The organism is Lentzea xinjiangensis (genome assembly GCF_900110955.1).
In the GTDB taxonomy this organism is placed as follows: Bacteria; Actinomycetota; Actinomycetes; order Mycobacteriales; family Pseudonocardiaceae; genus Lentzea; species Lentzea xinjiangensis.
Genome location: NZ_FOFR01000022.1, coordinates 54678 through 109438 on the forward strand (window position 1 = coordinate 54678; position 54761 = coordinate 109438).

Below are 54761 nucleotides of genomic sequence, written 5' to 3' on the forward strand. Positions count from 1 at the left end.
ACAACGACTCGGAGATCAACTTCATCCGCGACTACAGGATTCTGCACGACAACGGCTACAACGTGCTGGCTTTCGACTTCCGCAACTCAGGCCTCAGCGGGGCGGCCAACGGAAACCTCCAGTCGAACACCCGCTTCGAAGCGCGTGACGTCATCGGCACCCTCGCCTACGTCAAGTCCCGGCCGGACCTGGCGGCGATGACTCTCGGCCTGTTCGCCCGCTGCATGGGTGCCAACGCGAGCTTCCGGGCGATCGATTCCGACCCGGAGGCCTTCGCCGACGTGCGGTGCCTCGTGGCACCGCTGCTGCTCTCGCCTCTCGTATTCCTGGAGACGCAACTCGAGCGCGCAGGCCTCGGCGAACACCTCGACGAGGTGAACCGCCGGTTCCGGCTGCTGACCAGCACCTCGTTGGGCGAGGGCACCACGAGCCGCTGGGCTCCCTCGGTCACGATGCCGACTCTCACCTACGGGGTGCGTGACGACGTGCTCACGCGTCCGTCGGACCTCGAAGAGGCTTTCGCCGCGATCGGCGCCAAGGAGAAGTCGATGTTCTGGATCGAGGGCACGCCGCGCCGCTGGGACGGCTACCAGTGGTTCCAGCGGCACCCGGAACGGATTCTTGAGTGGTTCGAAAGTCACATGAGTTGACTCGGGAGTGGAATGACGACGCTTCACGCGGAGATGTGCGCGCGAATCGCGGCGGCAGCCGGAAGACCTGGCGGGCAGGAGACGATCGCCGGGCTTCAGGTGTACATGGCCAGTGCTCCCGCTCCGCCGACCCCCTTGCTCTTCTGCCCGTCTCTTTACATGGTGTTCCAGGGCGCGAAACGATTGCTGTTGAGCGACAGGGAAATCGCCTACCGCGCCGGTGAACTCGTGATGGCAGGCGTCGACGTTCCAGCCCTCGCTCAGGTCACCGAGGCGTCCGAGGGGGAGCCGTACCTGGCGGTCGAGATCGCCTTGGACTTCCGGGTGCTCAGCGCCCTCGCCGCCGAGATGTCGGCTCTGCCGCGGCCGCAGGGCGAGGCCCTGGTCGTCCGGCCGCTGCCCGACGGGGTCGTCGAGCCGACTCTCCGGCTGCTGCGGCTGCTCGACGACCCGATCGATGCGCGCATCCTCGCGGACGGGGTGAAACGGGAGATCCTCTACCGGGTGCTGGCGAGTCCGGACGGCAACATCCTGCTCCAGCTGGCGCAAGCCGACTCGGTGCTCGCCAGGATCGGGCAGGCCACCGAGTGGATGCACGACCATCTCGGAACACCCGTCACCATCGATCACCTCGCCGGCCGGGCGCGGATGGGCGTCACCTCGTTCCACCGCAGCTTCAAGTCGGCGACCGGCATGACTCCCGGCGCTTATCACAAGCGACTGCGTCTTCTCGAAGCACGCCGGTTGGTGGCCATGAGAGCTGACACCCTCTCCCAGATCGCCACGTCGGTCGGGTATCACAGCGCTTCCCATTTCAGCCGCGACTACAAGCGTGCGTTCGGCGCGGCACCGGTAGTGGACGCCAAGCGCTTCGGTCAACGCTGACAGATACCGTCGATCTGCGTTCAGGAATGTGAACGGGTTCGCCCATCTGAACATCGTCCCGGAAATTCCGGAAAGCATTGATCCCTCCGCCTTCGTGCCCCCAAAGTGGTACAGACCACTTGTCGAAGGTCGGAGGGATTCATCGTGGAAACCCCTGCACTCCACACACGACGATCCGTGCTCGCCCTCGCGTTGACCGCACCCCTGCTCGTGGCACCGGCGGCTCATGCCCTCGCTCAGCCGCCGTCCGCGCAGTGGACGTCCGCGCCGTACACCTACACCGTCCAGAAGCCCCACAACCTCGCCCTGAGCAGCCGCTACAAGTTCGAAGGCGGTGTGCACACCATGTGGGTATACGACTACGACGAACCCCACACGGCCGGCAGCCCCACGGACCCGCGCACCGAGATGCGCTTCAACCAGGAGTACTCCAGCGGCCAGCGCGCCTGGGAGGGCGAGATCTACGTCCCGTCCGGCGTGAGCGGCCCGACGGTCGTGCAGATCCTGCGCGGCAGCCGCCCGGACGGCACCCGCGCCACCGACGTCATGCTCAACGTCGCCAACGTCGACGGCGGCTCGTTGCGCAAGGACAGCAACCAGGTCATCGCCACCGGCATCTACAACAAATGGTTCAAGATCCGCGTCGAACACACCGCGGTCGCGGGCGGCAAGGGCACCGTCAAGGTCTATTACAACGGCGCCCTGAAACTCACCCATCCCGACGAGGGCCCGGCGACGCGCTACTTCAAGAACGGCGTCTACCACCACGGCAGCGGTCGCGCGGAGGCCCGTTTCCGCAACATCACCTATTGGCGCCAGTGATCCGTCGTTGCCGCACGGCCGCCACGACCTCGGCGACCCGAGCGTCGAAAGCGGCCAGTTGCTCCGCTTCTTCGGCGCTCGGGGTGAACGCCCGCCGTTCGCACACCGCGCCCGCGCGCCAGATCCGTTCGATCGCGCGGGTCGCGGTGATGTCCGCCGACGGGTCGCCGGAGACGAGCACCAGGTCCGCGCGCAGTCCCGGCGCCACGCGGCCCCGGTCGGCCAGCCCGAACACGCGTGCGGGTGCGGACGTGGCGGCGGCCAGGGCCCGCGCCGGACTGACGCCGCACCGCACCAGGAGTTCCAGCTCCCGGTGCAGGCTCTCCCCGAACGCGGTTCCCGGGTTCGGGGCGTCGGTCCCGGCCAGCAGCGTGACGCCCGCGCCGGCCAGCCGTCGCACGTTGTCCTCCGCCCGCGCGTAGGTCGCGTTCCCCCGCGCACCGCTCCCGGCGGTGTTCTCGACGGTGACCAGCGTCGGCCCGACCACCGTGCCGGCCTCCGCCATGCGCCCGATGAGGGCGTCGTCCAGCACGGCGTCCGCGGGCACGTGGGCCACCACGTCGACACCGGCGGACACCACCTGCTCGACACCGGCCACCGAGCTCACGTGACCGACGACGACCAGTCCGCGGGCGTGCGCGGCGGTGACCAACGCCGTGATCGTCCCGGAGTCCAGCGACGGCCACAGGCCACCGACGCCAGAGAAGATCTTCAGGTAGTCAGAGCCCTCCGCGACCCGGTCTTGGACGAACCGTCCGGCCTGGTCAGCGGCGGTCAACGTCGGGAACGGCGCGTACATCAGCGACGGGTGCCCGCCGGGCGCGGTGGCGCCGACCCCCGAGGAACGCACGTCCGCCACGTCCGGACGGGAACCCGCCTGCTCCCTCGCCGCGGCCACCACGTCGGGCTTGCTGAACATGTCGAGAACGGTGGTCACGCCGAAGACCAACGACCGCGCGAGCGCGCCGGGAACGAGGTGCACGTGCGAGTCGACCAGACCGGGGAGCACGGTCCCGCCACCCGCGTCGACCACCTCGTCACCGTCCCGGACGAGCGAGACCGCCGAGCACCCGGTGATCACCCCGTCCGCGAACCTGACCGACGTCCAGTCCCGCGGCTCCGTGCCGTCGAACACCTTCGCGTTCACGATCGTCGTCGCCATGCCCACGACCCTAAGGTGGGCTCATGGGCGCACAGGTGGCGGTGGCATCGCTCGGCGGCACGATCACGATGACGGGCTCCGGTGCCGTGACACCGACACTCGGCGCGGAAGACCTGGTCGCGAACCTCGACGTCGGCGAGATCGCCACCCTGGCCACGATCCCCGGCGCCTCGCTCACGTTCGCGACGGTGCTGGAGGCCTTCGACTGGGCCGACGAGCAGGTCACCCGTGGCGCCGCGGGCGTGGTGGTCGTCCAGGGCACCGACACCCTCGAAGAGACCGCGTACCTCTTCGACTGCCTGTGGCCGCACGAGGAACCGGTCGTCGTCACCGGCGCGATGCGGCACCCCGGCCTGCCCGGCGCGGACGGTCCGGCCAACCTCGCCGCCGCCGTCGCCGTCGCGGGCGCGGCGAACTCACGCGGGCGCGGCGCACTGCTGGTGCTGAACGACGAGGTCCACGCCGCCCGCTGGGTGCGCAAGACGCACAGCAGCCTGCTGAACGCCTTCACCTCGTTCCCCGGTCCGCTCGGCATGGTCGTCGAGGGAACGCCGCGGTACTTCCACCCCGCCCACCGGCTGCCGGCGTTGCCACGACCCGCCGACGTGCCGCCGGTCCCGTTGATCGAGGCCACCGTGGACGACGACGGCTCGGTCCTCGACTGGCTCAACGTCGGGGGAGTGGTCGTCGCCGCGGCAGGCGTCGGGCACGTCTCGCAGGGCATGGCCGAGGCGATCTCGCGCGCCCGGTTCCCGGTGGTGGTGGCGACTCGGACCGGCGCCGGAACGACGTTCCGCGACACCTACGGCTTCACCGGGTCCGAGTCGGACCTGATCGCGCGCGGTGTGGTGATGGCCGGGTGGCTGTGTCCCCGCAAGGCGCGCGTGCTGCTGCGTCTCGCCCTCGGCGCTATGCAACCTATCGAGGACGTTTTCGCAGCTCGCGGCGGTGTTTTCTAGCTCATTTTCACCCGAACGAGCCAGTGGCATGGACCAGATCCAAGCCATACCGTCGTTGGGCATGACCGCGATTACTTCCACCCCGTACAGCCGGGATCTTGGTGACGAACTTCGCCGCCTGAGGGAGACGAGCACCTCGTTCCACGGCCGTGCGATGGCCGTCCAACTCGGCTGGGATCCGAGCAAGGTGTCCGACATCGAGTTGGGGAAGGTGCGCGCGACCGAGGTCGACCTCGTGCAGTACATCGCGACGTGCGGCAAGGACATCAACTTCGCCAACGAGTTCCGCGGCCGGTACTACAACGCCTTCGACCTCTTCTTCGCTCAAGTGCCGGACAACGTGCGCACGATCGCGATGACCGAGGCGATGGCGACGAAGATCTCCTCCTTCGACATTCTGACCATTCACGGGCTCATGCAGGCGGAGGGGTACGCGCGGCAACTGTTCGTCGACTCCCACATCGAGGCACCTGACGACATCGAGGCGCTGGTCCAGGCACGCATGGACCGGCAGACGATCTTGAGGCGGCCGAACAGGCCGGAGTGCGTGTTCTACCTGCACGAGCTAGCTTTGCGGATGCCGTTCGGTGACGCACGGCTTCGTGAGGACCAGTACCTGCGTCTGCTCTTCAACACCCACATCCTCCGGATTGTGCCCGCGAACATCTGCGCCTTCCGCTCTCCGGCCACGCTGTACGAGTTCGGCAAGGCGGCCCCGGTCGTCTACAGCGACTCCGACACGGCCCAGGTGTGGGCGCAGGACAACGTGGCCGTCGCACGGACAAGGAGGCTCTTTCAGCGGCTGGATGCCGTCGCCCTGGATGCGGAACAATCGAAGCGCAAGCTGGCGGAGTACGTCAGCGGCCTTCGAGAGGACCCTCATGGTGGCGGAACGGACTTGGCGTAAGAGCACCTACAGCAACGGTGGCGCTCCCGAAAGCTGCGTGGAGGTGTCGCTGGCCCACAACGCCCTGGTCCGGGACACGAAGAACGCGAGCGGCGACGTGCTCGCGTTCTCCACCCCCGCCTGGCGCGCCCTGATCAACTGGCTCTGATCAACTGGTTCTGACCACCGAGGTGTTCGCGGTCTCCACCGTCACCCGCACCGACTGAGGCGCGAGCGACTGGAGGTACTGGGCGTGGTCCGAGCCGATCGACTCGTTGAACGCGATGAACGCGAGCCGCGGCAGCTCGAACGCCGTGGTGGCGCAGAACTCCTCCAGCCGGTCGAACCCGCGCCGGATGCCGGTGGCGTCGAGGCCGAACACGGCGTGCCGGTCGAGCTTGGCGGCGCCGATGTCGAGCAGGTGCAACGCGTGCATGGCGTGGGTGAACGCCATCGCGCAAACTTCGATGCGCGCGCACGAGAGCAGCAGCGTCCGCACCATCGACGGGTGCAGCGACTTGCCGGACGTGCGCAGGACGACGTCGATGCCGGCGGCGCGGAACAGTTCGACGATCTCGAACAGGCACGGCACGCTGAGGGGCTCCCCTCCGCCCAGCGTGACGGTCTCCGGTCGCATCGAGATGAGCGCTCGGGCGATGTGCAGCATGCGGTCGTGGCTGAGCCGTGCGTGTGCGACGTCCCAGGTGATGTCCATCGGGCCCCCTTCGGCGGATGCCGCCGATCCAACTCCGGGGTCTGTCCCGCCGTCAGGTGACCGGTGTCCCGACTCAGGTGGGACTTCCGAGTCCCGCCTCGCGGGCGCGGACGATGGCCTGCGCGCGGTCGGCGACCTGGAGCTTGGTGAAGATCGCGGACACCCGGTTGCGCACGGTCTTGCCGGACAGGCTCAGCCTGTGCGCGATCGACGGGTTGTCCATGCCGGACGCCATCAGCTCCAGCACGTCCCGCTCTCGGTCGGTGAGCTGGGGGAACAGCACGGCCTTGGACGACGAGATCGCGGTGAAGTAGCCCATCATGCGTTGCGCGATGGTGGCGCTGAAGATCGCCTCGCCGGCTCCTATGGCCTGCACCGCGCGCACGATCTCCTCGTCGTCGGTCGTCTTGACCAGGTAGCCGCGCGCCCCGGCCTTCATCGCCGCGAACACCAGCTCGTCGTCCTCGTGCATGGTCAGCACGAGCACGCCGACGCCGGGCATGGCCTCCTGGATCTGCTTGGCGGCCTCGACGCCACCCAGGACGGGCATGTGCAGGTCCATCACGACGACGTCCGGCCGCAGGTCGAGGACGACCCGCACGGCCTCCCGCCCGTCCGCGGCGTCGCCGACCACGGAGATGCCGTCCTCGCCGTCGAGCAGCGCCTTGAGCCCGCGCCGGAACACCGGGTGGTCGTCCGCGATCACGACCCGCGTCACTGCGCCTCCCCCTACTCGGCCTCCAACGGGATGCGCGCCACCACCCGCGTCCCGTGCGGTCGCGCGGGTTCCACTGTGCACGATCCACCCAGCTCCGCGCAGCGTTCCCGCATCGAGTCGAGCCCGACACCGGGCTTCGCGTCCGCCGCGACCCCGCGGCCGTCGTCGACGACCTCCACGACGAGGTCGCCGTACTGCCGCACGGTGATCACGCACGTCGACGCGCCGGAGTGGCGCGCGGTGTTGGTGAGCGCCTCGGCGACGATCCGGTAGGCCGCGACCTCCACGGCGGCGGACAGCCCGTCGACCTCCCCGACCTCCACCCGGACGTCCAGGGCGCCGCTGAAGCGCGCGGCCTCGTCGCGCACCGCTAGGGCCAGCCCCTGGTCGAGGATCGGCGGCCGCAGCCCGTCCACCAGCCTGCGCACCTCGACGGCGGTCGTGTCGACGTCACCGAGCACCGGGTCCAGGACGTCGCCCAGGGACCGCCGCAACGCCCTGAGCTGCAACCGGATCCCGACCAACGCCGGTCCGACGCCGTCGTGCAGGTCGCGCCGCAGCCGCAGCCGTTCCTCCTCGCGCGCCCGCACCAGCCGTTCGCGGGCGATCTGGAGGTCGGCGGTCAGCTTGATCGACTGCGCGGCCGGCGCGGTGGAGCGGGCGAGGTCCACGAGCAGGCTCAGCTCGCGGTCGCTCAGCCGCTCGTCCGGCGCGCGCGGCTCGACCACGAGATCGCCGACCTGCGTACCTCGATACGTCATGGGGAACCGGAGCTGCGGCCACCCGCGGCTGCGCCCGTGCTCGGCCAGCACCGACCCGCCCCGGATCGCCACGTACGGCAGCTTCAACGACTCGGCGACGGTCTGCGCCACCGTCGGCAGCACGTCCTGCGACCGTTCCAGCTTCTCGCTCAACGTCGACAGGGCCGCGTACGGGTCGGCCCGCTCCCCGAACAGCCACCGGTCGAGCTTGCGCTGCACCCAGCTTCGGATCGGCGCGAACACCAGCCCCGCCGCCACGACCCCGATGACCTCGGCGTCCCGTTCGAACAACTGGCCGACCCCGATCATCACGCCGAGGTAGACCAGCAGCAACACGACGGTCAACGAGCCGTAGAGCAACGACCGGTGGATCAGCAGGCTGATGTCGTACAACCCGTACCGCACGATGGCGATGACCGCGGCGGCCGGGAACGCCAGCACACCGATGAGCCACGCGACGTGCCCGTCCGTCGTCTCCACCGCGGTCGCGACGACGGCCAGCGCCAGCAGCGCGAGCGCCCACACGAGCAGCCGGCGCTCGTCGCCCTCGGCCCGTCGCCAGCGCAGGAACAACGACACCACGGCCGCGACCACGGAGGCCCCTGCCGCCAGCACGGCGACCAGCGTGAGCGTCTTGGCGAGCCCGCCGCCGCTGCTCTGCCAGAACCCGGCCGGATCACCCCACGACGCCCACGCGATCCCGATCGTGCCGGCCACCGCGCTGAACAACGCCGCGCCGATGGCGGTCCACCACCGCTTGCTCAGCGGCCTGCCGTTGGGGAAGACCAGGGCCACCGCGGGCAGCAACGCGTACGTGGGCCACCAGACCCACGCCTCGACCCAGCGGGCGGGGTGGTCCTCCTGCTGGCCGGCCGCCGCGACGGCGACACCGCCGAACACGCCCATGACCAGCAGCAACCAGCCGACGGCCGACCTGCGGACGTGGCCGATCACCCGCACCCCGAGCAGGGTGCAGGCGACGGCGACCAGCCAGTTCCGCGGATGCGAGACGACGCCGGTGGCCGCTGTGTGCACGACGGCGAAGAGCACACACGCGGCCACCAGCGCGCCGACGACCCGGGCGAGGACGACCTCGCTCCGGGTCAGTCGTTGAGCCAGTGCCACAGGTTGTGGAAGGGCGAGCCGGCGTCGAGGGTCTGGAGGCCTCCCGGCCAGCCCTGGAAGGTCATGAGCCGATGGCGTAGCTGCTCGACGGTCATCGGCTTGGCGGCCTTGTGGGCGTGGTCGAAATCGACGTCCCCAGGAGGCGCGTTCATGGCGCGCACCTGAAGCTCCGCGTACCAGGCGAGGAGCTCTTCGTCGGACATGTGCGAAAAGTACGGCGGTACCACTTTCTGCCCGGACTTCGACATGTCTGGAAGGAGTCACGGGCACTCGTCTGGATACACGAGTGCCCGCGAACGTTCGCCGTCAGCTCACGGCAGGACCTGGATCTTGCGGCCCTTACCCGCCTTGAACTGGTCCAACGCTCCCGCGTAGTCGTCGAGCGGCACCCTGTCGCTGATGAAGATCTCGGGGTCGAGCACACCGGTCGCGAAGAGGTCCGCCGCCCGTTCGAACGAGTGCAGCACCGCCATCGAGCCGGTGATGGTGATCTCCTGGTTGTAGATCTTGTACGGCTCGATGGTGACCCGCGCGGAGTAGTCCGAGACGCCGAACTGGAGGAACGTGCCGCCCTTGGCGACCCGGCCGAGGCCGTCCTGGATGGCCTTCTCGTTGCCGGTGGCGTCGATGACGACGTCCCAGCCCTGCGGCCGGTCCAGCTCGTCCGGCGTCGCCGCGACGGCCGTGACGCCGAGCCGGCGCGCGGTCTCCAGGCGTTCCGGGTTGAGGTCCACGACCTCGATCGACGACGCGCCGGTCAGCTTGCCGAGCTGGAGCATCATCAGGCCCATCGTGCCCGAGCCGTAGATCAGCACCCGCGAGGCCATCTGCGAGCGCAGCACGTCGTAGCCGCGCACCGCGCACGACAGCGGCTCGATGAGCGCCGCGTCCTCGATCCGCACGTGGTCGGGCAGCTTCACGCAGTTGGCCACGGGCGCCACCGCGAACTCCGCCGCGCCACCGGAGGTCGTGACGCCGATGGCCGCCCAGCGCTCGCAGAGGTTGCTCTTCCCGGCACGGCACATCCGGCACTCGTGGCAGTACAGCGACGGGTCGACGGCCACCCGGTCGCCGACCTTCAGCTCGTCGACCTGGGAACCGATCTCCACGATCGTGCCGGCGAACTCGTGACCCGGCACGACCGGCAGCGTCGGAGCGAACTCGCCCTGCAGGATGTGCAGGTCCGTTCCGCAGATCCCGCAGGCCGCCACGTCGACGACCACCTGGCGCGGACCGCACTTGGGATCGTCCACAGTGGTCACTTCGACGGAACCGACGCCGGTGATCACTGCTGCTTTCACTTGACTGCTCCCAACGAGAGGCCCTGGACGAGCTTGTCCTGGGCGGCGAACCCGGCGATCAGCACCGGCAGTGAGACCACGACCGCCGCGGCGCAGACCTTGGCCAGGAAGAGGCCCTGCGACGTGACGAACCCGGTCAGGTACACGGGCGCGGTGCCGGCGACGACACCGGTGAGCACCCGTGCGAAGAGCAACTCGTTCCAGCTGAAGATGAAGCAGATCAACGCCGTCGCCGCGATGCCGGGCATCGCGATGGGTGCCACGACCCTGCGCAGGATCGTGAGCAGCCCCGCTCCGTCGATGGACGCCGCCTCGAGGATCTCCTTGGGGACCTCGGAGAGGAACGACCGCATCAGCCACACCGCGATCGGCAGGTTCATCGAGCAGTACAGCAGCGTGAGGAACGAGATGTTGTCGAGCATCCCGGAGAACTGCGCGATCAGGTAGATCGGCAGCAGCGCCGCGACGACCGGCATCATCTTGGTGGACAGGAAGAAGAACAGGACGTCCGTCCACTTCTCCACCGGCTTGATCGACAACGCGTACGCGGCCGGGATCGCCAGCAGCAGCACGATGATCGTCGACCCGATCGAGGCGCTGAACGAGTTGATCAGCGGCGGCCACGCGCCCGCGTCGAAGAACTCCTCGTAGCCGTCGAGCGTGAGCGGCGCCAGCAGGGACGGCGGGTTCGTGGCCGCGTCCGACTCGCTGTGCAGCGAGGTCAGGAACATCCAGGCCACCGGCGCGAAGAACACGATGCCCGCGAACCAGGCGAGCACACCCCAAATCCTGGTCATCGCTTCTCCTCCTTGAACAGCGAGGACACGGTGCGCAACGCGAACGTGGCGATGACCATCGAGCCCGCCACCACGATCACGCCGGCCGCGGACGCCTCGCCGTACTCGTGGGCCTGGTAGAAGGTCTGGTAGATCATGTACGGCAGGTTCGCCGTGCCCAGGCCACCGGACGTGATCGTGAAGACCGCGTCGAAGTTCTGCACGACGTAGATCGAGCCGAGCAGCCCGCCGAGCTCCAGGTACTGCCGCAGGTGGGGGAACGTCAGGTAGCGGAAGACCTGGAACGACGAGGCGCCGTCGATCGTGGCCGCCTCGACCGGCTCGACCGGCTTGCTCTGCAACCCGGCCAGCAGGATCAGCATCATGAACGGCGTCCACTGCCACACCAGCGACGCCACCACGGCGGTCATCGGCATGGAGCTGATCCAGTCCGGCTGCGCCTCGAAGCCCAGCCAGTTCAGGATGCCGTTGAACAGGCCGTACTCCGGGTTGTAGAGCACGTGCTTCCAGATCAGCGCCGCGGCCACGGGCACCACCAGGAACGGCGCGATCAGCAACGTCCTGACGAGCCCGCGACCCGCGAACTTCTTGTCGAGCAGCAACGCGAGGCCCAGCCCGAGGACGAGGCTGATGATCACGACCGACGCGGTGAGCACGATCGTGTTCACGACCGAGGAGCGCAGGTCGGGGTCGGTGAACACGTTGACGTAGTTGTCGAACCCGGCGAACCCGCGGTTGGTGGGGTCGAGCGAGTTCCACTTCATGAACGAGATGACCAGCGTCGCCACGAAGGGAAGCTGCGTCACGACGATCAGGAAGATGAGCGCGGGCAGCAGCGGTGCCCGCCTGGCCCACTTCGGGTACTTCGTGCGGGGGACGGGCGGCGGCCGGTCCACGACCGACCGCTCCCGCGTCAGGACCGCCATGTCACTGCCCCTTGTACTTCGCGGCGACCTTCTCCGCGAGCTGCTGCGAGCTGTTCAGCGCGTCGTCCACGGAGGTGGCTCCGGCGATCGCCGAGCTGATCTGCTGCGACACCTGCGTGCCCAGGTCGGTGAACTCCGGGATGCCGACGAACTGGATGCCGGGCGCCGGGCGCTCCTGCACACCGGGGTTCAACGGCTTCGCGCTCTTGATCGCGGCCTCGGCCTGGGCGGAGAACGTGCCGGAGGACTGCTTGTACTCGGCGCGCTGGTAGGTCGACGCGCGCTTGCCGTCGGGCAGCTTCGACCAGCCGAGGTTCTTGCCGACGAGCTCCTCGTAGCCCTTGCCGGACGCCCAGGAGATGAACTTCCAGGCCGCTTCCTGCTTCTTCGACGCCTTCTGGATGCCGAACGCCCAGGTGTAGAGCCAGCCGGAGCTGTCGGTCTTCACGACCGGAGCCTGGGTGAAGCCGAGCTTGCCCTTGACCGGGGAGTCGGCGGCCTCCAGCAGACCGGCGGCGACCGTGGCGTCGTACCACATCGCGACCTTGCCCTGCGTCATGTTGTTCAGGCACTCGGCGAACCCGGCCTGCGGGGCGCCCGCCTCACCGTGGTTGCGGACGAGGTCGACGTAGAACTTGGTGGCCTCCTTGAACTCCGGCGCGTTGACCTGCGCCTGCCAGTCCTTGGTGAACCAGGTGCCGCCGAAGGTGTTCACGACCGTGGTGAGCGGGGCCATGACCTGACCCCAGCCCGGCTGGCCGCGCAGGCAGATGCCGCGCACCTCCGGGGTGGAGACCTTCTGCGCCGCCTCGGCGACCTGCTGCCAGGTCGGCTTCTCCGGCAGCGTGACGCCCTTGGCCTCGAAGATGTCCTTGCGGTACATGAGGAACGACGACTCGCCGTAGAACGGCTGCGCGTAGACCTTGCCGTCGGCGGCGGTCAGCGACTGCTTGATCGGCTCCAGGATGTCGGCCTGGTCGAACCCGCTGTCCTTGGCGACGAAGTCGTCCATCGGCGCGAGCCAGCCGTTCTTGGCGTACATCGGCGTCTCGTAGTTGGAGATCGTCGCCACGTCGTACTGCCCGGCCTGGCTGGAGAAGTCCTGGCTGATCTTGTCGCGGACGTCGTTCTCCGGCAGCACGGTGAAGTTCACCTTGACGCCCGTGTCCTTGGTGAAGTTGTCCGCGGTGAGCTTCTGCAGGTCCTGCATCTGCGGGTTGTTCACCATCAGCACGTTGATCGAGTCGGAGCCGCTGCCCCCGCCTCCTCCCGCGCCCGCGCAGGCGGACGCGAGCAGCAGCACAGCGGTGGCGGCCCCGAATGTGCGAAGGGGTGTGCGGATAGACAACATCGTCTTTCCTCTCGGGGGATGGTGACCGGGCACGCTGAACACAGCCCGGATTCTCGGGGGTCGGGCTCCAGGTGTCCGGCCGGACGGTGCTCAGGCGCGGATGACCTTGGGGCCGAGCAGGGAGTAGCGGTGGGCCTCGTGAGCGGACAGACCGGAGTCGGTCACGACCGCCTCCAGGTCGGCCACCTCGGCGAACCGGTGGAAGCTGGACACTCCGAACTTCGTGTGCGTCCCGACGAAGATCTTGCGCCGGGACGCGCTGAGCGCCTTGGCCTTCACCGCGCCGACCGCGGGATCGGGGGTGGTGAGGCCGTGCTCGCGGGAGATGCCGTTGGCGCCGATGTAGGCCAGGTCGATGACCATCTCGGCCAGCATCCTGGTGGTCCAGTGGTCCACAGTGGCCAGCGTGTGCCCGCGCACCCGGCCGCCCAGCAGCAGGACGGTGCACGACGGGTGCTCGGACATCGCCGCCGCGGTCGGCAGCGACGCGGTGATGATCGTGAGCGGGTTGGTGGTCGGCAACGACTCCGCGATGAGCTGCGGCGTGTAGCCCTCGTCGATGAACACGGTCTCGGCGTCGTCGAGCCGCTCGGCGGCCGCCTTCGCGATGCGCCGCTTCTCCGGCACGTGCGATCCCGCGCGGAACCGCAGCCCCGTCTCGAAGCCGGCGCTCTCGACCGGGATCGCGCCGCCGTGCGTGCGGCGTACCAGGCCGTGCTCGTCGAGCACGCGGAGGTCGCGCCTGACCGTTTCGGGCGCGACGCGCAGCTCCTGCGCCATCTCCACCACGTCGACGCGGCCGTCGGCGCGGGCCCTGGCCAGGATGCGGCGCTTGCGCTCTTCGGCTCGCATGTCACCTGCCCACTCGGCTCTCGGGTTGCCCGTTCGGGCTGTGCATAGATGAAACACCCTCGAAACACTGTGGTGGGCACCACAACTGAGTGAACTATCGCCCGGTTTTCGCCCGCTTCACCCTGCGTGATTGTTCATTTACGCAGGTCGGCCACAACGGGCACGCCCGAATCACCCCCAGAACCTGCCCGGATTGCCTCCAGAGCGCTGCGGAATTCGGGGGAACCGGGCGGACCGGGACGAAGCCGAACATGCGCAGCCGTCCCCGTCCGGCACGGTGCCCGCGAGCTGACGCAGGCACCTGGCGCACCGCGCGGGCGCGGATCGCGGAGAGGGTGGGGCTCGGGGGGTGGCTGCCGCCGCGGCCACCCCCCCCGGCCCGTCAGAAGAGCCAGGCCGCGGCGTCGGGCGGTAGCTGGCCGCCGGTCAGCGGGATGCTCGTCAGCGCCGGCGCGGCGGGCAGGTCGATGGGCCGGTCCGACAGGTTGACGACGCACGTGTGGCTGTTCCTGCGGAACGCCAGCACGTCCTCACCGAGGTCGAGCCACTCCAGGGCGCCGTCGATCTCCCGGCGCCGTGCGAACACCTGCCGGTAGAGGCTCAGCATGGAGTCCGGGTCGTCCGCCTGGGCCTCGACGGAGAACCGGTGCCAGTTCTCCGGCTGCGGCAACCAGCTCGGTCCGTCCTGCGAGGACCAGGGGAGCGGCACGCGGCAGCCGTCCCGGCCGCGGTCGGTGAAGCCCGAGCGGTGCCACACCGGGTCCTCGCGCAGCTCGTCCGGCAGGTCCTCGACCTCCCACAGGCCCAGCTCCTCGCCCTGGTAGACGTACACACCGCCGGGCAGCGCGGCGGTGAGCATGATCGCCGCGCGGGCCCTGCGCGTGCCCAGCTCGAAGTCGGTCGGGGCGCCGTGCTGCCGGTCCGCGAACGAGAAGCCGGTCTTCTCCCGGCCGTACCGGGTCACGTGCCGGGTGACGTCGTGGTTGGACAGCACCCAGGTGGGCGGTGCGCCGACGGGTTCGTGCGCCGCCAGGGTGCTGTCGACGACGCCGCGCAGCTCACCGGCGTTCCAGGGGCAGCAGAGGAAGTCGAAGTTGAACGCGCTGTGCATCTCGTCCGGCCGCAGGTAGCGGGCGAACCGGACCGGGTCCGGCAGCCACATCTCGCCGACGAGGATCCGTTCGCCGTCGTAGGAGTCGACGATCTTGCGCCACTTCCGGTAGATCTCGTGGACGCCGTCCTGGTCGGAGTAGGGCAGGTCGGCGTCGGGCTTGCCGAAGTCCTTGACCAGGCCGTCGGCCACGTCGATGCGGAACCCGTCGACACCGCGGTCCAGCCAGAACCGCAGGATGTCCTCGAACTCCTGCTCGACGACCGGGTTCTCCCAGTTGAAGTCCGGCTGCTCGGCGGCGTAGAGGTGCAGGTACCAGCGGCCGTCGGGGAGCCTGCTCCACGCGGGGCCGCCGAAGCGGGACTTCCAGTCGTTGGGGAGGTCCTCGGTGTCGCGGACGTGGAAGCGGTCCCACAGGCCGTTCCTGAACCACGGGTGCTGGTCGCTGCAGTGGTTCGGGACGAGGTCGATGATGATCCGGATGCCCAGGCCGTGCGCGTCGGCGATGAGCTCCTCGGCGTCGGCGAGCGTGCCGAACACCGGCTCGATGTCGCGGTAGTCCGCCACGTCGTAGCCGCCGTCGGCGAGCGGGCTCGGGTACCACGGGTTCAGCCAGATCGCGTCGAAGCCGAGGCTCGCGATGTGCGGGAGCTTGGTGCGGAGGCCGGCCAGGTCACCGACGCCGTCGCCGTTGCCGTCCGCGAAGCTGCGCAGGTAGACCTGGTAGATGGATGCGTTGCGCCACCAACTCATCTGGTGTCCTTTCAGCCTTTTACGCCGCCCGCGGTGAGCCCCGCGAGGATGTGCCGCTGGAACGCGAGGAACAGCGCGACCATCGGCAGGCTCGCCAGCACGAGACCGGCGAGCAGGAGGTTGATCGGGGTGTCCGGGGCGAAGCGCTGCAGCGCCACGCTGAGCGTCTGCTTCACCGGGTCGGGGAACACGAGCAGCGGCCAGATGAAGTCCTTCCAGGCCGCGACGACCGCGAAGATCGAGACGACGGCGAGGATGGGCCGGGAGATCGGCAGGACGATGCGGACGAGCGTCGTCCACGTGTTCGCGCCGTCGATCCTGGCCGCCTCCAGCAGCTCCTCGGGGATCTGGTCGAAGAACCGCTTGAGCAGGTAGACGTTCAGGGCGTTCGCCGCCGCCGGGAGCCAGATGCCCGCCGGGTTGTTGAGCAGGTCCAGGTCGGTGAGCGTGAGGTACACCGGCACCAGGATCGCCGTCGAGGGCAGCATCAGCGTGGCGAGCATCAGGCCGAGGACCAGGTTGCCGCCCCACGGCCTGAGCTTGCTGAGCGCGTACGCGGCGGGCACGATCACGGCCATCTGCACGGCCCACGCGCCGATCGCGACGACGAACGTGTTGACGAAGAACCGGCCGAGGTCCATGTAGTTCCAGGCGTCGACGTACGCGCCCGGCTCCCACGTCCGCGGCAGGATCGTCGGCGGCTGCTGCGCGAGCTCCGCCGGTGGCTTGAAGGCGCCGAGCAGCACCCAGACCAGCGGGAGCAGGAACACCGCGGTGAACAGGACCAGCGTGGCCGTGAGGACGGCCCAGTAGGCGGGACCGGTTCCCCTGGTGAGGGTCCTCACGAGTCCGCCCTCCTGGTGATCACGAGGTAGAGGGAGGAGAAGACGCTCAGCACCGCGAAGAGGATCAGGCTCAGCGCGCTGGCGGTGCCGAAGTCGTTGTAGTAGAAGGCGTAGCGGTAGAGCAGGAGCAGCACGGTGACCGTGGACTCCTCCGGCCCCCCGCCGGTCATGACGAACGGCTCGGTGAAGATCTGCATGGTCGCGACGACCTGCAGGAGCAGCAGCATCATGATCACGAACTTGGTCTGCGGGATGGTGACGTGCCGGACCTTCCGGACGAGTCCCGCGCCGTCCAGGTCGGCGGCCTCGTACAGCTCACCGGGGATGGTCTGCAGCGCCGCCAGGTAGATCAGCGTGGCCGCGCCCATGTTGGCCCACGTGATGACCAGGACGAGGCTGATCATGCTGGTGCCGCTGGAGTCGAGCCACTGCGACGTCGGCAGCCCGAGCCCGCGCAGGACCGAGTTGAACAGGCCGGGCCCCGGGTCGTAGAACCACCTCCACAGCAGGGCCGTGACGACCGGCGGCAGCATCACCGGCAGGTAGACCAGCAGCCGGAAGTAGCCCTTGGCGTGCCGCAGCTCGTTGAGCACCACGGCGGTGAGGAAGGGGACGCCGAAACCGATGACCAGCGCGAGGACCGTGAAGTAGAAGGTGTTGCGCCACGCCACCGCGAACAACGGGTCCGCGAAGAGCCGCTCGAAGTTCTCCCAGCCCACCCAGTCGGGGCTCGTGACGAAGTTGACCTGCTGGAAGCTCAGGACCACCCCGCGCACGACGGGGTACCAGGAGAACACCGCGAAGACGACCAGCGCGGCGCTCAGGAAGCCGTACGCGGTGACGTGGCGCCGCACTCACTTCACCTGCGCCAGGACGGCGTTGACCTTCGTCTCCGCATCTTTCAGCAGAGCGGCGTGGTCCGCGGCGGCGTTGGTCAGCGTCGCCTGCACGACGCTGTCGAGGATGGCGTAGACCTGCTGCGCCTGCGGAGGTTCGAGCGACCCCTTGGTCCGGTCGGAACCGTCCACGTAGGCCTGGAAGTTCTTCACCGGCATGGTGGCGTACTCGCCCTTGAGCTCTTCCTGCTTCTTGCGCGGCTCACCGGTCCACACGTCGGCGATCGGCGGGATCGGCAGGCCGACGGGCTGGCCGCGGTCCTTGTAGACCCGCAGGTTGTGCTCGAGGCGGTCCGGGTTCAGGTACTTCCACTGGATCCACTTCAGACCGGCCTTGATCTTCTCCGGCGAGGCCTTCGGGTTGACCATGTAGCCCTCGCCGCCGAGCAGGGTGCCCTTCTGCCCGGGGATCGCGGCCAGGCCGTAGTCGTCGTACTTGCCCTTGAACTGGTTGACGATCGCGGCGACGTTGTCCGGCGCGGCGAGGTACATGCCGAGCTGGCCCGCGCCCATCATGTTCTGCACGTCGCCGATCTCCAGGAGCTGCTTCTCGCCCATGGAGCCGTCGTCCCAGCGCATCTCCTTGAGCCTGCGCAGGACTTCCTCGCCCTTGTCGTTGTTGAAGTCGGCCTTGTAGGTGTCGCCGTCCTTGCGCGCGACGTCACCGCCGACGGACTTCATCCACGTGGTGAAGTGCCAGCCGCCCTGGTTGCTCTTGCTGTACTCGGCGAACCCGGTGACACCGGCGTTCTTGAGCTTCTTGGCCGCCGCTCTGACCTCGTCCCACGTCTTCGGCGGTGCGTCGGGGTCCAGGCCGGCCTTGGTGAAGTTGGTGCGGCTGTAGAGCAGGCCCATCGTGTAGTTGGCGGTGGGCAGGCCGTAGACCTTGCCGTCGGCCGTGAAGACGTCCTTGAGCTCCTGCTTGATGTCGCCGTAGTGCGGGACGTCCTTGACGTAGGAGGTGAGGTCGGCCGCCTGCCTGCGCGCGATGAGCGCCGCGGGATCGGTGAAGTAGACGTAGAAGACGTCCTCGAGCTGCCCGCCGGCGAGCTTGGCGGAGAACGTCTTCGGGTCCATGAACCCCTCGTGCGGCACGAGGTCGATGTCCTGGTTCAGCTTCTCGAACTCCGCGACGTCCTCGTCGAAGACCTTGCGGTCGAACGCCTGGGTCTGCGGTGGCTGGCCGTTGATGTTGACGACGACCTTGCCACCCGCCTCTCCGTCCGTGGCACCGCTCCCACAGCCGGCGACCAGGACACAGCCCAAAAGCACGGCAGCGGACTTCTTCATGGTGGGGCCGCCCTTCTCGCGAGCGCGTCGATGTGACGGCGACCATAAGTCTCCGTTACATCCGAACGCAATATCCAGACTGAAACTCGCAAGAAGTCGACTGTGCGGTTACCTCGCAGGTGCGCTCGACGCCCGCACCACCAACTCGGGCTCGAACAGCAGCTCGTCGGGTGCGACCGTGTTGCCGGAGATCTGGTTGGCCAACAGCTCCACGGCCGCCCGCCCCATCGCCTCGATCGGCTGGCGCACGGTGGTGAGCGGCGGATCGGTGCAGGTCATGAACGCCGAGTCGTCGTACCCGATGATCGACACGTCTCTGGGCACGTCCAGCCCGGCCCGCCGGACGGCCCTGATGGCGCCGAGGGCGAGCGGGTCGCTGGCGCAGATGATCGCCGTGACCCCGCGCTGCACGAGCTTGGTGGCCGCCGCCTGCCCGCCTTCGAGGCTGAACATGGCGTGTTCGACGTCCGCGCCCCCGCACTTGGCGATGGCTTCGAGCTTGCGCTGGCTCGGCACGTGGTCCGGCGGCCCGAGCACGGCCCCGATCCGCTTGTGCCCCAACGACGTCAGGTGCCCGTACGCCTGCTCGACAGCCACCGCGTCATCACACGAGACCCGCGGGAACGCCAGGTCGTCTATGGCGGCGTTGACCAGCACCGCGGGCAGCTTGCGCGACATCATCTGCTGGTAGTGCCCATGACTCGCGTCCTTCTGCGCGTACAGCCCACCGGCGAACACGATGCCGCTGACGTGCTGCTCGAGGAGGAGCTCCAGGTACTCCGCCTCCGTCACCCCGCCGGCCGTCCTCGTGCAGAGGACGGGCGTGAAGCCCCGTTGCGCCAGCGCGTTGCCCACCACGTCCGCGAACGCGGGGAAGATCGGGTTCTGCAGCTCGGGCAGCACCAGCCCCACGAGCCGCGCCCGCTCGCCCCGCAACTGCGTCGGCCGTTCGTAACCCAGCACGTCGAGCGCGGTGAGCACGGCACTGCGCGTGGCGTCCGAGACGCCCGGCTTGCCGTTCAGCACCCGGCTGACGGTCGCCTCGCTGACCCCGACCTTGGCCGCGACCTCGGCCAGCCTTCGTTGCGTCATGGCGCAAGTGTACGCAAATTCTTGCGTTCGCTTGCGGCGGCGGTCCACCCGGCTGGCGGTCGCCTGGATGGCCGCTCGCTGGATAGCCTCCAAGAGGCTGGCACGGGAGGAGACCGCCATGAGCTCCCACCACGAACCGGCGCCGCCCGAGCCGGTGCCGTTTCCGGTACCCGATGTGCCGGGTCAGCCGGTGACCGAGGTCGACTGGTTCCGCCGGGTGCCAACCGGCGGCGGAACCGTCTATGCGCGCCCAACGGACTGAGTGGCGATGCGGTCGCGTGTACCGGTCTACTTCGGCAGCCTGATCGCGACCATCGTGCTGGTCAACACCCCGGCGCCCAGAATTCTGGTGTCCGCGGTGCTCAACCCTGAGGCCGGTGACGCCGTCGCACGGAGCCTCGGTTCTGTCACCAAGGACCTGGTGCTGGTGTTGTTGATCTCGTTGTACTTCGAGTGGGCGCGCACCAGGGGGCAAGCTGAACTGTTGCGTGGTATTGCCCACAAGCTCGACGCGATCCGCGAGGACGCCCGGACCGCGTCCGCTCCCTCGACGAGAAAGCTCGTCCTGGACACGGCAACCCCTGAGGAACTCGTCGAAGCTGCCCTCGACCGGCACATGCCGCACTCGAACGACAAATCTTCCTTCGTGCCGTTGGTGCTTTCGCCGAAGCCCGCCCACCACGACGTGTCGTTGACGATGCGAGTCGAGCGGGGAGTTGAGAACACCCTGCTCGTCGGCGTTCGTTTCGACTTCACGGCGCAGCGAGGACCGATCATGATCGCGGCGACGACCTCCCCCACCCACGCCGCAGCGTTGTCCGCGGCCTGCCCGCAGTTGTTCGACGCTGCTGCCTTGCCTCGCTCCACGCCGTTCGCTGAAGCCGCAGACGCCTACGGGCAACAGATCGAGTGCTATCTGGAGCGGCGTCGGGAGGGCATCAGGAAGATCGAATTTCGCAGGGTCCCGACGAACGCGGTAACCAGGTACATCTCTCCGCCCGTGGGCATTGCGCCGACCGATGTTGCGCTCTAGTTGGCGGATCTCAGCCAGGAGAACAGCGAACACGTTCGGCTGCGCGTACTGACCCGTTGGTCACAGGCTCTCTCCGAGCACTTCATCTACTGGTGTGCGGACAGGTCCATGTTCATCCGCACGCTTACGGTGGACGTTCGCGCGGTGCGTGATCCCAATCGGGAGATCCACGTGCAGGCTTTCCTCGGTGGTGTCGCTTCGTTGATGCTCGACACTGCTGAAGGGCATCTCTCGCTGAGTTTGGACCGGTGGGTCGTACAGGGACAGGGAGTCGTGGCGGTGTGGTGACTCAGCGACGTTGCTCCCGCCACAGCAAGGCAACACCGTGCCCAGGCAACATCCAGGCTTGGACGTCCAGGTCACCCAACTGGTCGGCGCACAACCACTGCGCCGCCTCGGTACCGGACCGGAAGGTGAACGGCATGATCCGGAACTCGTGGCCGGGGGAGTGGTCGACGGCGAGCTCGGTCGCGTCGAAGCTGATCTTGTCCACAAAGGATGGATAGGGTGACTGCCAGTAGGCGAAGCCGTCGTTGGTGCGCTGCAACGAACGTGACGACACGGTAAGGCCGAGGACCGCGCGCACGACGTGGTCGTCCGCGATGCCGCTGAGGTCGCATTCCAGGATGCGCAGGTCGCTCATGTGGTTGAGCGGGCTGAGCTTCGGCAGCGGGGGCATCGCCTCGCGGAACAACGTCAGGTAGTTGGCCCACTGGTCGAATCTGACTTCGATCGGTGGGATCTGGCTCGGCTCGGCCGACCGGCGCCGGCCGTCGTGGTCGAGGTAGTCGATGCTGATCTTGGTCGAGCGGCGGATGTCGTCTACCGAGTCGAGAAACAGCGACGCGTCCGGCATGAAGTACAGCTCGAACAACGGGAAGCGGCACGCGGCGCTGATCGTGTCGCGCAGAGTGGCGTTGCTGGTGGCGAAGATGACGAATCGGTCGACTGGGACGCTGTGCCGGAACTGATGGCTCTGCGTCGTGGTCAGGTGGTAGGTCTTCGTGTCGACGCCCTGCAGTTCGAGCCGGACTGTTGTGCGTGTGCTGATCGTCAGGTCGTCGCCCTTGGGATGCAAGCCGTTGCCGCCGAGCACGCCGGACACCACGTCGTCATTCTGCTGCCCGGTTCCGTAGATCTTGGAAAGGAACGTCCGCAGTACGTCGCTGGGCAGCAAATGCTCAACAATGCCGGGGCCGGAGATCCGGCTGATCTCGTGCACCAAGCGTTGGTGCAGGAAGAGCTCGTAGGCGCCCAGCAGGAAACCGGCCAAGGCGGGCAACGGCCACAGCACGACCAGCAAGTCGTGCAGCAGGCTTCGCGAAGTGGGCTGCCACAGCAACGCGACGGCCAGGTCCGCCGCGGCGAGGGTGAGCAGTGCGAACGCGACGGCCAGCGCTCGCCCGTGCTTGCGCGCAGCCATCACCCGACGCCCACCCCCCGATTCCACCGCTCGTCCCTACATGGTGGGAGTGATGGCGGATGAGCACCAGACCCTTTGGACCCGTGTCGGGTCAGCGGGTGTTGTTCCAAATGGGGTTGTCCGACACCGCCACGAAGGAGTCCAGCGTGGCCCGCGGCTTGGCGTCGTCGGCCGCTAGGTCGTTGTAGAGGCCGAGCAGGTGAGTGGTCATCGCGCTCTTCGCACCCACCTCGTCGTGCCTGCGCAGGAACCAGACCACCTGGTCGTGCTCGTTCACCGAGCGGTTGTGCACCTCGCGGGACGTGTGCGCGTGCCGCTTGCAGTCCTGCAAGCCGGGCACGAGCGCCTGGTACATGCTCTCCAGCAGCTCGTTGTGGGACGCGCGGACCAGTGCCGAGTGGAACTCCTCGTCCGCCTCGATCACCTCCTGCGGGTCGTCGACGGGCGCGCGCTGGTAGCGGCGGTTCAGCTTGGCCAGCTCGTCGAGCTCGCCGTCGCCCGCGCGGACGGCGGCGAGGCTCGCCGCCGTGGCCTCGAGCGCGATCCGCACCTCGAGCAGGTCGGTGTGGGAGAACCGGCGGGCGGCGAGCCTGTCCTCCAGGTTCTCCTCGACCGCTGCGAGGTCGGTGCGGCGCACGTACCAGCCCAGGCCCCTGCGCACCTCGACGATGCCCTGGAGCTGCAGGCGCTGGAGAGCTGTACGCAACGAGCTGCGCGCGACATCCAGTTTCCGGGCCAGCTCCGGCTCGGTGGGGAGGCGGTCGCCGGCCTTGAGGGTGCCGCCGATGATCTGCTCCCGGAGCTTCTGCTCGATCAGCTCCGGAAGGGGCCGTCGCGAGTCCGGCGAGAGCGACCAGCTCTCGCCCGGATGGGAGTCGTCGACGGGCATTGGCTCAGCTTAGAGCCGTTGCCGTCTGCTTGCAACCTGTCTGGCAACCTGGCGACCGTTGACAGACAACCTACAACGAGAGATGCTTTCAGCAGGCGAGAGGCCCGGGACCGCCCACTCCTGGGAGCACTGCTCGCCCAGTCGGGAGGAACGAGATGTCCGCAGGGAGTGCACTCGGAATCGCCGCCGCCGTCGCTGTCGCCGTCACCGCGATCGGCTGGCGCACCGTGCTCACGATGATCACCGTCTCGATCGTCGCGCTGGCTGTCGTCGGCTTCGTGAACGTCACCAGCATCGTGTTCGGATGATGAGCACGACCAGCTAGACCCCGGTGCCCCGGCCGCGTCCGCCCGACGCGACCGGGGCACCGGTCTTTTCCGAGGGGATCTGGCTGTTGTCCACGTCACGACGTGCCGTAGGCTTCCGCGCCATCAGGGGCGCGCCGCCGACCGTGGGGTGTCCGTGGCTCCCTTTGCGTCGGGGGACGTTCAGTACGGAGTCTTCGGTGGTCAGTTCACCTGTCGTGAGCACGCACGCGCTCCACGCGGCGATCGCTCCCGCGGCCGCTCTGGTCGAGGAGCGCCGCACGCTCTACCGGCTCGCGGCGGACCTCTTCACGCCCGGCACCGAGTTGTCGGACAACCTCGCCGACCACCCGATCGTGCGCTACGAGATCGGCCGAGCCCTGGCCGGGCACGACGGCCCGGACTGGGCGCGGCTGGCCCGCGCTTCCGCGATGCGCGTGCGGGACGCGGGGATCGCCGTGGTGGCGGACCCCGCCGCGGCCGAGCTGCTCGAGGCGCCGCTGCGCATCGTCGCCCCGCCCGGCACGCGCCCACAGCCCCTCACCGAGGCCGACGGGGAGCGGTTCGACCTCGTCTGCTCGATCGTCGCCGAAGGGGTCCGGCTCTTCCGCGCACTGGCGCCGCGGATGGCCGAAGACCTGCTGGCGCACGTGTCGATGCTCGCCGTGCTCAAGAAGGAGACGTCCGGCGGCGTCGTCTCGGCGTCGTCGCGCTACGTGCCCGGCATCGTGCTCATCGACGAACCCTCGCTGCCGATGGAGGTGGCGGAAGCACTTGTCCACGAGGGCGCGCACGAGAAGTTCTTCGACCTGGCCATCACGCGAGAATTTCTCGATGCGGCCGCTGAGGAAGAAGATTGTTTCGTGAACTCGTGGTCACGTGCCCGCTGGCCACTGGAACAGACGTTCGCGGCGTGGCACGCCTACAGCTGCCTCGCGCAGTTCCACACCACGATCGGTGCGCACCAGCCCGGCCCCGACTCGCTGCTGCCCAAGGCACGGGAGCGGGCGGACGAGATCGGCCGCTGGCTGATCGAACACGAAACGGCACTGCGCGCCGACTCCCGGTGGCTCCTCCGTTCACTCTTCGGTGAAGCTGCCGGTGAACTTGCTGGTGAGCGCACTGCCCAGGTGGATGTGCGATCCGATGTGGACTATGTCACCCTATGCGCGGAGATCCGGGAAGACGGCAATTTTCGCGTGGTGCCAGACGTGCGCATCCGGCGTGCTGGCACTGGTCGCGCGGTGGTGGGCCGGGCAACCCGACCGCCCGATCTCTTCTGGCTCGACACCGACGCGAGCTGGGTTGCAGGGCAACTCGACGATGTGCACCCAACATCGTTCGGATCGTTGCTTTCGCGGGCGAGCGAAGAATGGCACGAACCCCCGGATCTCGCGGTCCGACGTCTGAGAGCATCAATCCGATCTCTGGAGTCGTCCGCAATCATCGAGTCGACTCCCTGAGAAGGAATGATGACCACCCCGAACCAGCCACTCCACCGGCAGCAGTTTTCGCGGAGGGCCGGCGTGTCCGTACCCCGCCCCGTGGCCGGAGTGGAATCGGTGATCGACCAGCCGGTCACCCCCGTTTCGTGGTTCAGGCGGATGCCGACAGGAGGCACGGTCTACGTGAAGCCTGCTGAGAGCACGCAGAGCTGATCCCCGTGACAGAGTGACTTGGTTCACCAGGTTCCCTAAATGATTAGATCCGGTTCCAGGGAAGCGATCACGATTTCCCTGGTCGGAAGTGATTTTCTTCAAGTCGGTCTTCCTTGGATGATTCCCGAGAGGATCCGCGTGGCTCCCAACGAATTACCTCGCCAGCCGAAGCCGCTCGCAGACGACTGCATGCCCGAGCAGCGCAAGCCCGGTGAAGCGCGCCAGCCGGTCCCAGGGCAGCCGGTCAGCTCCGTCGACTGGTTCCGGCGCATGCCGACCGGTGGTGGCACGGTGTTCCTGCGGCCCGCCGAGGCCGGGCAGGACTGAGCTCTCGCACGCGCACACCCGGAGGGGCCGGTTCGCCGGCCCCTCCGGCGTTCGGTCGTTCGGGTACGCGACTTCACGGGCGTATAACAACTGGGCCACAGGGTGTATCGAGGGCACGGCTTAGGCCGATAGGGGGACGTTCATGGTCTTAGATCGCGGCATCCGCCAACCCTCACGGAGTAACCCGATGCGTCTGACGCCCCTGAGAAGATCCGGCCTGCTCGGCGCCATGGCCGCCGCCGTGGCCACGCTCGCGCTGGCGACCACCGCGTCCGCCGACGAGCCGACCACCGACGACCCGCGTGCGGTCGCGTTCGCCAAGAACGTCGACATCAACCACCCCGACGCCTGCACCGTCGGTGGGTTGACCGGGACCACGATCCACCCGAACAAGTTCACCTACACCGGTGGTGACAACCAGCAGCACCTCGACATCACGGGTCTGCCGGCGAACGTCCAGGTCACCGGCATCGTGGTGAAGGGCGGGGACGCGTTCAACGTCTACCTCGCCGGCAAGCTCGGTGCGACGCTGCCGTGGGAGGACCTGCGGGCGCCGCTCAACAACGGCGGCAAGCTCCCGGAGATCAGCCACTGGTACGGCTGCGGCATCCCCCAGACGCCCAGCAGCAGCGTGACCACCACCACGACGACCACGTCGACCACGACCGCGACGATCACGTCGTCCTCGACTGCGGCCACCACTCCGACGTCGTCCTCGTCTTCCTCCTCGTCCTCCGACGTCGCACCGACCACGACGACGACCACCGTCGCGCCCGTGCCGGTGGCGAACGAGGACGACCTGGCCTCGACCGGCTTCGGGTCGGCCTGGCTGCTCGGCCTCGGTGCCGCGCTCGTGGCCGCCGGTGCCGCCGTGCTGCTCGTGATGCGCAGGCGACGCGCCTAAGACCGTTCCATCAGCACGCCCCACAGCGTGCCGAAAAGGAATCTGACCTCGACGTGGAACTCCACGTCCGAAGAAGCCGCCCCGCCGCCGTAGATCTCCACGGCGCGTTGGGCGGCTTCTTCGCCTTGTGCGCCGGCCAGGCAGGCCAGGTCCCACGCGACGGGGCCGCGCCAGGTGTCCTCGAAGTCGTTCCACACCGGACCGGACGCGGTCATCAGCAGGTTGCCGGGGTGCGAGTCGCCGTGCAGCGGCTGGACGTCGTGGTGGTGCGCGTCCCAGGCCGCCAGCAGCTCGGCCCGCCGCTCGCGGAACGGCTCCAGCTCCCCGACACCGATGCTCTCCAGGTACGAGAGCGTGTTGTCCACATCGTCCATAGGGCCCCGCACGGGCAGTTCGCCCTCGTAGAGACGTAGCTCGGCGTGCAGGTCGGGCAGCAGCTTGAGGACGTCAGGCCGGGAAAGCTCGACGTCCGAATCGTGCGGGACGTACGTGCTGAACGAGAGCACGAAGCCGTCTCGCGTGTGAGGTCCCGCGGGCAGCTCGGGAGAAGGCGGTACGACCGGGACGCCCCGCGAGGCGAGGAAGGCCGAGATCGACGCGTCGCGGGCGAAGTGCCCGGCGACGGAGGGCCGCACCAGCGCTGTCCGCGCGGCGATCCGGGCGACCACCGGGGCCGGGCGCAGGTGCACGAGGACGTTGCTGCCGTCCTTCAGGACGACCGGGTCCGCCGACATCACGCCGTGGTCCGCCGCGGTCGAGACAGCGGCACGCACGGCTCTTGAGGTGCTCACCGCACGAGGCTGGCATCAGCCCTGGGGCAGCAGCGACTCCATTTCCGCGATCTCCTTCTCCTGGCTGCTCACGACCTCCTGGGCCAGCTCGCGGGTCTCCGGGTCCGTGCCGGCGGAGAGGTGCTCGCGCGCCATCTCCACGGCGCCGCGGTGGTGCTGGATCATCAGCGAGAGCCACTGGCGGTCGAACTCGGTGCCGTCGAGGTGCGCGAGGTTGCCCAGCTCGACCAGGCCGTGCGCCCCGGAGTGGCCGTGCGAGGTGTGCGACGACGCCTTCACCGGCGCCTTCCAGGACTTCAGGAAGCCGTTCATGCGGTCGATCTCGGGCTGCTGCGCGCGGGAGATGCGCTCGGCCAGGTCGACCACGCGCGGGTTCTCCGTGCGGGAGGCGACGAGCCTGCTCATCTCCAGCGCCTGCTCGTGGTGGGGGACCATGCCCTGGGCGAACGCGACGTCCGCGGAGTTGTGCGTGGCGGGGCTGCCACAGGCGGTCAGCGACAGGACGGCGGCGACGGCGAACGATCGGAGCACGGCGGCAGGATACGTGTGACGTGCGCTACGCCGCTGGCCACCGGGCATGGCCCACCCGAATGGGACTGATCGGCTCCGTCTAATATCCGGTGAGTTTCCCGAACGACTGGTCCCACCAAGGCCTGGAGGCACCGTGACGGCCGTAGCCCCGCAGCCGATCGCAACGCGTCCTTATCCGACGCGCACTGCGGTCAAGGGGTCCTTCCTGCTGCGGATGTTCCGCACCACGGACCACAAGCAAATCGGCATCATGTACCTGGTCACCTCGTTCGCCTTCTTCATGGTGGGCGGCGCGATGGCCATGCTGATCCGGACCGAGCTTGCCCGGCCTGGCATGCAGTTCCTCAGCCAGGAGCAGTACAACCAGCTCTTCACGATGCACGGCACCGTGATGCTCCTGCTGTACGCGACGCCGATCGTCTTCGGCTTCGCGAACTTCATCCTGCCGCTGCAGATCGGCTCGCCCGACGTGGCGTTCCCGCGGCTCAACGCGTTCTCGTACTGGCTGTACCTCTTCGGCGGCCTGATCGTGATGGCGGGGTTCATCACCCCCGGCGGCGCGGCTGACTTCGGCTGGTTCGCGTACACGCCCCTGAGCAACGCCATCCACTCGCCCGGCGCCGGCGCCGACCTGTGGATCTCCGGCCTGGTGGTCGGTGGTCTCGGCACCATCCTCGGCGCGGTGAACATGATCACCACCGTGGTCTGCCTGCGCGCGCCCGGCATGACGATGTTCCGGATGCCGATCTTCACCTGGAACATCCTGGTGACGTCGGTGCTGGTGCTGCTCGCGTTCCCGATCCTCACCGCGGCGCTGCTCGGCCTGCTCGCCGACCGCCACCTCGGTGCCCACGTGTTCGACCCCGCCAACGGCGGCGTGATCCTGTGGCAGCACCTCTTCTGGTTCTTCGGGCACCCCGAGGTCTACATCGTGGCGCTGCCGTTCTTCGGCATCGTGTCCGAGATCTTCCCGGTGTTCAGCCGCAAGCCGATCTTCGGCTACAACGGTCTGGTCTACGCGACGCTCGGCATCGCGGCCCTGTCCGTCGCCGTGTGGGCGCACCACATGTACGCGACCGGCGCGGTGCTGCTGCCGTTCTTCGCCTTCATGACGTTCCTCATCGCGGTCCCGACCGGTGTGAAGTTCTTCAACTGGATCGGCACGATGTGGAAGGGCCAGCTCACGTTCGAGACGCCGATGCTGTTCTCGATCGGCTTCATCGTCACGTTCCTCTTCGGTGGCCTCTCCGGCATCCTGCTGGCCGCGCCCGCGATCGACTTCCACGTGTCCGACACGTACTTCGTCGTCGCGCACTTCCACTACGTGCTCTACGGCACGATCGTGTTCGCGACCTTCGCCGGCATCTACTTCTGGTTCCCGAAGATCACCGGCCGGTTCCTCGACGAGCCGCTGGGCAAGCTGCACTTCTGGACGACGTTCCTCGGGTTCCACGCGACGTTCCTCGTCCAGCACTGGCTGGGCAACGAGGGCATGCCGCGCCGGTACGCCGACTACCTCGCGTCGGACGGCTTCACGACGCTGAACATGATCTCGACGATCGGTGCCTACATCCTGGGCGCGTCGACGCTGCCGTTCATCTGGAACATCTTCCGCAGCTACCGCTTCGGTGAGATCGTCACCGCGGACGACCCGTGGGGCTACGGCAACTCGCTCGAGTGGGCCACCTCGTCCCCGCCGCCGCGGCACAACTTCACCGAGCTGCCCCGGATCCGCTCCGAGCGCCCGGCGTTCGAGCTGCACTACCCGCACATGATCGAGCGGATCCGCAACGAGGGCCACGTGACCTTCACCGGCAAGACGATCCCGCACGAGGCGGCGCCGCCGGCGCTGTCCGAGATGGCGGCGTCCGCCATCAAGTCGGGCACGGCCTCCGAGAAGGACGACTCGGAACACGACAAGTAACCTGCTGCTCACAGGTTCAACGACGAGCCCCGGCTGCTTCGCGCGGTCGGGGTTCGCCGCGTCTACGAGGAGACGACGACGTGAAAACGCCCGTGCTCATCACCGTGACCGGTCCCGACAAGCCCGGTGTCTCCTCCGTGCTCTTCGCGGTGCTGACCAGGCACGGCGTCGAGGTGCTCGACGTGGAGCAGGTCGTCATCAGGGGACGGCTGGTGCTCGGCGCGCTGGTCTCGACCGACCACGACCCGGAGGGCCTGCAGGAGTCGGTCGAGCAGGCCATGGCCACCGTCTCGATGCACGTGGAGATCGAGATCGGCGCGGACTCGAAGCGCACCGCGCGGCTGGAGTCCTCGCACGTGCTGATCGTGCTCGGCCGCCCGGTCACGGCGAAGGCGTTCACGGAGGTGGCGCGCAGGCTCGCGTCGCTCGGGGTGAACATCGACGCGATCCGCGGTGTCGCCGACTACCCCGTCACGGGTCTCGAGCTGCGGGTCTCGGTCGCCGACGACACGCTGGAGAACGACGCGGAGCTGCGATCCGCGCTGGCCGAGGTGTCGGTGCGGGTGGGCCTCGACATCGCGGTCGAACGGGCCGGGCTGACGCGGCGCGCCAAGCGCCTGGTGGTGTTCGACGTCGACTCCACGCTCATCCAGGGCGAGGTGATCGAGATGCTGGCCGCGCACGTCGGGTGCGAGGAGCAGGTGCGCGAGATCACCGAGGCCGCGATGCGCGGCGAGCTGGACTTCGCCGAGTCGCTGCGGCGCAGGGTGGCGTTGCTGGAGGGCCTCGACGCGACGGTGCTGGACGAGGTCGCGGCGTCGCTGGAGCTCACGGCCGGCGCCCGCACCACGATCCGCACCCTCAAGCGCCTCGGCTTCTACTGCGGAGTCGTGTCCGGCGGCTTCACGTCGGTGATCACCAGCCTCGCCGACGAGCTGCAGCTCGACTTCTGCGCGGCGAACACGCTGGAGGTCGTGGACGGCAAGCTGACCGGCAAGGTGGTCGGCGAGATCGTCGACCGGCCGGGCAAGGCGGTGGCGCTGCGCCGGTTCGCCGAGGAGGCGGGCGTGTCGCTGGCCCAGTGCGTCGCGGTCGGCGACGGCGCGAACGACATCGACATGCTGAACGCGGCCGGTCTGGGCATCGCGTTCAACGCCAAGCCCGCCCTGCGCGAGGTGGCCGACACCGCGCTGTCGCACCCGTTCCTCGACGCGGTGCTGTTCATCCTCGGCGTGACGCGGGCCGAGGTGGAGGCCGCGGACGCCGCGGACGGCCTGGAGCTGACCCGGCAATGATGATCCTCGACCTCATCGCCTCCCGGTACCACGCGGCCAGATCCGATCCGGGAGAGACCGAAGTCCGCGCGATGCCGATGGTGCTGCGCATCGAACGCGTCGACCCGCCGTCCCGGACGGCGCTGCTGGAGGCCGCGGCCGCGTCGGCGGTCGCGGTGTGCCTGGACCCGCGGTCCGACGTCGGCGGCGAGTGGCACGAGGCCGTGCGCGCGTGGGTGGCCGGACGGATCCGCAAGGTCTCGCGGCGGGCCCGCGGCGTGCAGTGGGAGGCCGTGCAGGACCTGCCGGGCGTGACGATCACCGTGGACGGCGCATCCGTGCGGTCGTTGCTGCCCGTCCCGGTGTCCGAGACGCCCCGGGAGGTCGCGAAGCTGCAGATCTCGGGCTCCGACCTGCCCCTGGACGAACCCGGCCCGGTTCCGGAGGGTGCGCGGCTGCTGTACGTGAACCCGCGCGTGGAGATGTCCGCCGGCAAGCTCGCGGCCCAGGTCGGGCACGCGTCGATGCTGCTGGCGCCGACGTTGCCGGTCGCCGAGCTGAAGGCGTGGGCCGCGCTCGACTACCGGTGCGCGGTCCGGACGCCGGCCCCGGCCGAGTGGGACTCGCTGATCCACGGCGGCGACGTCGTGGCCGTGCGCGACGCCGGTTTCACGGAGGTCGCGCCGGGCACGACGACGGTGCTCGCTGTTTGAAACCGGCCCAACCGGGTAAATCAGCGTCTCGTGGGCCTACTCGACGTGCTCGACGCCCGGCTCGGTGACGGGCTGGAGAACCTGCTGTGCTCCCACCACGCCCGAAGACTGAGGCGGCTGGGGTGGGGCGACGTGCTCGGTGGTGACGGCGCGGGGTGGTTCACCCCGCGCCGTCCGGTGCAGCGCGGCAACAAGATCGAGGTGCTCATCGACGGCGCCACGGCCTTCCCCGCGGTGGCCGAAGCGATCGAGAACGCGCAGAAGTACGTCCACATCGCGAACTGGCACGCCTCGCCGGACTTCCGGCTGACCAGGGAGCCCGGTGCGCCGCAGTTGCGGGAGCTGCTGTCCGCCGCGGCCGAACGGATCCCGGTGCGCGTGCTGCTGTGGGCGGGTCCGCCCATCCCGTTCTTCGAGCCGACGCGCAAGCGGGCGCAGGCGGCGAAGAAGGCGTTCCTGGAGTGCGGCGCGGTCCGGTGCGAGCTCGACGCGCGTGAACGGACCCTGCACTGCCACCACGAGAAGATCGTGATCGTCGACGACGTGGCGTTCGTCGGCGGCCTGGACATGACCGCCGTGGAGGGCGACCGCCACGACTCGCCGGAGCACCCGCCGCGCGACCTCGGCTGGCACGACCACATCGCCCGGCTGGAGGGCCCGGTCGTCGCCGAGGTGGCCGCGCACTTCGCCGCGCGCTGGCTCGAGATCGCGGGGGAGACCCTGCCCGCGCCGGAGGTGCCGCCCGAGGCCGGGTCGTCGTCGGTGCAGCTCGTGCGGACGATCCCGGAGAAGACCTACTCGTTCGCCCCGCACGGCGACTTCAGCCTGCTCGACTCGTACCTGCGGGCGCTGCGGGCCGCGGAGACCCTCGTGTACGTGGAGAACCAGTTCCTGTGGTCGCCGGAGATCACCGAGGTGCTCCTGGAGAAGCTGAGCAACCCGCCCACGCCGGAGTTCCGGATGGTGCTGCTGCTGCCGCAGAAGCCGAGCAACGGCGCCGACACCACGCGTGGACAGCTCGGCCGGCTGTTCGACGCTGACACCGACAACCGGCTCGTGGCCGCGACGCTCGTCTCCCACGGCGACGCCCCGGTCTACGTGCACGCCAAGTTGTCCATTGTGGACGACAAGTGGATGTCCGTCGGCTCGGCGAACCTCAACGAGCACTCGCTGTTCAACGACACCGAGGTCAACGTGGTGACCGACGACCCGGAGGTGGTGCGCTCGACCCGGCTGCGGCTGTGGGCGGAGCACCTGGAGACCGATGTGTCCGGCCCGGCGGACAAGGTCGTCGACGAGGTGTGGCGCGCGACCCTGGAACGCCCGTCTCGGGTGACCACGCTGCCCGGGGTGTCCCGGCGTTCCGGAAGGTTGCAAGGACCGTTACGCGGATTGCTGGTCGACGGCTGATCTCGGGGTCTAGCGTGGCTTCGTGGCCAACGAGGTGACGATCCCGCTGCTGCCGTGCGCCGCCATCGACGAGGTGGCCGAGTTCTACGTCATGCTCGGGTTCACGGTCACATATCGCCGGCACCGGCCGAACGCGTACCTGTCGCTGCGGCGCGAGGAGATCAACCTCCACTTCTTCGGCATGCCCGGCCACAACCCGTCGGAGTCGTACAGCTCCTGCCTGATCCAGGTCGACGACCCGCGGGAGCTGTACGAGGCGTTCGCGGCCGGCATGCGCGAGGTGTACGGGCGGGTGCTGGTCTCGGGCATCCCGCGGATGACCCGCCCGCGCCGGGACGGGTTCCTGGTGGTCGACCCCGGCGGCAACTGGGTCCGGGTGGTGCCGGCGGTGCCGGAACAGGAGTCCGGTTCGTCCAACGGGTTGACGCGCGCGTTGCGCAACGCGGTGACGCTCGCGGGGTCGCACGGCGCCGAGCGGCGGGCGTTGAAGATCCTCGAAGGAGCCTTGATGCGCGAGGTGCACGCCTCGGAGGAGGAGCGGGCTTCGGCGTTGGACTTCCGCGACGAGCTGCTCGAACGCCTCAACTCGGCCAGGTAGCGTCATCCGCGCGGGACGACTGTTATTCGCATGAGCAAATAGCTCGGTGTCGTTTCGGCAGGCCCGGGCTTAGCTTCGGGCGGTGGCAAACGAACTGACCATTCCGCTCCTGCCCTGCCCCTCCATCGACGAAATCGCGTCGTTCTACGAGATGCTCGGCTTCTCGGTCACCTACCGGCAGACGCGGCCGAACCCGCACGTCGCTGTACGGCGGGAAGACATCAATCTGCACTTCTTCGGCATGGACAACTACGACCCGGCGCAGTCGTACAGCACGTGCCTGGTCATCGTGACGGACACCGGTCCGTTGTTCGAGGCGTTCGCGGCGGGGATGCGCTCTGTGCACGGGAAGGTGCTCGTCTCCGGCATCCCGCGGATGACCCGGCCCCGGTTGCGCAACGACCGGTACACCGGCTTCACCGTCGTCGACCCCGGTGGCAACTGGATCCGGATCACCAAGGCGACCGAGGAACCGGAGGCGAGGACCAAGCTCGCGAAGGCGATGGAGAACGCCGCCCGCATGGCCGACGCGCGCGGCGACGAGGCTCAGGCGCTCAAGATCCTCGAAGGCGCGCTGAAGCGGGCGGACGGCTCCGAGGCGGAACTGGCCGAGGCGCGCCAGTTCCGCGACGAGCTCGTCGAACGGATCAACGGGTCCTGACTGGGGGCCTTCGCCTAGGGAGAGGTGGCCTGCGGCGTGTGGGCCGCGTCCAGGCGCTTGAGCGCGGCGCGGACCACCTCGGGGTCGTAGGTCGTCCAGAACGGGGGGAGCGAGGCGCGCAGGAAGCCGCCGTAGCGGGCCGTGGCCAGCCTCGGGTCGAGGACGGCCACCACGCCCTTGTCCGACATCGACCGCAGCAGCCGGCCGGCGCCCTGGGCCAGCAGCAGTGCGGCGTGGGTGGCGGCGACGGTGAGGAAGCCGTTGCCGCCGCGCGAGTTGACGGCCTTCTGGCGGGCGGAGGCCAGCGGGTCGTCAGGGCGCGGGAACGGGATCCGGTCCATGATCACGAGCTGCAGGCTGGGGCCCGGCACGTCGACGCCCTGCCACAGCGACAGGGTGCCGAACAGGCACGTGCGCTCGTCCTCGGCAAACTTCTTGACCAGCAGGCCCGTCGCGTCCTCGCCCTGGCAGAGGATCGGGTGGTCGAGCTTGTCCCGCAACGCCTCCGTGGCCGCCTTCGCCGCGCGCATCGACGAGAACAACCCGAGCGCCCTGCCGCCCGCCGCGTTCACCAGGCCCTCGATCTCGTCGAGGTACTCCGGCGGCAGCCCGTCGCGGCCCGGCTGCGGCAGGTGCCTCGCCACGTAGAGGATGCCGCTCGACCCGTGCTGGAACGGCGACCCGACGTCCAGCCCCGTCCACTTCGGACCGTCGGGGTCCTTGTCGGTGGCGGCTCCCTCGACCTTGCGGACCTTCTCCGCCGGCGGGAGGCCCCACTGGCGCGCCATCGTGTCGAAGGCGCCGCCCAGCGTCAGCGTCGCGGACGTCAGAACCGTGGTGCGCTTGGCGAACAGCCGCTCCCGCAGCAGGCCCCCGACGCCGAGCGGGGCGACCCGCAGCGAGGGCGCCTTCTGGTTGAAGTCGCCCGACACCCACACGACGTCGCGCTCCTCGTCGAACGCCTCCAGCACCCGCACAGCGCAGTCGTGGACCTCCTCCAGCAACGCCAGCGCGAGCTTGCGCGCCGTCGCCCCGTCCGGGTCCTCCTTGCGCTCGGGCCCCATCGCCGACATGCAGTTGTGCGCGGCGTCGCGGGTGGCGGCCAGCGCTCCGGCCAGCGCGCGGGGCAGCGCGTCGAGCCGGCCGGCCGGCATGTCCTCGAGGATCATCGCGAGCCCGTCGCTCGCCTCGGCCAGCCTGTCCGCGACGTCCTGGTCGATGAGCCGCCCGCACCGGCGCGCCGCCGTGGCGACCGAGGCGCCGCTCAGCTCCTCCGTGGCCACCGACGTGACGCGGTCGACCAGGTCGTGCGCCTCGTCGATCACCACCACGTCGTGGTCGGGCAGCACCTGGTAGCCCTCCAGCGCGTCGATGGCGAGCATCGCGTGGTTCGTGACCACCACGTCCGCCTTGCCCGCCTCCGCCCGCGCCCGTTCGGCGAAGCAGTCCGACCCGATCGGGCACTTCGACACGCCGAGGCACTCGCGAGCCGTGACCGACACCTGCCGCCACGCCTGCTCGCTGACACCCGGCACCAGCTCGTCGCGGTCGCCGGTCTCGGTGTCCGACGACCACTCGTGCAGCCGCTTCACCTCACGCCCGAGCTTGGAGACCGCGAACGGGTCGAACAGCGCCGCGTCGTCCGGCTCCTCGGGCGCGCCGTTGTGGACGCGGTGCATGCACAGGTAGTTGCGCCGCCCCTTGAGGATGGCGAACGTGGGCTCGCGCCCCAGCTCCTTCTTCAACGCCTTCGCCAGACGCGGCAGGTCCCGGTCGACGAGCTGGCGCTGCAACGCGATCGTGGCCGTCGAGACCACCACCGTCTCGTCCTCCGCCACCGCGTGCCGGATCGAGGGGACCAGGTACGCCAACGACTTGCCGGTGCCCGTGCCCGCCTGCACCGCGAGGTGCTCGCCCGTGCGGATGGAGCGGTCGACGGCCTCGGCCATCTCCACCTGGCCAGGGCGCTCCGCACCGCCGACGGCGTGGACGGCGGTTTCGAGCAGGCTCAGCGAGGGGGGAACTTCAGGCACGGGACAGACCGTACCGGGCAGGTCCGACAGTCCCCGCCAGGAGTCGCGGACTCGGTGGTCGCCGACCGGGTGTGCGCGGTGGGGCGGAGGCCGGAGGCTGCGGGCGGAGGGAAGGCGGAAGACGCGGGTGAAGAGGGTGGGTGGAGGGCGAAGGCGGCGAGCGGAGGCTGCGGGCGGAGAGCAAGGCCCGAAGTTCGCGGCCGCGGCCGGTACCCCGCCGCAGACTCAGTCGCCCCGCCGCCTCACCCACCACCACAGCCGCCCCCGCCACCACCCCCACCGCACGAGCCGGACGAACACCCGCCCCCACAACCACCACCCGGCGACGCGTCACGCCCAGGCAGCATCGCGACAGCGGCCGCCGACATCCCCAGCAACGCGGCGACCGGGAGCCCGCCGACCCTCCCGCGCAGCCCGCGCGCCGCCGCCGCGCCCATCGGGTTCCGCGGGCTCACCGAGGATCCGCGCTTCCAGTGGCGAGATGGGTGTGCGGGGCGGCCGGTGCACGGCGGTCACCACGCCCTCGCGGGAGACTCGGACCAGACCGGCCTGCAGCAGCCGGGCCAGCGCGACCCCGGCGGCGCGAGACGGGCCGCCGGACAGGCAGCCCAGCTCTTCCGGGGTGCGGATTCCTCGGCGTGGCTGTCATCGTTACCTGGGTATGTTGTTACCGGGCTACGCCGTCACATCGGCTATGTCGTCACCTCGGCGAGGATCCGGTCGAACAGGTCGACGGCCGCCCCGAGGTGGGCCGCGGTCAGCGCGACGTCCCCGCCCCGCCTCGCGGTCACCAGGTCCGCGATCGGCAGGTCCGGCCAGTGCGCCGCCGCCAGCGAGCCCGCGCGCGACTTGCTGACGATCTCACCCGTCCGGATGGTGTGCCACAGCCGCGCGGGTCCCAGACCCACCCACAGGAGGTCCTCGCGCGGCAGCATGGGAGCAGTGCGATCCTGCTCGAACACGGGTTTCCAGTAGCTGACGAGGTTCTCGCGGCAGTACGCCTCGACATCAGCGGTGGTGCCGGGACAAGTGGGCCGTGCACCGCGCACGGTCTGACCGACGGTCCGCAGCTGTTGCCACAACACGGGAGTGATCTCACCGGCGAGCGGTGTCACGTCGAAGACCGGTTTCTCCAACGAGCCCGCGAGGACGACGGCGACATCGGCGCCTTCGACCGGAGGCAGCTCGACGGCCGCATTCACCTCGATCACGATGTCGAGGTCCGAGCCGGCGACGACGTCGTCCAGCACCCGTGACCCGTAGACGTGCGCGCCCACCACGGAACCGGGCAGGCGCGCGTCCAGCAACGACAGGTACTCCCCGGGCGTCAGCACCTGGTCCAGGCTACCGGCGGCGCAGGAGCGCCCAGGCGCCCGGCAGCACGCCGGCGGCCAGCGCGATCTTCAGCGCGTCGCCCAGCAGGAACGGCAGCACGCCGACGGCGAGGGCCTTCGACACGCCCATGCCGGTGGCCACCACCAGCCACGGCACGCCGACCGCGTAGATCACCAGGTTGCCCAGCGCCATCGTGCCCACCACCCGCAACGGGGTGCGGTCACCGCCGCGGCCGGCCAGGTAGCCGACCAGCGCACCGGCGAACACGAAGCCCACGACGTACCCGAGCGACACCGGGGCGCCGGCCGAACCGCCCTGGAACCACGGCACACCCGCGACGCCCGCGATCAGGTAGAGGAGCATCGACGTCGCGCCGCGCTGCCAGCCGAGGGCGGCGCCGACGAGCAGGGCCGCGAACGTCTGGCCGGTCAGCGGGACCGGGCTGCCGGGGATCGGCAGGGCCACCTGCGCGGCGAGGCCGGTGAACGCGGCGCCGGCGACGACCAGCGCCAGGTCGCGCGCCAGTGCGCCCGGCACGAAGTCGGCGAGCACGGTGCGACGGGGTGCGAGTGCGAGTGTCACGTTCCCTCCCAGGCGGAATCGAGAGGACCTGAGGTTAACCAGGGGAACTCGGGAACGTCTTTGTTCGATCTCGACAAAGTGACAGGTCACACATCCAGTGCGACCTTGCCCGCCACCCGCTCGGTGTTGCGCCTCGTCTTCGTCCAGCCGTTGTTGCCGCGCACCAAACGGATCAGCGCGCGCCACGAGGTGATGTAGAAGGTGTAGATGTACAACGCGTAGCCGAATCCGTACGCGATCGACTTCCAGAATCCGACGGGCTCGCACCTGGCCCGGTACACCGGGCCCCACAGCACGAACGGCAACAGGCCGAACGCGCCATAGACGGTGAACAGGATCCAAGCGCCGTCCACGAACCAGTGCACCACTTCAGAAGGCGACACCACGAACCGATACGCCATCATCGCCATGGGAATCGGATAAATGAGCGTGCCGAGCAACTGCATCCACGGTTGCGCGAGGTAGTACATCATTTCCGCGGCGCCCAACGTGGTCAGGTGCTCGGAGTCCCAAATGCGCCGCAGATAACGCATGCACTGCATGGTTCCCTGCCCCCACCGCGTGCGCTGCGCCAGGAACCGCCGCAACGAGTACAGCGCCTCCTGGTTGACGTGGGTGTCCAAGGTGAACCCGGTGTGCCAGCCCGCGGTGAGCAGGTGCACGCCGAGCTCGAAGTCCTCCAGCAACGAGCCGCGCCACGGGCTGCCGGTCGGCCCCGCGATCGAGTCCAGTGCGGACAGCCGGGTGAACTGGCCGTTGCCGCCCATCGAGATCGTCCCGGTGGCGCCGCGCGAGAGCTGGATCGCCGCGATGGCCGTGCGGAACTCCAGGTCCTGCATCCGGACGAGACCGGCGCCGAACGCGCGCCGCCACCGCGACACCCCTGGCTGGCGCTGCCCCGCGTTGATCATCCGCACGTCCACCTGCACGGCGCCGATCCGCGGGTTGCCGAAGAGGTGGTGCGCCGCGCAGACCTCCAGGCAGTTCGGCGCCGGGCGGCCGTCCGCGTCGACCACCACGACGATCGCGCGTTCGGCGTCCGCGCGCCGGCCCATCCACAGCTTCAACGTGCGGTAGGCGTCGTTCAGCGCGTTTCCCTTGCCGGTACGGGCATAGGGGCGTTGACGCTGCACGAGGTGGATGTGCGTGTCCCGGTCACCGCCGTTGCGCTTCAACGTCCGCACCACGCCGGCGGTGCGGTCGTCGGAGTCGTCGTCGATGACCCACACGTGCGCGATGGGGAACGTCGTCCGCAGGTACCGGATCGTGTCGCCGATAACCGCTTCTTCGTCACGGCACGGCACGAAGAAGTGCCACTCCAACGAGTTCGGCACGCCGACGGGAGCGGGTTTGCGCCGCAGGTACGGCACCACGATGAAGAACACGTACGTCACGAAGGCGACGCTCATCGTCAGAGCGAGCGCCTGGGTGAACCCGAGGACGAGGTCGAGGCTCACTTGCGCGTGGCCAGCCAGACGAACGCCACCAGTGCGGCCGCGCCACCGAACACGCTCACCATCGAGCCGAGCAGCGTGTGGCCCCAGTAGTACCCGGTGTCGACGCCCAGCCAGTCCACCAGCCCGACCAGGGTGAGCACGCGGAACTGGTTCACGACCACCACGGCGAGCGCGGCGACACCGAGCGCCGTCAGCACCCGGTGCTGGATGCGCGGCCGCAGCGCGATCATCGCCGCGCCCACGACGATCAGCGGCAGCACCAGGAACGCGGACGTGCACTCCGGCGTCATCCGCAGGCCCAGCGGCGTGTCCGAGCCCAGTCCGAAGTAGACGGTCTGCCGGTCGGGGACCACCGCCACGCCGTGGGAGCTGATCACGCTGAGGACCGCGCCCGACAGCGAGATCTCCGCCGTCCGGTACAGGCGGTGGGCGAACACGAGTCCCGCGGCTGTGGCGAGCAGGACGACAACCGTCACCCGGCTCGGGAATGCGGTGCGGCGCACGGCAAGCGTCACCCGAGGATCCTTTCCACCGATTGAGGGGGCGCCCAGATGGGCTACCTGACGTTCCATCGGTAGACGGAACGTCAGCCCTCACCCCCGGATCGGGTGATGCCGTAACCGGAAATTGATCAAAAAACCCACCAGGAGTGGCACGGATTGGGCGAGTCGAGTGGTCGCGTCCCCCGATACGGGGAGTAACCCTCAGTTCCCCCGAAAGAAAGCCGATGCCGGTAATTGCCCCCGGAAAGCGTGAACCACATCGGTTCGAGCGCGCCCTGGGGCCGGAGGAATCAAGGGAAGGAGTTTCATGCGTGTCCGAATGACGGGACTGGCTGGAGCCGCCGCGGTCGCCGCGCTCCTGGTCGGTGCCGCACCTGCTTCGGCCGCTCCGGGGGACGCCTCGGCCTACGGTGCGAGGCTCCACGTGACGCTGCTCGGCAGCCCCGCGGTCACCGCGGAGCCGTTCGCCGCCGCCGACGCGAACGGGCGCGGGCAGAACACGTTCGCGGGCGTCGACCTCACCGGGATCCTGAAGACCGGTGTCATCAACGCCTCGGCGTCGCGGGACGAGAACTCCGGTGGCGTGCACTCGCGGGCGAGCACCGCGGACGTCCGGCTCGACCTGCTCGCCAAGGCCACCGGCAAGATCTCCGCCGAACTGGTGGAGGCGGACTGCGCGGCCACCCAGAAGGGACTGACCGGCAAGGCCAAGCTCGTGGGCGTCGACCTCGGCAAGCTCGGCCGGGTCGACGCGGACCCGGCGCCCAACACCAAGCTCGACGTGCAGCTGGCCGGCGTCAAGATCGCCGAGGTCGTCTTCAACGAGCAGATCAGGAACAACGACGGCAGCCTCACCGTGAACGCGATCCACATCAGGCTGCTGCAGGGCGTGCTCGGCTCGATCGGCACCGGTGACGTGATCATCTCGTCCGCCACCTGCGGTCCCGCCGGTCTGCCCATCCCGATGGCGTCGGGGGCGGGCCTGTGGATCGGCCTCGGCCTGCTCGGTGCCGCCGCCGCTCCGGCCGCCGCCGTGGCGCTGCGCCGCCGCGCGTCGCTCAACGCGGCCTGACCGGGGAGAACGGCGGATGTACAAGGTCCCCGGTACCGGCATCGGAGTCGGCACGGGCGTAGGTGCCCTCGCGGTCACCGGTGCGGACGTGACGTGGTGGGTCGTCGCGGGCATCGCGCTCCTGCTCGCCGGTGCCTTCGTCGTGCACACCACCCGCGGGAGGCGCCGCGTGGCGGCCCCGCCCAGGACCGGCCCGAACCGAGCCGGCTGACGTGGTCCGCCTGGGGTTGCCCCCGCTCCCAGGCGGACCCCCCGGTCTCCCCGAGAGAGGACAACGGTGAGCAAGGAAGTTCTGCTGGTGGCCGGCACGCGGCCAGAGGCCGTGAAGATCGCTCCGGTCGCCATCGCGCTGAAGGGCCACCCCGGCCTGCACCCCACGATCGTCCACGGCGGACAGCACTCGGGCATGGTCGAGCAGGCGCTGCGCGCGTTCGGCCTCCGGCCCGACCTGCGGCTCGACGTGCCCCGCGACACCGGTGCGCAGGCCGAGCTGGTCTCCCGGCTGCTGCCGGAGTTCGACGCCGTGCTGGAGGAGCGCGACCCCGCGGTCACGCTGGTGCAGGGCGACACCACGACGGCCCTGGCCGCGGCGCTCGCCTCCTTCTGGCGCGGCATCCCCGTGGCGCACCTCGAAGCCGGGCTGCGGACCGGCGACCTCTACGGCCCGTTCCCCGAGGAGGGGAACCGCCAGATGATCTCCCGCATCACCTCGCTGCACCTCGCGCCGACCGACGACGCGGCCAACGCCCTGAACGACGAGTCCCTGCCCGACAGCCACATCGTCGTCACCGGCAACACCGTCGTGGACGCCGTGCAGCGCGTCGCGGCCGCCGGCCTGCCCGCCGCCAGCCCGGACGTCGTCGCCCTGGAGCACACCCTGGACGTCACCGGCGGCCGGCTCATGCTCGTCACCGTGCACCGCCGCGAGTCGTGGGGCCGTCCGCTGACGCGCGTGCTCAACGCCGTGCGCGCCATCGCCGACCGCCACCCCGACCTGCACGTGCTGATCCCCGCCCACCCCAACCCCGGTGTGCGCGAACAGGTCGTGTCGCTGCTGGGCGACCACGAGCGCGTGGTCGTCACCGACCCGCTGGACTACTCGGACCTGGTGCGCGTGCTGCGGCGCGCGGCCCTGGTGATGACGGACTCCGGCGGCATCCAGGAGGAGGCGCCGACGTTCGGCGTGCCGGTCCTGGTGCTGCGGGAGACCACCGAACGCATGCTCGCCGTCGACGCCGGGTGCGCCTGGCTCGTCGGCACGGACACCACCCGCATCCTCGCCGAGGCGGGCTGGGTGCTCGGCTCCCGGTTGCGGTTGCCCCTGGGCCGCAACCCGTTCGGCGACGGGCGTGCCGCCGTCCGGGTGTGCGCCGCGCTGGAGAGGCTGGCCGGCCTGCCGACCGCCCTGCCGCGCCGGGAGCCGTTCGCCACGCTGGCGGCACTCCGGTGAACCTGCGGGAGAACGCGGGTGATCCTCACCTGGATCGCGCCGTCCTTTGGTGACGAACAGCTCTTCCGTCACTGGATCGGGTACTTGGCAATTCGCGATCGGGTGACATCGGTGCCGGACCACCGGTCGTACCGGACGACGGCACGATCATCGGGTGGAGGAATTGGAACACCGCCCCGAAAGGACTGACGTGCGCAAGAGATTGATCGCGGGCGCCGCGGTCGCGCTGACGTTCGCGACCGCGGCCCCCGCGTCGGCGGCCAATCCGCCCGGCACCGCGTCCTCGGGATCCGCGGACTTCGCCAAGGCGAACCAGACCTACACCGTCGAGCCGCTCGCGGTGTGCACCGTGAACCCCGAGACGCCGGGCACCGTCACCGGCTCCAGCCCGGCCGTCAGCAAGGGCGGGCTGAAGATCGGCGAGACGTCGTCCACCTGCACCACCGAGGTCGTGAACCCCGAGGAGTTCATCACCAGGACGAGGTCCGCGGCCACGGGCAAGGCGTTCGAGCTGTCCGCGCTCGTCGCGGCGGGCGGGCCGCGGCTCAAGATCGCCGAGTGGAAGGTGAGCTGCGACGCCGACGACAAGGGCACGCAGGCGGGCTGGGAGCTCAAGGGCATGTCCGGCTGGGCCGGGCTGCCGGAGAGCATCCCGCCGGCGTACGTGCACGAGGTCAAGGCGAGCAGCGGAACCGTGCTCGCCAGGGCCAAGTTCACCGACACCGCGTTCCCGGAGCCGAACGACGGCAGCCTCGGCATGACGCTGCTGAAAATCACCTTCGAGCCGTCGTCCGGCTACACGGGCAGCATCACGGTCGGCTCGGCCGCCTGCTCGCCGACGCCGTAGGAGCGGACCGGCTCAGGAGACGACGACACCCGCGGCGCGCAGCTCCTCCAGAGCGGCGTCGCGGGTCGTCGGCGAGACCGCCGCGGTCAGCTCGGCGATCACCGTCGTGCGGAAGCCGTTGCGCTGCGCGTCGAGGGCCGTGGCGCGGACGCAGTGGTCGGTCGCGATGCCGACGACGTCCACTTCGGTCACGCCCCTGTCGGTCAGCCACCCCGCGAGGTCGTTCTCCGCCTCGAAACCGGAGTACGCGGCGGCGAACCGGCCCTTCGAGAAGACCTGCTCGATCCCGGACACGTCGAGCTCGGGGTGGAACGACGCGCCGGGCGACCCGGCCACGCAGTGCACCGGCCAGGAGTCGATGAAGTCCGGCGTCAAGCTGAAGTGCGCGCCGGGGTCCACGTGGTAGTCACGGGTCGCCACGACGTGGTCGTAGGACGACGACGCGATGTGCCGGGAGATGGCCGCCGCGACCGCGGCACCGCCCGCGACCGCGAGCGACCCTCCCTCGCAGAAGTCGTTCTGCACGTCGACGACGATCAGCGCCTTGCTCATGTCAGCCTTCCAGGTAGATCGTCGGGATCGCGGGCTCGCCGCGCGAGAGCTTGAGGCCCTCCCACGGCACGCTCACCAGGGCCGCCCGCAGGCGGTCGCGGCTCTGCTCCAGGGCCGGGACCTCGTCGGTGATCTTTCCAGCGCGCATCAGCGGGATCTGCACGAGCCGGTCGTGCGGGCCGAGCTCCGGCTCGGCCGAGGCCGGGAACACGACCTCCTCCAGCGCGGTGCCGGTGTCCTTGTGCCGCCGCAACGCCTTCTTCCAGCCGCCCCGCGACTGCTTGGACGTGCTGCGCTTCTCGACGTGCCTGCCGTCGACCTCGACCAGCTTGTAGACCATGCCCGCGGTCGGCGCGCCGGACCCGGTCACGACGGACGTGCCGACGCCGTAGGCGTCCACGGGCTCGGCGCGCAGGGCGGCGATCGAGTACTCGTCGAGGTCGCCGGACACGACGATGCGGGTGGTGCGGGCGCCCAGCGAGTCGAGCTGGTCGCGCGCCTGCCTGGCCAGCACGCCCAGGTCGCCCGAGTCGATCCTGATCGCGCCGAGGCCGGGCCCGGCCACGGCGACGGCGGTCTTGATGCCCTCGGTGATGTCGTAGGTGTCGACCAGCAACGTCGTGCCGACGCCCAGCGCCTCGACCTGGCTGCGGAACGCCTCTTCCTCGGTGTCGTGCAGCAGCGTGAACGCGTGCGCGCACGTGCCGGCGGTCGGGATGCCGTGGCGGCGACCGGCCTCCAGGTTCGAGGTCGCGGTGAAGCCCGCGAGGTAGGACGCGCGGGCGGATGCCACGGCGGCTTCCTCGTGCGTGCGGCGCGAGCCCATCTCGATCATGCGGCGGCCGTTCGCGGCGGTGACCATGCGGGCGGCGGCCGAGGCGATCGCGCTGTCGTGGTTGAGGATCGAGAGCGCGAGCGTCTCCAGCACCACGCCCTCGGCGAACGACGCCCTGACCGTCAGCACCGGCGAGCCGGGGAAGTACAGCTCGCCCTCGGGGTAGCCGTCGACCTCACCGGAGAACCGGTAGTTCGCGAGCCATTCCAGGGTCGAGTCGTCGACCACGGCCTCGCGGCGGAGCTGGTCGATCTCCTCCTCGCCGAAGCGGAAGTTCCCGATCGCCTCCAGCAACCTGTTCACCCCCGCGACGACGCCGTAGCGGCGGCCGTCGGGGAGCCTGCGGGCGAAGACCTCGAACACGCACGGACGGTCACCGGTTCCGTCACGCAGCGCGGCCGCGAGCATCGTGAGCTCGTAGTGGTCGGTCAGCAACGCCGTCGAGTCCATGGTCACCAACCCTAAGGTCGCACCCGCGTTAGTCGTATGCGGTCTCCGCCACTGCGGCGAACATGACACCATTGGCGGTATGACCACGCCCGTCGAACAGGAACGGACGCAGCCGGAGGCCGTCGGCTCGGAGATCGCCGCCGAGGACCGACCCTGGCAGACCGTGGTCTGGAACGACCCGGTAAACCTGATGTCCTACGTGACGTACGTGTTCCAGAAGCTGTTCGGGTTCAGCAGGGACAAGGCGACCAAGCTGATGCTCGACGTGCACCACAAGGGCAAGGCGATCGTGACATCGGGCACGAAGGACAAGGTGGAGGCCGACGTGGCGAAGCTCCACGCGGCAGGGCTCTGGGCGACCATGCAGCGGGCCTCGTGAAGCGGTGGATCCGTGACGGCGACGTCGTCGTCGGGCGGCTCGACCGGCAGGAGGCCGCGGTCGTGCGCGGTCTGGTGAGCCAGATCCAGGACATGCTGCTGGCCCGTGCCGAGGAAGCGCCGCAGGACGAGCTCGCCGAGCTGACCGGCATCAGGACCGGGCCGTCGGAGGCTCCCGACGACCCGATCCTGGGCAGGCTGCTGCCCGACTTCCACCGGCTGGACGACGACGCGCCGGACCCGGACGAGGTCAACTCCTCGGCCGCGTTGCGCTCGCTGCACGAGCCGGAGCTCCTGGACCACAAGACCGGCGCGGCCGAGGTCGTGCTGAAGACGTGCTCACCCGACGGCGGCGAGATCCGGCTGTCGATCGGCGAGGCCGAGGCCTGGCTCTCGTCGTTGAACGACGTGCGCCTGGCCCTCGGGACCGCGCTGGACGTCACCGAGGACATGCCGGACGAGCTGCCGCCGGAAGACCCGCGCTCACCGCACCTCGGCGTCTACCACTGGCTCACCTGGGTGCAGGACACCCTCGTCGAGGCGATGATGCCGTGATCCCCGGCGTGCTCGTCGGCCACCACCACCGCGTCGAACCGGGCTGGGCGACGGGCACGACGGTCGTGCTCGTCCCGGACGGTGCCGTCGGCGCCGTCGACGGGCGCGGCGGAGCGCCCGGCACCCGCGAGACGGACCTGCTGGACCCGGCGAACCTCGTCCAGCGGGTGCACGCGATCTGCCTCTCCGGTGGCTCGGCCTACGGGCTCGCCGCCGCGGACGGCGTCATGCGGTGGCTCTCGGAACGCTCGATCGGCTTCCCGGTGGGGTCGCAGCCGCACCACGTCGTGCCGATCGTGCCGGGTGCGGTGATCTTCGACCTGCCCATGTCGGAGTGGGGCAACCGGCCGGACGCGTCGTTCGGCTACGCGGCCTGCGAGGCGGCTTCCCCCGCGTTCGAGCTGGGCTGCGTCGGCGCGGGCGCCGGGGCGCGAGTCGGGTCGCTGAAAGGCGGTGTCGGTGCCGCCTCGACGACGGTGGGTGCCCACCGGATCGGTGCGATGGCCGTGGTGAACGCGGCCGGCGAGGTGGTCGACCGCGCTTCCGGCCTGCCGTGGCTGCCGTCCCTGGGGACGACCGCGGTGGCGCTGCCCGAACGCAAACCCGAAGGTCTCAACACGACGATCGGCGTGGTCGCGGTGGACGCCGAGCTGTCCAAGGCGGAGTGCCAGCGGCTCGCCATGGCCGCGCAGGACGGCCTGGCCCGCGCCGTGCGACCGGCCCACTCGATGTTCGACGGCGACACGGTGTTCGCGTTGGCCACGGGCGCGGTACCGCTGGCGGAGCCGCGCCCGTTCGCCCTGGACGCGTTGTGCGCCGCCGCCGCCGACATGTTCGCCGAGGCCGTGGTGTCCGGCGCACGCGAGGCGACGTCGTTGCACGGCGTGGTGGCTTTCCGCGACCTCTGAGTGGGTAGCCCTCCGGCATGGCCGATGTCATCGATCAAGCCGCAGGTGTCGTCACCGAGCTCGCGCCGCCGGGTGCGGCGCGCCGGATCCCCGGCAGGGAGCTGGCGGCGGTCGCGCCCGCCGGGCTGTTCGCCGCCTCGTTCCTCGTGCCACCGGCAGCCGGGAAGGTGCTGATGAAGCTGGGCGTGGCCGCCACACCGCTCGCGGCGTGGGCGGAGCTGGCCGCGTGGCGCGGGCTCGACCAGGCACAACGGCGGCGTGGCGTGGCGTTGCTGGCCCTCTACCTCGTGGTGGTGCTCAGCCGGCGCCGATGAGCGCCCCGAAGCCTGCGGCGACCGGTCCGGCGCCCTCGCCGGACCTCAGCCGAGCACCGCCACCCACTCCCGGGCGATCTGCTCGGCGAGGTCCTGCGCGGCCGCCAGGTCCTCCGGCGCGGACGCCGCGATCCAGTCGACCGCGCGCCCTTCCGGCAGGTCGCCCGCGAGGTACTTCTCGAGCGCGACGAGACCCAGCTCCCAGCCCGCGCCGGTGCCGGGGACGAACTCGCCGGGCATGGGGGCGTGCGTGAGCGTCAGGACCGTCGAGTCGCCGTCGGCTTCGAGCCGCACCAGCACGTCGGTGCTCATCTCGCCGATCTCCCAGGTCAGGCTGATCTCGCTGGGCTCGTCGCAGCGGACGATCTCGCCGCCCGCGTTGCCCTCCAACCGGTAGCGCCCGCCGGGGCGCAGGTCGCCGCTGATCGGCAGGAACCAGCGCACCAGGCGTTCCGGCGACGTGATGGCGTCCCAGACGTCCTCGCGGGTCGCCCGGTAGCGCCGTCGGATGACGAGCTCGGCCGTCCCTGCCTCGTAGCGGCGGTCAGTCACGGTTCTCCTCCTGTTGCTGCCTGCGCTCGCGCTTGCCGCGGGCCAGTTCGGTCTCGAGCGCGTCGAGGTGCGGTTCCCAGAACCGCCGGAAGTGGTCGAGCCACGCGTCGACCTCCCGCAGCGGATCGGGTGCCACGGCGTAGACCCGGCGGGTGCCCTCCGGCCTGACGTCGACGAACCCGGCCGAGCGCAACACCTTCAGGTGCTGCGACACCGCGGACTGGGTGATCCCGAACTCGGCCTGGACCACCGCGCCGACGTCCCCCGCCGCCCGCTCGCCACCGGCGAGCAGCTCCAGGATCCGCCGGCGCGCGGGGTCTCCGAGTACGTCGAACGCGTGCATGCCGGCCAATGTAGTAGCTCTCGCTAATATAAGCCAGAGCTAAAACAACCAGCGTGAGGCGAGTATCTCGCATACCGAGACAACTCCCGCCAGCCCGTAGGATTGAGCACGTGCTGGTGATTCGCCGTGACCTGGTGGACGCGATGGTGGCCCACGCGCGCCGTGACCACCCCGACGAGGCGTGCGGGCAGATCGCGGGGCCCGAGGGGTCCGACCGCCCTGAGCGCATCATCGAGATGGAGAACGCCGAGCGGTCGCCCACGTTCTACCGGTTCGACGCCGCCGAGCAGCTCAAGGTGTACCGGGAGATGCAGGCCAACGACGAGGAAGCGGTGGTCATCTACCACTCGCACACCGCGACCGAGGCCTACCCGTCCCGCACCGACATCAAGTTCGCGAACGAGCCCCAGGCACACTACGTGCTCATCTCCACGCGTGACCCGATCGAGCACGAGCTGCGGTCGTACCGCATCGTCGACGGCGTCGTGACCGAGGAACCGGTCAAGATCATCGAATCCTGAGCAAGCATCTGCGGAGGTAGAACCACCATGGCCGTCACCGTGTCGATCCCGACCATCCTGCGCACCCACACCGGGGGCGAGAAGTCGGTGTCCGCCACCGGCACGACGCTCGCCGAGGTCATCGACGACCTGGAGAACAACCACGGCGGCCTCAAGGCCCGCCTGGTCAAGGAAGGCGCGCTGCACCGCTTCGTCAACGTCTACGTCAACGACGAGGACGTGCGCTTCGCCGGCGGCCTCGAGGCCGCGGTGAAGGACGGCGACAACGTCACCATCCTCCCGGCCGTCGCGGGCGGCTGAGCCACGTCATGGCCCGCTACGACTCGCTCCTGGACGCTCTCGGCGGGACCCCGCTGGTGGGCCTGCCCCGCCTGGCGCCCTCGGCGAACGTGCGCATCTGGGCGAAGCTCGAGGACCGCAACCCGACCGGCTCGATCAAGGACCGGCCCGCGCTGGCCATGATCGAGGCGGCGGAGCGGGACGGCGTGCTGCGTCCGGGCGCGACCATCCTCGAGCCGACGTCCGGCAACACCGGCATCTCGCTCGCCATGGCGGCGAAGCTCAAGGGCTACGGCCTGGTGTGCGTGATGCCGGAGAACACCTCGACCGAGCGCAAGCAGCTCCTGCAGGCCTACGGCGCGCGCATCGTGTTCTCGCCGGCCGCGGGCGGGTCGAACCAGGCCGTCGCCACGGCGAAGGAGCTCGCGAAGCAGAACCCGGACTGGGTCATGCTCTACCAGTACGGCAACCCGGCCAACGCCGAGGCGCACTTCCGCGGCACCGGGCCGGAGATCCTCGCCGACCTGCCGACCATCACGCACTTCGTGGCCGGTCTCGGCACGACAGGCACGCTGGTCGGCGTCGGCAGGTTCCTGCGCGAGGCCAAGCCGGACGTGCAGGTCATCGCCGCCGAGCCGCGCTACGGCGAGCTGGTCTACGGGCTGCGCAACCTCGACGAGGGCTTCGTGCCGGAGCTGTACGACGAGTCGGTGCTGACCGGGCGGTACTCGGTGGGCTCCTACGACGCGTTGCGCCGCACCCGGCAACTGCTGGAGACCGAGGGCATCTTCGCCGGCATCTCGACGGGCGCGATCCTGCACGCCGCGCTGGCCGTGGCGCAGAAGGCCGAGGTGGCGGGGAAGGCCGCGGACATCGTGTTCATCGTGGCCGACGCGGGGTGGAAGTACCTGTCCACCGGCGCCTACGCCGGAACGCTGGACGAGGCGGCCGCGAGGCTCGACGGTCACCTCTGGGCGTGACGGCCCCTTCGCCGCGGGGGAGCGTCAGCCGTTGAAGGCGACGCTCGGCACGCCCTGCCCGGCACCGGCCAGCACCAGCACCGAGCCGTTGAGCTGCCGGTCCGCCAGCGCCTCGTCCGGCAGCCCGACGCGCGCGGACGTGACGTAGAGGTCGGTGAAGTCCGGGCCGCCGAAGCAGCACGCGGTCGGGTTGTCGACCGGCAGCTCGATCTCGCGGTCCAGCTCCCCCTGCGGCGTGTAGCGGCGGACGGCGCGCCCGCCCCACAACGCGACCCACACGCAGCCGTCCGCGTCCACGCACAGCCCGTCCGGCCAGCCGTCGGTGTGGCCGACGTGGGCGAGCGGGCGGCGGTGGGAGAGCGTGCCGGCGGAGTTGTCGAAGTCGAAGACGTCGATGCGGCGGGTCGGCGTGTCGATGTAGTACATGAGCGTGCCGTCGGGGCTCCAGCCGACGCCGTTGCTGGTGTTCACCTGGTCCACCATGACCTTCGCCGCGCCGTCGCCGGTGATCCTGGCGAGCCAGCCCTCGTCGGCGGCCTGGTCGTAGCGCATCGTGCCGGCCCACAGCCGTCCCGCCGGGTCGACGCCCGCGTCGTTGCCCCGCACGCCCTCGCGGGCCCAGTAGACGAGCCAGCTCTTGGTGCCGTCGCGGTCGATCAGCGCGATGCCGTCGCGCAGGTTGCAGACGAGGCCGCCCTGCGCGCGCGGCTTGGCGGCGCCCACGTGCTGGGGCACCACGAGCACGGCGTCGTCGTCGCGCGCCGGGGCGTAGCGGTGCACCTCGCAGGCGAGGATGTCCACCCACAGCAAGGTGGAACTGCTGTGGTCCCACGTCGGCCCCTCGCCGAGCTGGGCCGATGCGCGCACCGCTACTTCGATCGACACCCGATCACCTTATGTCCACGTACGCTGGGGAGGTGGACCGCACCGCCCTCGCGAAACGGGTCATCCCGCCGCACCCAGTGCTGTCGTTGCTCGTCGTGTCCGGGTTCGTCGGCTTCCTCTACCTGGTGGAGGCCTTCGACGTGGCGACCGGCGGCTCGCTGGAGGACGACGGCGTGCGCCCGCGCGAGTTCGGCGAGTGGGACAACCTGCTGTGGATGCCGATGATCCACGGTGACTGGAGCCACCTCACCGGCAACGCGGTTCCGTTGCTGCTGCTCGGGTTCCTCGCGACCTCGGGCGGGCTCAAGCAGTTCTGCCAGATCACCGCGGTCATCTGGCTCACCTCGGCGCTCGGCGTCTGGGTGGTCGGCAGTCCCGGCAGCCACATCGGCGCGTCCGGGCTCGTGTTCGGCTTCCTCGCGTTCCTGCTGGTGCGCGGGCTCTTCGCGCGGTCGTGGCTGCAACTCGTGATCGCGGTCGGCGTGTTCGCGCTGTACGGCGCCGCGCTGTGGGGCGTGCTGCCCGGCCAGCCCGGCGTGTCCTGGGAGGGCCACCTGTTCGGCGCAATCGGTGGAGTGCTGGCTGCCTGGGGTGTGTCGCGGGACAACCGCCGCCGCAGCGCACCGGCTAGATTCACGGCGTGACGATCGGGATCATGGACTCGGGCGTCGGCGGCCTGACGGTCGCCCGAGCGATCATGGAACAGCTGCCCGGCGAGTCGATCCACTACATCGGCGACACCGCTCACGGCCCTTATGGACCGCTCCCGATCGCGCAGGCGCGCAAGCACGCGCTGGAGATCTGCGACGAGCTGGTCGACGAGGGCGCGAAGATGCTCGTCATCGCGTGCAACACCGCGTCCGCCGCCTGCTTCCGCGACGCCCGTGAGCGCTACGACGTGCCGGTGGTCGAGGTGATCCTGCCGGCGGTGCGCCGGGCGGTGATGACCACCAGGAGCGGGCGGGTCGGGGTGATCGCGACGGTCGGCACGATCAACTCGCACGCCTACCAGGACTCGTTCCAGGCGGCGCGGGACGTGGCGGTGACGGCGGCGGCCTGCCCCCGGTTCGTCGACTTCGTCGAGCGCGGCATCACGTCCGGCCGGCAGGTGCTCGGGCTGGCGCAGGCCTACCTGGAACCGTTGCAGCGCGCCGACGTCGACACCGTCGTCCTCGGCTGCACGCACTACCCGCTGCTGACGGGCGTGATCCAGATCGTCATGGGCGAGCACGTGACGCTGGTGTCGAGCGCCGAGGAGACGGTGAAGGACGTCGTGCGGCTGCTGACCGAGCGCGACGGGTTCGCCTCGGAGCTCACCTCCGGTCCACCGGTGCACCGCGTGACGTGCACCGGACCGCCGGAGCGGTTCGCGAAGCTCGCCGCCCGGTTCCTGCCGACCTTCGAACAGTGGGGCTGATGTGCTGCTGACCGTGCTCGGCTGCTCCGGCAGCATTCCCGGACCCGGCGCGGCGGCGTCGGGGTACCTCCTGGAGGCCGACGGGTTCACGTTGGCGCTGGAGTTCGGCAACGGGGTGCTGTCGCGGTTCCAGGAGGAGCGCCCGCTGTTCTCGATGGACGCGCTGGTGCTGTCGCACCTGCACCCCGACCACTGCATCGACGTGTCCTCGCTGTACGTGGCGCGCAAGTACCACCCGTCGCCGCCCGCCGCGGTCCTGCCGGTCTACGCGCCCGCCGAGGCGCACTCGCGGTTCGCCGCCGCCTACGCCCCGAACGAGGCCGAGCGGTCGGCGCTGGACCTCGGCGACGTCTTCTCCTTCCACCGCCTCGGCTCCCCGGTCCGGATCGGACCGTTCACGGTGGACTCGGCGATCGTGGCGCACCCCTGCGAGGCCTACGGGTTCCGCATCTCCTGCGGCGGGGTGTCGCTGGCCTACACCGGCGACAGCGGGCCGTGCGAGGCGCTGGAGGAGCTGTCGGCGGGGGTGGACGTGCTGCTCAGCGAGGCGAGCTGGACGCACTCCCCGGACCGCCAGCGGGACCTGCACATGTCCGGGCGGGAAGCGGGCGAGCTGGCCGCGCGCGCCGGCGCCGGTCGGCTGCTGGTCACGCACGTGCCGCCGTGGACGTCGCGTGAGGACGTGCTGAAGGAGGCCAAGGCGGCCTTCGGTGGACCGTGCGACCTGGTCGTAGAGGGCGGCCGGTACGAGGTGGGGGAGCGGGCATGATCAACGTGGAGCGCATCGGCGAGCACGAGTTCGTCGCGACGAACGGCAGAGGCGCGTCGGTCAGGATCGGCCGCAAGGACCAGCAGGGCTCGTTCAGCCCGGTCGAGCTGCTGGCCGCGGCCGCCGCGGGCTGCGCGATGGTGACGTCGGAGACCCTGGTCCTGCGCCGCACGGGCGGCGAGCAGCTCTCGGCGACCGCGGACGCGGTGCAGTCCGAGAGCGGCAACGAGGTGATCTCCATCCCGGTGACGTTCTCGTACGACCTGTCGGGCGTCGAGGACGCGGAGGCGCTCGACACCGTCGTGCGCCGCGCCGTGGAGCAGTTCTGCACCGTCACTCGGACGTTGAAGCAGTCGGCGGCCGCGCCGCTTCAGCTCCCGACGCCGCTCCAGACGGCCGTCGACCCGCTGTGACCGGCGCGCACGGTCTGCACCGTCGTGCCGGCCGCGAGCAGCACCACCAGCACCGACACCACGACTGAGACCACCCGCCACGTCTTCGTGGTGGGTGCCTCCGCCTCGCGCTCCCGGTCCGCGAGCCGGCCCGCGACCAGCAGCGCGATCACCGCGACCCCGAACCCGAGCGCGATGGGCAGCAGCGTCGCGCCGAGGTCGGCGTGCGTCTGGATGGCGGGGTTGCGCACCCCGCCGCGTTCGAGCGCCGCCTGGAAGTCCTCGCCGGACTGCTGGGCCGCCGGGACCGCCGCGACGCCCGCGAGGGTGACGCCCAGCACGGGCCAGGCGTACCGGCGCCGCCAGCTCGGGACCAGGGCGATCGCGACCGAGCCGAGCGCCGCGAGGGGCAGCAGCACGACCGCCGCGTGCACCAGCAGGGGGTGGAGCGGAAGACCGTCGATCGTCAGCATGTCTCTCCCTACGCCATGGCGCTCCGCAGGGTTCATTAGGGTAGGCGGCGTGGTGCGAAGCGACGGCCGGAACGACGACGTGTTGCGTGACATCCGGATCACGCGTGGATATCAGACCTGGCCCGCGGGCTCGGTCCTGATCGAGTTCGGGAACACCCGCGTGCTCTGCGCCGCGAGTGCCACCGAAGGCGTCCCCCGCTGGCGGCAGGGATCCGGCCTCGGCTGGGTGACCGCCGAGTACGCGATGCTGCCCAGCGCCACGCACACCCGCAGCGACCGCGAGTCCGTGAAGGGCCGCATCGGCGGGCGCACGCACGAGATCTCGCGCCTGATCGGCCGGTCCCTGCGGGCCTGCATCGACCTGGCCGCTCTCGGCGAGAACACCATCGTCATCGACTGCGACGTCATCCAGGCCGATGGCGGCACCCGCACCGCCGCGATCACCGGCGCCTACGTGGCCCTCGCCGACGCGGTCACCTACCTCGGCGCCGCCGGCCGCCTGGCCGACCCCTCGCCGCTGTCGTGCGCGGTGTCCGCCGTG

The 54761-nt window shown here is 69.7% G+C and carries 66 protein-coding genes (2 of these 66 cut by a window edge); 35 read left to right on the forward strand and 31 right to left on the reverse strand.

Annotated elements, in window-relative coordinates; all coding sequences use genetic code 11:
* The 3 genes from BMW88_RS33635 to BMW88_RS33645 all read left to right on the forward strand — a co-directional run.
* Window positions 1–650, forward strand: the 3' portion of a protein-coding gene (locus tag BMW88_RS33635) for an alpha/beta hydrolase family protein (RefSeq protein WP_089959071.1). The gene continues 268 nt to the left of window position 1, outside the view; the window shows 650 of its 918 coding nt (coding positions 269–918); its start codon lies beyond the left edge, outside the window; the stop codon is at window positions 648–650.
* 12 nt (window positions 651–662) lie between these two features.
* Window positions 663–1535: an AraC family transcriptional regulator gene (locus BMW88_RS33640; RefSeq protein ID WP_089958881.1), complete on the forward strand. Its 873-nt coding sequence runs from the start codon at window positions 663–665 to the stop codon at window positions 1533–1535.
* Window positions 1536–1679: 144 nt separating this feature from the next.
* Window positions 1680–2357, forward strand: coding sequence for a polysaccharide lyase family 7 protein (locus BMW88_RS33645; protein ID WP_218148305.1), 678 nt, complete (start codon window positions 1680–1682; stop codon window positions 2355–2357).
* Here the strand turns inward: BMW88_RS33645 and BMW88_RS33650 are convergent.
* Window positions 2338–3519: an amidohydrolase family protein gene (locus BMW88_RS33650; protein WP_089958885.1), complete on the reverse strand. Its 1182-nt coding sequence runs from the start codon at window positions 3517–3519 to the stop codon at window positions 2338–2340. The two genes, BMW88_RS33645 and BMW88_RS33650, sit on opposite strands and share 20 nt — an antisense overlap.
* 23 nt (window positions 3520–3542) lie before the next feature.
* On the opposite strand from BMW88_RS33650, the gene BMW88_RS33655 reads away from it, so the two are divergent.
* The 3 genes from BMW88_RS33655 (at window position 3543) to BMW88_RS33665 (ending at window position 5533) form a co-directional block, all read left to right on the forward strand.
* Entirely contained in the window at window positions 3543–4478 is a 936-nt protein-coding gene (locus BMW88_RS33655) for an asparaginase (protein ID WP_089958887.1), read from the forward strand.
* 61 nt (window positions 4479–4539) lie between these two features.
* Window positions 4540–5385 carry a helix-turn-helix domain-containing protein gene (locus tag BMW88_RS33660; protein WP_245778242.1) on the forward strand — a complete coding sequence of 282 codons (846 nt, stop codon included), beginning with the start codon at window positions 4540–4542 and terminating at the stop codon, window positions 5383–5385.
* Window positions 5363–5533, forward strand: a complete 171-nt coding sequence (locus BMW88_RS33665; protein ID WP_245778228.1) for a DUF397 domain-containing protein — start codon at window positions 5363–5365, stop codon at window positions 5531–5533. The genes BMW88_RS33660 and BMW88_RS33665 overlap by 23 nt, the downstream gene beginning before the upstream one ends.
* On the opposite strand, the gene BMW88_RS33670 is transcribed toward BMW88_RS33665, so the two are convergent.
* From BMW88_RS33670 to BMW88_RS33730, 14 genes are all read right to left on the reverse strand, one after another.
* Window positions 5534–6079, reverse strand: a complete 546-nt coding sequence (locus BMW88_RS33670; protein WP_089958894.1) for a radical SAM family protein — start codon at window positions 6077–6079, stop codon at window positions 5534–5536.
* Between the two features lie 73 nt (window positions 6080–6152).
* Window positions 6153–6797, reverse strand: a complete 645-nt coding sequence (locus tag BMW88_RS33675) for a response regulator transcription factor (RefSeq protein WP_089958896.1) — start codon at window positions 6795–6797, stop codon at window positions 6153–6155.
* An 11-nt stretch (window positions 6798–6808) separates the two neighbouring features.
* Window positions 6809–8683 (reverse strand): sensor histidine kinase, encoded by a 1875-nt coding sequence (locus BMW88_RS43695; protein ID WP_089958898.1) that lies wholly within the window; start codon window positions 8681–8683, stop codon window positions 6809–6811.
* Window positions 8662–8886 (reverse strand): hypothetical protein, encoded by a 225-nt coding sequence (locus BMW88_RS33685; RefSeq protein ID WP_143116393.1) that lies wholly within the window; start codon window positions 8884–8886, stop codon window positions 8662–8664. Before BMW88_RS33685 ends, BMW88_RS43695 begins: the two co-directional genes overlap by 22 nt.
* A 108-nt stretch (window positions 8887–8994) precedes the next feature.
* Window positions 8995–9984 carry a zinc-dependent alcohol dehydrogenase family protein gene (locus BMW88_RS33690; RefSeq protein ID WP_089958902.1) on the reverse strand — a complete coding sequence of 330 codons (990 nt, stop codon included), beginning with the start codon at window positions 9982–9984 and terminating at the stop codon, window positions 8995–8997.
* Complete coding sequence (locus BMW88_RS33695; protein ID WP_089958905.1) at window positions 9981–10781, reverse strand: carbohydrate ABC transporter permease; 801 nt, start codon at window positions 10779–10781, stop codon at window positions 9981–9983. Before BMW88_RS33695 ends, BMW88_RS33690 begins: the two co-directional genes overlap by 4 nt.
* Window positions 10778–11707 carry a carbohydrate ABC transporter permease gene (locus tag BMW88_RS33700; protein ID WP_089958906.1) on the reverse strand — a complete coding sequence of 310 codons (930 nt, stop codon included), beginning with the start codon at window positions 11705–11707 and terminating at the stop codon, window positions 10778–10780. The genes BMW88_RS33695 and BMW88_RS33700 overlap by 4 nt, the downstream gene beginning before the upstream one ends.
* Window position 11708: 1 nt before the next feature.
* Window positions 11709–13058 (reverse strand): ABC transporter substrate-binding protein, encoded by a 1350-nt coding sequence (locus BMW88_RS33705; protein ID WP_089958909.1) that lies wholly within the window; start codon window positions 13056–13058, stop codon window positions 11709–11711.
* A gap of 90 nt (window positions 13059–13148) precedes the next feature.
* A complete protein-coding gene (locus BMW88_RS33710; RefSeq protein ID WP_089958911.1) occupies window positions 13149–13910 on the reverse strand; it encodes a DeoR/GlpR family DNA-binding transcription regulator in 762 nt (253 codons plus the stop codon).
* Between the two features lie 382 nt (window positions 13911–14292).
* Entirely contained in the window at window positions 14293–15774 is a 1482-nt protein-coding gene (locus BMW88_RS33715; protein ID WP_089958913.1) for a glycoside hydrolase family 13 protein, read from the reverse strand.
* Between the two features lie 11 nt (window positions 15775–15785).
* Window positions 15786–16619: a carbohydrate ABC transporter permease gene (locus BMW88_RS33720; protein WP_089958916.1), complete on the reverse strand. Its 834-nt coding sequence runs from the start codon at window positions 16617–16619 to the stop codon at window positions 15786–15788.
* Entirely contained in the window at window positions 16616–17473 is an 858-nt protein-coding gene (locus BMW88_RS42395) for a carbohydrate ABC transporter permease (RefSeq protein WP_177221545.1), read from the reverse strand. The genes BMW88_RS33720 and BMW88_RS42395 overlap by 4 nt, the downstream gene beginning before the upstream one ends.
* A complete protein-coding gene (locus tag BMW88_RS42400; RefSeq protein WP_177221546.1) occupies window positions 17474–18805 on the reverse strand; it encodes an ABC transporter substrate-binding protein in 1332 nt (443 codons plus the stop codon).
* 108 nt (window positions 18806–18913) lie between these two features.
* Entirely contained in the window at window positions 18914–19897 is a 984-nt protein-coding gene (locus tag BMW88_RS33730) for a LacI family DNA-binding transcriptional regulator (RefSeq protein ID WP_089958917.1), read from the reverse strand.
* 118 nt (window positions 19898–20015) lie between these two features.
* Here BMW88_RS33730 and BMW88_RS42405 point away from each other — a divergent pair, with 118 nt between their 5' ends.
* The 3 genes from BMW88_RS42405 (at window position 20016) to BMW88_RS41315 (ending at window position 21218) form a co-directional block, all read left to right on the forward strand.
* The gene (locus BMW88_RS42405) at window positions 20016–20159 is read left to right on the forward strand and encodes a hypothetical protein (RefSeq protein ID WP_177221547.1); all 144 of its coding nucleotides are present in this window, start codon (window positions 20016–20018) and stop codon (window positions 20157–20159) included.
* 6 nt (window positions 20160–20165) lie between these two features.
* Complete coding sequence (locus BMW88_RS33735; protein WP_089958920.1) at window positions 20166–20930, forward strand: hypothetical protein; 765 nt, start codon at window positions 20166–20168, stop codon at window positions 20928–20930.
* A gap of 108 nt (window positions 20931–21038) precedes the next feature.
* Window positions 21039–21218: a hypothetical protein gene (locus tag BMW88_RS41315; RefSeq protein WP_143116394.1), complete on the forward strand. Its 180-nt coding sequence runs from the start codon at window positions 21039–21041 to the stop codon at window positions 21216–21218.
* A gap of 1 nt (window position 21219) precedes the next feature.
* Here BMW88_RS41315 and BMW88_RS33745 read toward each other — a convergent pair whose 3' ends face one another.
* Both BMW88_RS33745 and BMW88_RS33750 read right to left on the reverse strand, forming a co-directional pair.
* Window positions 21220–22224, reverse strand: coding sequence for a hypothetical protein (locus BMW88_RS33745; protein ID WP_245778243.1), 1005 nt, complete (start codon window positions 22222–22224; stop codon window positions 21220–21222).
* A gap of 220 nt (window positions 22225–22444) precedes the next feature.
* Window positions 22445–23242, reverse strand: a complete 798-nt coding sequence (locus tag BMW88_RS33750; protein ID WP_089958924.1) for a FadR/GntR family transcriptional regulator — start codon at window positions 23240–23242, stop codon at window positions 22445–22447.
* 155 nt (window positions 23243–23397) lie between these two features.
* Here BMW88_RS33750 and BMW88_RS42410 point away from each other — a divergent pair, with 155 nt between their 5' ends.
* The 4 genes from BMW88_RS42410 (at window position 23398) to BMW88_RS33765 (ending at window position 26436) form a co-directional block, all read left to right on the forward strand.
* Window positions 23398–23550 carry a hypothetical protein gene (locus tag BMW88_RS42410; RefSeq protein ID WP_177221548.1) on the forward strand — a complete coding sequence of 51 codons (153 nt, stop codon included), beginning with the start codon at window positions 23398–23400 and terminating at the stop codon, window positions 23548–23550.
* Window positions 23551–23765: 215 nt separating this feature from the next.
* Window positions 23766–25010, forward strand: coding sequence for an aKG-HExxH-type peptide beta-hydroxylase (locus BMW88_RS33755; protein WP_089958926.1), 1245 nt, complete (start codon window positions 23766–23768; stop codon window positions 25008–25010).
* 333 nt (window positions 25011–25343) lie between these two features.
* Window positions 25344–25532: a hypothetical protein gene (locus tag BMW88_RS41320; protein ID WP_143116395.1), complete on the forward strand. Its 189-nt coding sequence runs from the start codon at window positions 25344–25346 to the stop codon at window positions 25530–25532.
* A 187-nt stretch (window positions 25533–25719) separates the two neighbouring features.
* Window positions 25720–26436 carry an LPXTG cell wall anchor domain-containing protein gene (locus BMW88_RS33765; RefSeq protein ID WP_177221549.1) on the forward strand — a complete coding sequence of 239 codons (717 nt, stop codon included), beginning with the start codon at window positions 25720–25722 and terminating at the stop codon, window positions 26434–26436.
* On the opposite strand, the gene BMW88_RS33770 is transcribed toward BMW88_RS33765, so the two are convergent.
* Complete coding sequence (locus tag BMW88_RS33770) at window positions 26433–27227, reverse strand: aminoglycoside phosphotransferase family protein (protein WP_143116397.1); 795 nt, start codon at window positions 27225–27227, stop codon at window positions 26433–26435. The two genes, BMW88_RS33765 and BMW88_RS33770, sit on opposite strands and share 4 nt — an antisense overlap.
* A gap of 15 nt (window positions 27228–27242) precedes the next feature.
* The gene (locus BMW88_RS33775) at window positions 27243–27758 is read right to left on the reverse strand and encodes a DUF305 domain-containing protein (RefSeq protein ID WP_218148306.1); all 516 of its coding nucleotides are present in this window, start codon (window positions 27756–27758) and stop codon (window positions 27243–27245) included.
* Between the two features lie 133 nt (window positions 27759–27891).
* On the opposite strand from BMW88_RS33775, the gene ctaD reads away from it, so the two are divergent.
* From ctaD to BMW88_RS33805, 6 genes are all read left to right on the forward strand, one after another.
* Entirely contained in the window at window positions 27892–29682 is a 1791-nt protein-coding gene (ctaD, locus tag BMW88_RS33780) for an aa3-type cytochrome oxidase subunit I (RefSeq protein ID WP_089958937.1), read from the forward strand.
* An 80-nt stretch (window positions 29683–29762) separates the two neighbouring features.
* A complete protein-coding gene (gene serB / locus BMW88_RS33785) occupies window positions 29763–30977 on the forward strand; it encodes a phosphoserine phosphatase SerB (RefSeq protein WP_089958938.1) in 1215 nt (404 codons plus the stop codon).
* Window positions 30974–31669, forward strand: coding sequence for a peptidyl-tRNA hydrolase (locus BMW88_RS33790; RefSeq protein WP_089958940.1), 696 nt, complete (start codon window positions 30974–30976; stop codon window positions 31667–31669). The genes serB and BMW88_RS33790 overlap by 4 nt, the downstream gene beginning before the upstream one ends.
* Before the next feature lie 30 nt (window positions 31670–31699).
* Window positions 31700–33079 carry a phospholipase D-like domain-containing protein gene (locus BMW88_RS33795; RefSeq protein ID WP_089958941.1) on the forward strand — a complete coding sequence of 460 codons (1380 nt, stop codon included), beginning with the start codon at window positions 31700–31702 and terminating at the stop codon, window positions 33077–33079.
* Window positions 33080–33101: 22 nt separating this feature from the next.
* On the forward strand, window positions 33102–33677 hold the full coding sequence (locus BMW88_RS33800; protein ID WP_089958944.1) for a bleomycin resistance protein: 576 nt from the start codon (window positions 33102–33104) through the stop codon (window positions 33675–33677).
* Between the two features lie 82 nt (window positions 33678–33759).
* Complete coding sequence (locus BMW88_RS33805) at window positions 33760–34338, forward strand: VOC family protein (RefSeq protein WP_089958946.1); 579 nt, start codon at window positions 33760–33762, stop codon at window positions 34336–34338.
* 14 nt (window positions 34339–34352) lie between these two features.
* On the opposite strand, the gene BMW88_RS33810 is transcribed toward BMW88_RS33805, so the two are convergent.
* The 6 genes from BMW88_RS33810 to xrtP form a co-directional block, all read right to left on the reverse strand.
* A complete protein-coding gene (locus tag BMW88_RS33810; protein WP_483868437.1) occupies window positions 34353–36371 on the reverse strand; it encodes an ATP-dependent DNA helicase in 2019 nt (672 codons plus the stop codon).
* Window positions 36372–36701: 330 nt separating this feature from the next.
* Window positions 36702–37001, reverse strand: a complete 300-nt coding sequence (locus BMW88_RS44535; protein ID WP_089958948.1) for a TIGR04222 domain-containing membrane protein — start codon at window positions 36999–37001, stop codon at window positions 36702–36704.
* Window positions 37002–37063: 62 nt separating this feature from the next.
* A complete protein-coding gene (locus BMW88_RS33820; RefSeq protein WP_089958951.1) occupies window positions 37064–37705 on the reverse strand; it encodes a nucleotidyltransferase domain-containing protein in 642 nt (213 codons plus the stop codon).
* A 10-nt stretch (window positions 37706–37715) separates the two neighbouring features.
* Complete coding sequence (locus BMW88_RS33825; protein ID WP_245778229.1) at window positions 37716–38288, reverse strand: biotin transporter BioY; 573 nt, start codon at window positions 38286–38288, stop codon at window positions 37716–37718.
* A gap of 86 nt (window positions 38289–38374) precedes the next feature.
* The gene (locus BMW88_RS33830) at window positions 38375–39745 is read right to left on the reverse strand and encodes a glycosyltransferase family 2 protein (protein ID WP_483868438.1); all 1371 of its coding nucleotides are present in this window, start codon (window positions 39743–39745) and stop codon (window positions 38375–38377) included.
* Window positions 39742–40260, reverse strand: a complete 519-nt coding sequence (xrtP, locus tag BMW88_RS33835; protein WP_425434717.1) for an exosortase P — start codon at window positions 40258–40260, stop codon at window positions 39742–39744. Before xrtP ends, BMW88_RS33830 begins: the two co-directional genes overlap by 4 nt.
* Window positions 40261–40555: 295 nt before the next feature.
* Here xrtP and BMW88_RS33840 point away from each other — a divergent pair, with 295 nt between their 5' ends.
* From BMW88_RS33840 to BMW88_RS43700, 4 genes are all read left to right on the forward strand, one after another.
* Window positions 40556–41320: a choice-of-anchor protein CoaP gene (locus tag BMW88_RS33840; RefSeq protein ID WP_089958956.1), complete on the forward strand. Its 765-nt coding sequence runs from the start codon at window positions 40556–40558 to the stop codon at window positions 41318–41320.
* Between the two features lie 16 nt (window positions 41321–41336).
* On the forward strand, window positions 41337–41531 hold the full coding sequence (locus BMW88_RS33845; protein ID WP_089958959.1) for an LPXTG cell wall anchor domain-containing protein: 195 nt from the start codon (window positions 41337–41339) through the stop codon (window positions 41529–41531).
* Between the two features lie 66 nt (window positions 41532–41597).
* Entirely contained in the window at window positions 41598–42770 is a 1173-nt protein-coding gene (wecB, locus tag BMW88_RS33850) for a non-hydrolyzing UDP-N-acetylglucosamine 2-epimerase (RefSeq protein ID WP_089958961.1), read from the forward strand.
* A gap of 190 nt (window positions 42771–42960) precedes the next feature.
* Entirely contained in the window at window positions 42961–43617 is a 657-nt protein-coding gene (locus tag BMW88_RS43700) for a hypothetical protein (RefSeq protein WP_245778230.1), read from the forward strand.
* A 12-nt stretch (window positions 43618–43629) separates the two neighbouring features.
* On the opposite strand, the gene BMW88_RS33860 is transcribed toward BMW88_RS43700, so the two are convergent.
* Both BMW88_RS33860 and BMW88_RS33865 read right to left on the reverse strand, forming a co-directional pair.
* On the reverse strand, window positions 43630–44169 hold the full coding sequence (locus BMW88_RS33860; protein ID WP_089958963.1) for an isochorismatase family protein: 540 nt from the start codon (window positions 44167–44169) through the stop codon (window positions 43630–43632).
* 1 nt (window position 44170) lies between these two features.
* Complete coding sequence (locus BMW88_RS33865) at window positions 44171–45454, reverse strand: nicotinate phosphoribosyltransferase (RefSeq protein WP_089959084.1); 1284 nt, start codon at window positions 45452–45454, stop codon at window positions 44171–44173.
* A 79-nt stretch (window positions 45455–45533) separates the two neighbouring features.
* On the opposite strand from BMW88_RS33865, the gene clpS reads away from it, so the two are divergent.
* The 4 genes from clpS to BMW88_RS33885 are packed head-to-tail and all read left to right on the forward strand — an operon-like array spanning window position 45534 to window position 47609.
* Window positions 45534–45833: an ATP-dependent Clp protease adapter ClpS gene (gene clpS, locus BMW88_RS33870; RefSeq protein WP_089958965.1), complete on the forward strand. Its 300-nt coding sequence runs from the start codon at window positions 45534–45536 to the stop codon at window positions 45831–45833.
* Entirely contained in the window at window positions 45830–46387 is a 558-nt protein-coding gene (locus tag BMW88_RS33875; protein WP_177221550.1) for a DUF2017 domain-containing protein, read from the forward strand. Before clpS ends, BMW88_RS33875 begins: the two co-directional genes overlap by 4 nt.
* Window positions 46384–47295 carry a P1 family peptidase gene (locus tag BMW88_RS33880; protein WP_089958969.1) on the forward strand — a complete coding sequence of 304 codons (912 nt, stop codon included), beginning with the start codon at window positions 46384–46386 and terminating at the stop codon, window positions 47293–47295. The genes BMW88_RS33875 and BMW88_RS33880 overlap by 4 nt, the downstream gene beginning before the upstream one ends.
* 17 nt (window positions 47296–47312) lie before the next feature.
* Window positions 47313–47609 carry a hypothetical protein gene (locus tag BMW88_RS33885; protein ID WP_089958971.1) on the forward strand — a complete coding sequence of 99 codons (297 nt, stop codon included), beginning with the start codon at window positions 47313–47315 and terminating at the stop codon, window positions 47607–47609.
* A gap of 45 nt (window positions 47610–47654) precedes the next feature.
* On the opposite strand, the gene BMW88_RS33890 is transcribed toward BMW88_RS33885, so the two are convergent.
* Both BMW88_RS33890 and BMW88_RS33895 read right to left on the reverse strand, forming a co-directional pair.
* Window positions 47655–48161, reverse strand: coding sequence for an SRPBCC family protein (locus BMW88_RS33890; RefSeq protein ID WP_089958974.1), 507 nt, complete (start codon window positions 48159–48161; stop codon window positions 47655–47657).
* Window positions 48154–48504, reverse strand: a complete 351-nt coding sequence (locus tag BMW88_RS33895; RefSeq protein ID WP_089959087.1) for an ArsR/SmtB family transcription factor — start codon at window positions 48502–48504, stop codon at window positions 48154–48156. The genes BMW88_RS33890 and BMW88_RS33895 overlap by 8 nt, the downstream gene beginning before the upstream one ends.
* Window positions 48505–48614: 110 nt before the next feature.
* On the opposite strand from BMW88_RS33895, the gene BMW88_RS33900 reads away from it, so the two are divergent.
* Genes BMW88_RS33900 through BMW88_RS33910 form a run of 3 tightly spaced genes read left to right on the forward strand, consistent with a single transcriptional unit; the run spans window position 48615 to window position 50284 of the window.
* The gene (locus BMW88_RS33900; protein ID WP_089958975.1) at window positions 48615–49025 is read left to right on the forward strand and encodes a M67 family metallopeptidase; all 411 of its coding nucleotides are present in this window, start codon (window positions 48615–48617) and stop codon (window positions 49023–49025) included.
* Between the two features lie 27 nt (window positions 49026–49052).
* Complete coding sequence (locus BMW88_RS33905) at window positions 49053–49325, forward strand: MoaD/ThiS family protein (RefSeq protein WP_089958978.1); 273 nt, start codon at window positions 49053–49055, stop codon at window positions 49323–49325.
* An 8-nt stretch (window positions 49326–49333) separates the two neighbouring features.
* A complete protein-coding gene (locus tag BMW88_RS33910; RefSeq protein ID WP_089958979.1) occupies window positions 49334–50284 on the forward strand; it encodes a PLP-dependent cysteine synthase family protein in 951 nt (316 codons plus the stop codon).
* Between the two features lie 24 nt (window positions 50285–50308).
* Here the strand turns inward: BMW88_RS33910 and BMW88_RS33915 are convergent, their stop codons facing one another.
* A complete protein-coding gene (locus tag BMW88_RS33915) occupies window positions 50309–51169 on the reverse strand; it encodes an SMP-30/gluconolactonase/LRE family protein (protein ID WP_089958982.1) in 861 nt (286 codons plus the stop codon).
* A gap of 32 nt (window positions 51170–51201) precedes the next feature.
* Here BMW88_RS33915 and BMW88_RS33920 point away from each other — a divergent pair, with 32 nt between their 5' ends.
* The 4 genes from BMW88_RS33920 to BMW88_RS33935 are packed head-to-tail and all read left to right on the forward strand — an operon-like array spanning window position 51202 to window position 53768.
* On the forward strand, window positions 51202–51813 hold the full coding sequence (locus BMW88_RS33920; RefSeq protein ID WP_245778231.1) for a rhomboid family intramembrane serine protease: 612 nt from the start codon (window positions 51202–51204) through the stop codon (window positions 51811–51813).
* Between the two features lie 11 nt (window positions 51814–51824).
* A complete protein-coding gene (murI, locus tag BMW88_RS33925; protein WP_089959088.1) occupies window positions 51825–52586 on the forward strand; it encodes a glutamate racemase in 762 nt (253 codons plus the stop codon).
* Window position 52587: 1 nt separating this feature from the next.
* Entirely contained in the window at window positions 52588–53355 is a 768-nt protein-coding gene (locus BMW88_RS33930; protein WP_089958986.1) for an MBL fold metallo-hydrolase, read from the forward strand.
* Window positions 53352–53768 carry an OsmC family protein gene (locus BMW88_RS33935; RefSeq protein ID WP_089958989.1) on the forward strand — a complete coding sequence of 139 codons (417 nt, stop codon included), beginning with the start codon at window positions 53352–53354 and terminating at the stop codon, window positions 53766–53768. Before BMW88_RS33930 ends, BMW88_RS33935 begins: the two co-directional genes overlap by 4 nt.
* Here BMW88_RS33935 and BMW88_RS33940 read toward each other — a convergent pair.
* The gene (locus tag BMW88_RS33940) at window positions 53726–54220 is read right to left on the reverse strand and encodes a DUF2231 domain-containing protein (RefSeq protein WP_245778232.1); all 495 of its coding nucleotides are present in this window, start codon (window positions 54218–54220) and stop codon (window positions 53726–53728) included. The two genes, BMW88_RS33935 and BMW88_RS33940, sit on opposite strands and share 43 nt — an antisense overlap.
* Before the next feature lie 49 nt (window positions 54221–54269).
* On the opposite strand from BMW88_RS33940, the gene rph reads away from it, so the two are divergent.
* Window positions 54270–54761: the 5' portion of a ribonuclease PH gene (rph, locus tag BMW88_RS33945; protein ID WP_089958993.1), read on the forward strand. The gene runs 276 nt beyond the window's last position; 492 of the gene's 768 nt are visible here — the first part of the coding sequence; it begins with the start codon at window positions 54270–54272; the stop codon falls past the right edge of the window.

Bases quoted from the DNA above. Each gene is read 5' to 3' on its own strand.
- BMW88_RS33640 (WP_089958881.1), top strand. From the start codon at position 663: ATGACGACGCTTCACGCGGAGATGTGCGCGCGAATCGCGGCGGCAGCC.
- BMW88_RS33650 (WP_089958885.1), bottom strand. From the start codon at position 3,519: ATGGCGACGACGATCGTGAACGCGAAGGTGTTCGACGGCACGGAGCCG.
- BMW88_RS33655 (WP_089958887.1), top strand. From the start codon at position 3,543: ATGGGCGCACAGGTGGCGGTGGCATCGCTCGGCGGCACGATCACGATG.
- BMW88_RS33660 (WP_245778242.1), top strand. From the start codon at position 4,540: ATGACCGCGATTACTTCCACCCCGTACAGCCGGGATCTTGGTGACGAA.
- BMW88_RS33670 (WP_089958894.1), bottom strand. From the start codon at position 6,079: ATGGACATCACCTGGGACGTCGCACACGCACGGCTCAGCCACGACCGC.
- BMW88_RS33685 (WP_143116393.1), bottom strand. From the start codon at position 8,886: ATGTCCGACGAAGAGCTCCTCGCCTGGTACGCGGAGCTTCAGGTGCGC.
- BMW88_RS33695 (WP_089958905.1), bottom strand. From the start codon at position 10,781: ATGACCAGGATTTGGGGTGTGCTCGCCTGGTTCGCGGGCATCGTGTTC.
- BMW88_RS33700 (WP_089958906.1), bottom strand. From the start codon at position 11,707: ATGGCGGTCCTGACGCGGGAGCGGTCGGTCGTGGACCGGCCGCCGCCC.
- BMW88_RS33705 (WP_089958909.1), bottom strand. From the start codon at position 13,058: ATGTTGTCTATCCGCACACCCCTTCGCACATTCGGGGCCGCCACCGCT.
- BMW88_RS33710 (WP_089958911.1), bottom strand. From the start codon at position 13,910: ATGCGAGCCGAAGAGCGCAAGCGCCGCATCCTGGCCAGGGCCCGCGCC.
- BMW88_RS33715 (WP_089958913.1), bottom strand. From the start codon at position 15,774: ATGAGTTGGTGGCGCAACGCATCCATCTACCAGGTCTACCTGCGCAGC.
- BMW88_RS42400 (WP_177221546.1), bottom strand. From the start codon at position 18,805: ATGAAGAAGTCCGCTGCCGTGCTTTTGGGCTGTGTCCTGGTCGCCGGC.
- BMW88_RS33730 (WP_089958917.1), bottom strand. From the start codon at position 19,897: ATGACGCAACGAAGGCTGGCCGAGGTCGCGGCCAAGGTCGGGGTCAGC.
- BMW88_RS42405 (WP_177221547.1), top strand. From the start codon at position 20,016: ATGAGCTCCCACCACGAACCGGCGCCGCCCGAGCCGGTGCCGTTTCCG.
- BMW88_RS33735 (WP_089958920.1), top strand. From the start codon at position 20,166: ATGCGGTCGCGTGTACCGGTCTACTTCGGCAGCCTGATCGCGACCATC.
- BMW88_RS41315 (WP_143116394.1), top strand. From the start codon at position 21,039: ATGTTCATCCGCACGCTTACGGTGGACGTTCGCGCGGTGCGTGATCCC.
- BMW88_RS33750 (WP_089958924.1), bottom strand. From the start codon at position 23,242: ATGCCCGTCGACGACTCCCATCCGGGCGAGAGCTGGTCGCTCTCGCCG.
- BMW88_RS42410 (WP_177221548.1), top strand. From the start codon at position 23,398: ATGTCCGCAGGGAGTGCACTCGGAATCGCCGCCGCCGTCGCTGTCGCC.
- BMW88_RS33765 (WP_177221549.1), top strand. From the start codon at position 25,720: ATGCGTCTGACGCCCCTGAGAAGATCCGGCCTGCTCGGCGCCATGGCC.
- BMW88_RS33790 (WP_089958940.1), top strand. From the start codon at position 30,974: ATGATGATCCTCGACCTCATCGCCTCCCGGTACCACGCGGCCAGATCC.
- BMW88_RS33840 (WP_089958956.1), top strand. From the start codon at position 40,556: ATGCGTGTCCGAATGACGGGACTGGCTGGAGCCGCCGCGGTCGCCGCG.
- BMW88_RS33845 (WP_089958959.1), top strand. From the start codon at position 41,337: ATGTACAAGGTCCCCGGTACCGGCATCGGAGTCGGCACGGGCGTAGGT.
- BMW88_RS33860 (WP_089958963.1), bottom strand. From the start codon at position 44,169: ATGAGCAAGGCGCTGATCGTCGTCGACGTGCAGAACGACTTCTGCGAG.
- BMW88_RS33865 (WP_089959084.1), bottom strand. From the start codon at position 45,454: ATGGACTCGACGGCGTTGCTGACCGACCACTACGAGCTCACGATGCTC.
- clpS (WP_089958965.1), top strand. From the start codon at position 45,534: ATGACCACGCCCGTCGAACAGGAACGGACGCAGCCGGAGGCCGTCGGC.
- BMW88_RS33885 (WP_089958971.1), top strand. From the start codon at position 47,313: ATGGCCGATGTCATCGATCAAGCCGCAGGTGTCGTCACCGAGCTCGCG.
- BMW88_RS33895 (WP_089959087.1), bottom strand. From the start codon at position 48,504: ATGCACGCGTTCGACGTACTCGGAGACCCCGCGCGCCGGCGGATCCTG.
- BMW88_RS33905 (WP_089958978.1), top strand. From the start codon at position 49,053: ATGGCCGTCACCGTGTCGATCCCGACCATCCTGCGCACCCACACCGGG.
- BMW88_RS33910 (WP_089958979.1), top strand. From the start codon at position 49,334: ATGGCCCGCTACGACTCGCTCCTGGACGCTCTCGGCGGGACCCCGCTG.
- murI (WP_089959088.1), top strand. From the start codon at position 51,825: ATGGACTCGGGCGTCGGCGGCCTGACGGTCGCCCGAGCGATCATGGAA.
- BMW88_RS33935 (WP_089958989.1), top strand. From the start codon at position 53,352: ATGATCAACGTGGAGCGCATCGGCGAGCACGAGTTCGTCGCGACGAAC.
- BMW88_RS33940 (WP_245778232.1), bottom strand. From the start codon at position 54,220: ATGCTGACGATCGACGGTCTTCCGCTCCACCCCCTGCTGGTGCACGCG.